The sequence below is a fragment of the Pseudomonas sp. FW300-N2F2 genome, from assembly GCF_017351655.1.
Taxonomy (GTDB): Bacteria; Pseudomonadota; Gammaproteobacteria; order Pseudomonadales; family Pseudomonadaceae; genus Aquipseudomonas; species Aquipseudomonas fluorescens_AA.
The window spans coordinates 1,257,579-1,315,249 of the sequence record NZ_JACNDQ010000002.1; the positions used below are offsets into that span (position 1 = coordinate 1,257,579).

Below are 57,671 nucleotides of genomic sequence, written 5' to 3' on the forward strand. Positions count from 1 at the left end.
GCCGTAGATGCCGTAGTAGCCTTCTTCGGTGAGCTGGTGAGCGTCCATCTTGGTCGGCGGCGACAGCCACAGACGGGTTGGCAGCTGACCCTTGACCTGCTCCAGCAGTTTACCGGCGGCGCGGAAGTGACCGATGTTGGTCATGCACGAACCGATGAACACTTCGTCGATCTTCTCGCCAGCAACGCTGGACAGCAGACGGGCATCGTCCGGATCGTTCGGCGCGCAGAGCACAGGCTCGTTGATGTCGGCCAGATCGATTTCGATGACTTCGGCGTATTCGGCGTCGGCATCGGCTTCCATCAGTTGCGGGTTGGCTACCCAGGCTTCCATCGCTTGGGCGCGACGTTCCAGGGTACGTGCATCACCGTAGCCTTCGCCGATCATCCAGCGCAGCAGGGTGATGTTCGATTGCAGGTACTCGGTGATCGACTCTTTCGACAGCTTGATGGTGCAACCGGCAGCCGAACGTTCGGCCGAGGCGTCGGACAACTCGAAAGCCTGTTCCAGGGTCAAGCCTTCCAGGCCTTCGATTTCCAGGATGCGGCCGGAGAAGGCGTTTTTCTTGCCTTTCTTCTCGACGGTCAGCAGACCGTTCTGGATGGCGAAGTACGGAATGGCATGAACCAGGTCACGCAGGGTGATGCCAGGTTTCATTTTGCCTTTGAAGCGCACCAGGATCGATTCCGGCATGTCCAGCGGCATGACACCGGTGGCAGCGGCGAACGCGACCAGGCCGGAACCGGCCGGGAACGAGATGCCCATCGGGAAACGGGTGTGCGAGTCACCACCGGTACCCACGGTGTCTGGCAGCAGCATGCGGTTCAGCCACGAGTGGATGATGCCGTCGCCCGGACGCAGGGAAACGCCGCCGCGGGTCATGATGAAGTCAGGCAGGGTGTGGTGGGTAGTCACGTCGATCGGCTTCGGATAGGCCGCGGTGTGGCAGAAGGACTGCATTACCAGGTCAGCCGAGAAGCCCAGGCACGCCAGGTCTTTCAGTTCGTCACGGGTCATCGGACCGGTGGTGTCCTGGGAACCCACGGTGGTCATCTTCGGTTCGCAGTAGGTACCCGGGCGCACGCCTTGGCCTTCCGCCAGACCGCAAGCCTTGCCGACCATCTTCTGCGCCAGGGTGAAACCCTTGGTGCTTTCAGCGGGGGCTTCAGGCTTCTTGAACAGGTCGAACGCTGGCAGGCCCAGTTCGGCGCGTGCCTTCTCGGTCAGGCCACGGCCGATGATCAGCGGGATACGACCGCCGGCACGGACTTCGTCCAACAGGACCGGGGTCTTCATTTCGAAGGTGGTCAGGACTTCATCGGTACCGTGCTTGCAGACTTTGCCAGCATGCGGGTACAGGTCGATCACGTCGCCCATGTGCATGTTGGACACATCGAATTCGATCGGCAGGGCGCCGGCGTCTTCCATGGTGTTGTAGAAAATCGGTGCGATCTTGCTGCCGAAGCAGAAACCGCCGGCGCGCTTGTTCGGAACGAAAGGAACGTCGTCGCCGAAGAACCACAGCACCGAGTTGGTCGCCGATTTGCGCGACGAACCGGTACCGACCACGTCACCGACGTAGGCGATCGGGAAGCCTTGGCCACGCATCTCTTCGATCTGCTTCATCGGGCCGGTCTTGCCTTGTTCATCAGGCACGATGCCGTCACGGGCCATTTTCAGCATGGCCAGGGCGTGCAGCGGGATGTCCGGGCGGGACCAGGCGTCAGGGGCAGGGGACAGGTCGTCGGTGTTGGTTTCGCCGGTGACCTTGAACACCCGCAGGCTGATCTTGTCGGCCAGCACAGGGCGGTTCTTGAACCACTCGCCGTCGGCCCAGGATTGCAGCACGGCCTTGGCGTGAACGTTACCGTTCTTGGCTTTTTCAGCCACGTCGTGGAAGGCATCGAACATCAGCAGGGTGTGCTTGAGTTCCTTGGCGGCTACCGGCGCCAGTTCGGCGTCGTCCAGCAGTTCCACCAGGGTCACGATGTTATAGCCACCCTGCATGGTGCCGAGCAGTTCAACGGCACGCTTCTTGTCCAGCAGGGGGGATTGGGCCTCGCCCTTGGCCAGGGCGGAGAGGAAACCGGCCTTGACGTAGGCGGCTTCGTCGACTCCAGGCGGAACGCGGTTGGTGATCAGGTCAACGAGAAAGGTTTCTTCGCCAGCCGGAGGATTTTTCAGCAGCTCGATCAGGCCTGCGGTTTGTTCGGCGTTAAGCGGCTGGGGAACGATACCCAGGGCTGCGCGCTCTTCGATATGTTTGCGGTAGGCTTCAAGCACAGTTATTACCCTCATCAGTGGTCCCAAATGGGTGTCCGGGACGCTCATCCAGAAACCCACGGTACTCATGCGCGTCGGCGGCTTTTTGAGCCACCACGCCAGAGTTTCCGGAGTTCCTCACAGAAGCTGCTTTCAAAGTTTTACGCCTGCAGAACGGGAGCTGATGAGGGTTGGCGTTGGGCTTTCCCCGCTGGAAAGACCCTTCGCCAACACCGCTCTGAAGGAACGACTGTGCTCGTGACGCTTTGAAAACAGCTTCTAACGGACATTGGCGCCTTAAAAGGCTGGCTGATTCTACGGGAAAAAAAAATTAAAGGTAAGTTGGGCGCTCAAGTTTGAGGGGTGATCAATCTTAGACAAAGGGCTAACATGCCAGCCTGTCCTGCTTTTGCGTGTGCTTTTCCTTATGCCCAACCAGCTCATCAAGACCCCCTGTGTCGGCCTCTGCTCCACTGTCTACGGTGACCTGGTGTGCCGTGGCTGCAAGCGGTTCCACCATGAAGTGATTCACTGGAACGGCTACAACGAGGACGAAAAACGCGCGGTGTGGATGCGGCTCGAACAACTGTTGGTGCAGGTGATGGTGGCCAAGTTGGAGGTTTTCGACCCCGGGTTGCTGCGCCAGCAACTGGAATCGCGCAAGATCCGTTTTGTGCCGCACCAGTCGGAATATTGCTGGGCCTACCAGTTGATCGCCCGGGGCGCGCGGGTGATCAACAACCTGGAAGCCTATGGCATGGTGCTGATGCCGGAGTTTCGCGATTGGGACCTGCCGGACCTGCGCGATGCCATTGATCGGGAGTTTTTCCTTCTGTCCGAAGCCCATTACCAGCGGTACATCGCGCCCGGGTTCCTGAAGGATGCGATCGGCGGCTGACCCCTGGCCATTTGTGCAGAGGCGCTTCTGTGCCCGGGAGCTTTTGTGGCGAGGGAGCTTGCTCCCGCTCGGCTGCGCAGCAGACGCCTGGATTTTTCAGGGCCAGAAATTTTTTAGATCAAGAGCGAGGGTCGCTTCGCAACCCAGCGGGAGCAAGCTCCCTCGCCACAAAAAAGCCCATTCGCTTTATTCCTTGGCCGCCAGCTCCACCAGATGGTCCTCGACCTCCTGCGGCTTGAGCACCAGTATGTCGCTTTCCAGCGTATCGAGCACCGCCTCGGCGGTATTGCCGATCAACACCCCGGACAACCCTGAACGGGCCACGGTGCCGATCACCGTCACCGCCGCCTGCAGCTTGCGCGCCATGAACGGGATCAGTACGTCCGCCGGGCCTTCTTCGATGTGCAGATGCTGGTCGTCGATGTCGAACTCGGCCTGGAACGCCCGGCATTGTTCGCGATACCGGGCTTCGATGGTTTCCTTGAGCTGGAAGGTCGGGTCGGCGGACGAAAGCATTGGCGTGGGATGGGCGCTGATTACATGCAGGTGCGCCTTGGCGAGGAGGGCGATGTCGTAGCCATGGTCGATGATGGTGGAGTGCAGGTGGCGGTGTTCGCCGTCGGCATTGCCAACGTCGACGGCGGCCAGGATCACCTTGTCCTTCCAGGAGCCAGCGGTTTTCACCAGCAGCACCGGAGTTGGGCAATGGCGTAGCAGTTTCCAGTCCGCCGGGGTCAGCAGGGCCTTTTTCAGCGGACTGTCGGGAAAGTGCTGTTTGATCACCAGCCCGCAACCTTCAGCCTGCTGCACGTCGATGATGGTTTCGTAGAGGCTTTCGTTCCAGGCCTGTTCGGTGGTCACGCTGTAGCCATCCGCCAGCAGCGCAGCCTTCAGCACGCCGAGCATGCCGGCGTGATCGTGCTTTTTGTCGCACACCAACAGGTGCAGGTGTGCCTGGGTCACACCAGCGATCAGTTTGGCGCGCTTGAGCGCCAGGCTTTCCGAATGTTCGGGCTCAATGACCACCAGGATGCTGCGAATGGCTTGCATGATCGGCGTTCTCCTGCAATGAAAAGGCTGGCATTGCTCAACTATAGTTGTTGTGGGGCAGTCTAGTTGCTATGGGTGAGTCGTCGACTTGATGCATATCAATGGCGGTGGCTGGTGGTCTGGAGGCAGGCCGGTATAATCGGCGCCCTTCGCTCGACTACCTTTGCCCGTGAGCCCCATGAATCTTCCCGAAATCCACGAATTCCTTGGTTGCCGCACCCCCGATGCCTGGGTCCAGGCCGCGCTGGCCGACCAGGAAACGTTGCTGATCGACCACAAGAACTGCGAATTCAAGGCGGCCAGCACCGCCCTGAGTCTGATCGCCAAATACCATTCCCACGTTGACCTGATCAATCTGATGTCGCGCCTGGCCCGGGAAGAGCTGGTGCATCACGAGCAGGTCATGCGCCTGATGAAAAAACGCAAGATCGGCTTGCGCCAGCTCTCTGCCGGGCGTTATGCCTCGGGGCTGCGCAAGGTGGTACGCAGCCACGAACCGGTCAAACTGGTGGACACCCTGGTGGTCGGTGCCTTCATCGAAGCCCGCAGCTGCGAGCGCTTCGAAGCTTTGGTGCCGCACCTGGACGAGGAACTGGGCAAGTTCTATTTCGGTTTGCTGAAAAGCGAAGCCCGGCATTTCCAGGGTTACCTGAAACTGGCCTACCAGTACGGCGACGCCAAGGACATTGCCCAGGTGATCGACAAGGTCCGTGAGGCCGAGCGCGAGTTGATCGAATCGCCGGATGTGGAGTTCCGGTTCCACAGCGGTGTGCCGGCTCGATAGTGCAGAGGTGCCGGTACTGACGCCATCGCGAGCAAGCTCGCTCCCACAGGGGATTTGTGAACTTTCCAAGTCCAATGTGGGAGCGAGCTTGCTCGCGATGGGGCCTTATGCAGCACTGCATCTCTAAGTGACCAGCCCCAGGCGTTCATGCCACTGGGCAATGGATTCCTCGGGATAGACATCGAACTGCTGATCGCCCTTATGCGCCTCGACCTCCACCCACGGCGCCTTGGAACCGAGCATCAAGTGGGTGTGTTCAGGCGGTACTGGCAGCGGTGTGTCGATGGCTGAGGCAAACGGGTGCACCAGTTCCGGCCATTTTGGGCTGAACAACCACAACCCCGAACCGCACAGGGAGCAGAAATGCCGTTCGGCACTGCTGCGGTGGGCACGTTGATCGCCTTCGTCCTTGAGCCGTGCATGGTAGATCGAGATGTGCTTGCGACCGTGCACCTTCAGGCTTCGGGCATCGCCCCCCAGGTTGATCGCATAACCGCCGCCGCCCTGGGTCTTGCGACAGATCGAGCAGTAGCAGCGTTGGTAAGGGTAGGGATGGGCACAGGCCAGGCTGAACGACACGGCGCCGCAGTGGCAGGATCCTTCGAGCTGCATGGGAACCTCCGATTGGGGACTGTAATGACTCTGGACAGCTTGGGCGGCCTGTTGTTCTGGACAGTTGAGCTCATGACTGACATGCGGACGCCATCGCGAGCAAGCTCGCTCCCACAGGGGATTCGTGAATTTTCCAAGTCCAATGTGGGAGCGAGCTTGCTCGCGATGAACGATGACACGGTCTAACGACCGGGCACCCGCCACAAATACCACGCCGCCACCGTCCGATAAGGGCTCCAGGCCAGGCCGATCTCGACCATCTGCTTGCGGCTGGGTTGGTGCTCCAGCCCCTTCATCCGTCGATAACCCTCGCGCACCCCAAAGTCGTCGGCCGGCAGGATGTCCGGCCGCTCCAGGCTGTAGATCAGCAGCATTTCCACCGTCCAGCGCCCGACACCGCGCAGGCTGATCAGGCGCTCGATCAACGCTTCGTCCTCCATCGCCCGCGCCGTGGCGTAATCCGGCACCACCCCGTCCAGGGCCGCTTGGGCGATGCCCTGGATGGTCGCGATCTTGCTGGCGGAAAATCCACAACCGCGCAATTGAGCAACGTCGGTCGCCAGGATTTGTACGGGTGTGGGGAATGTCTGCGCCGGGAACAACGCCAGCAATCGGCCCAGAATCGCATCGCCGGCCTTGGCGTGCAGTTGCTGGTAGGCAATCGCCCGGACCAGGGCTTCATAGGGATCGCGGGCCGGCTTGGGTTGCAGCAGGCAAGGGCCGATCGTCGCGACATGCCGTCGCCAGTCTTCGTCGAGGTTGGCCAGGAAGGCACTGGCATCGTGGTAGGGCACAGGCATCAGGTGTTCGTTCTCCGGGACGCTCAAAACGCCAGGGGCAGTGAAACCTGCACCGCGGCTTTTTCCAGCCGCAACAGAAACGCCTTGCGTGGCTGGCCGCCACCATAACCGGTCAACGAGCCATCCGCACCGATCACCCGGTGGCAGGGAATGACGATGGCCAGGCGATTCTGCCCGTTGGCCAGGCCCACGGCGCGGCTGGCACCAGGGCTGCCCAGGGCCGTGGCGATGCCGCCGTAGCTGCGGGTTTCGCCGTAGGGGATTGTTTGCAACTCGGCCCAGACCCGCACGGCGAAGGCGCTGCCGGGCATGTGCAGCGGGACATTGAACGTCGTGAGCTTGCCAGCGAAATAGTCGGCCAGTTCGGTTTCGATCTGTTGCAGGTGAGCGTTGTGCCCCGGCGCGACGGTATAGCCGTAGCGTCGCTGCAGCTCTTCCAGCTCCTTGGTCAGGGCCGGGCGGTCGAGGAATTCCAGCAGCACCAGACCCCGTCGTTCGGCCATGGCCAGCATCGGCCCCAGCGGCGTGGTCAGGCGGGTGAACAGCAGGGGTTCACTGAGGGCGGCGCGGCCCGGTGTGATGTGGAAGGATTTGACGAAGGCGTCCCGAAAACCGCTCAACGACTCATAACCGGAATCGAACGCAGCATTGTCGATGGAAGTGCCGTCCTTGATGCCGCCCAGGGCAATGCCCAAGCGGCGGGTGCGCAGGTAGGCGTGAAAGGTCATGCCGAAATGTTGCTTGAACCAGCGCCGCAGTTTCAGCGGTTCGATACCTTGTTCCAGCAGCAGGGCGTCGGTCCAGCGCAGGTCGGGCTCGGCGTCCACCGCTTTGAGCAGGGCCTGGATCCAGTCCGGCGCGATGGCGGCGGCGTCCAGCGGCTTGCAGCGCAGGCAGGCGCGGTAGCCGGCCGACATGGCTTCGTCGGCATGGGCGAAGAACTCCACGTTCTCCGGCTTCGGCTTGCGCGCGGTGCAACTGGGACGACAGAAGATGCCGGTGGTCTTGACCGCAGTGAAGAACACCCCCTCGTAGGCGGTGTCTCGTTCGAGCATGGCGCGGACCATCTCGGCGTGGGGCGGGAGCAGCGAGTCTTGTAGGTTCATGGGCCAAAGCATAGAACCGTGCCCAGGACGACTCCACCGGAAAATCGACAGTGAATTTTCCCGCAGTTGGTCGGATGCTCACGAGGATTGGCCGGCGACCGCACCGGCACCACTCGCACCATGGATCCCCCATGGGGCAGTTTTCTTCAATACCGGTAGCAACGGACGATTTACCTTGATCGCCACCTCACAGATATGAAGAAGGTTTGCGATGAGTCTGATTCTTTCCATGGCGGCGTTTGCCTTGGTCGCCTCCATTACGCCGGGGCCGGTCAACATTGTGGCCCTCAGTTCCGGGGCTCGGTACGGGTTTCGAGCGACCTTGCGCCACGTGGCCGGCGCGACCCTGGGTTTTGTCTTGTTACTGGTGTTGATGGGGCTCGGGTTGCATGAAGTGCTACAACGCTGGCCTGGGCTCACACGGGGGGTGCAACTGGGCGGCGTGGCGTTCCTGTTGTTCATGGCCTGGAAACTGGCGATGGACAACGGGCACCTGGGCGCCAAGGACGAGGACCGGGCCCCGTCGATGTTCTACGGCGCGCTGATGCAATGGCTCAATCCCAAGGCCTGGCTGGCCTGTGTGGCGGGGATGGGGGCGTTCGTCGCCGACGGTGAGGCACGGCTGGTGTGGCAGTTTGCGGCGGTTTATATGGTGATCTGCTACGTCTCGGTGGGCTGCTGGGCCTACGCCGGCAGTTTTCTGCGTACCTGGCTGGGGAATCCGGCGACCATGCGCCTGTTCAACCGGGCGATGGCGGTGTTGTTGGTGGCCAGTGCGGTGTATTTGGTGTTGCCTTGAGTCGAGCCCGCTGATCTTTGGCGACTGCTGCGCAGTCGAGCGGGAGCAAGCTCCCTCGCCACAGAATGTATTTAAGTCAGAGCGGCGCATCAACCGCGATACTGGCCCGGAGTAGCCGCCAGGTGTTGCTTGAAAGCGCGCTGGAAATGCGCCTGGTCGGCGAACCCGCTGTCCAGCGCCACGTCGGCGATCAGCTTGCCCTCGCGTAACTGGCGGCGGGCGAACTGGATTCGACGGTTGACCAGAAAGGCATGGGGCGTCATCCCGTAGTGGCGCTTGAAGGCACGGCTCAGGTAGGACGGCGACAGTTGTGCGGCGGCGCAGATGTCTTCGAGCCTCAGGGCTTCGGTGCAATGGTCGTGGATGAACTGCGCCGCGCGCATCAAACCCGGGTGGCTGCCCCGGTCCGGCCGGCCGGCAGGGTTGAGCCGTTGTTGCAGGTCAGTGAAAAACGCCTCGGCGGCGCTACGCTTGCAGTCGGTGCCGAGCCGCTCATCCACCAGTTGCTCATACAACCCTTGCAACGCGGCAAACAGCTCGACATCACGGCTGTGGGTCGTGGAAAAACTCTGGAAATCCAGGGTTTCATCGAAACCGATACGACGTTGCAAATCCCTGAGCCACTGGGTATCGACGTACAGCATGACATACGACCACGGCTCATCGTCGATCGGGTTGCACGCATGGACATCGCCGGGGTTCATCAGCACCACCGTGCCGCTCTGCACCTGGAAATTCGACCGCTCATGAATATAGGTGCTGCGCCCGGCGGTGATCGCTCCGATGGAAAAATGGTCATGGGAGTGGCGCGAATAGCAGACCTTGCGCCCGTCGGCGATGGCCCGGGCTTCGATGAAGGGCAGGGCCGCGTCGCGCCAGAAGCGTGGGGCGGCGTCATGGGGGGCGTGCTTCATCGGTCAGCGTCCTCGTCTTGAACCTGTGAAGCAGTGTATTAGCCCTGGCCGGTAAATGCCTGATTGATTTGGCCGTTCGGTTTGAATGGTAGTGGTCCTGAACTAGACTCCATGAAGTCTCGCCCATGGAGTTCCCGATGCTTGCGCCAGGTAAACCGGACAACGAGGCCGTTCGCCTCAAGAATCTGCATTCGCTCAAGCTACTCGATACCGCACCCGAAGAGCGGTTTGACCGCCTGACTCGCCTTGCTCGGCGTCTGTTTGACGTGCCCATCGCCCTGGTGTCCCTGGTGGACGCCAACCGGCAGTGGTTCAAGTCCAGTGCCGGCCTGGATGCCAGCGAAACCCCGCGGGAAGTTTCCTTTTGTGGGCATGCGATTTTGCAGGATCAGATCCTGGAAATCTGCGACGCGGAGCAGGACGAGCGGTTTCACGACAATCCGTTGGTCACGGACACGCCTGGCATTCGCTTCTACGCCGGGCATCCGCTGGGGTTGGAGGATGGCAGCAAGCTTGGCACGTTGTGCCTGCTCGACACCAAGCCGCGCCAGCTCAATGACGAAGAGCGCGAACTGCTGCGCGACTTGGCGCGCATGGCCGAGCAGGAGATGGTTGCGGTGCAGATGGCGAGCATGGACGAGTTGACGCTGTTGTCCAATCGGCGCGGCTTCAAGACGTTGGCCCAGCATGCGTTGAATGTGTGTGATCGCTTGTCGCGACCGGCGACGCTGCTGTTCTTCGACCTCAACGACTTCAAGCCGATCAACGATCGCTATGGGCATGCCGAGGGTGACAGCGCGCTGAAAACCTTCGCTGATTTGCTACGTATCGCCTTTCGCGAAAGTGATGTGATCGGTCGCTTGGGCGGTGATGAGTTCGTGGCGCTGCTCACCGGCTCTTCCTATGTCGAGACTTCGGCGATCATGGCGCGCCTCAAGGAAATCCTCGATGAGCGCAATGCGATGTTGCAGCGTGGCTATGACATTCGTTTCAGCGTGGGCCAGATCGAATACGACCCCCGGCGGCATTCGTCAATCGACAACCTGTTGGCCGACGCGGATGCGGCCATGTATGCCCAGAAACAGGCGTTGCGCCGCTGACATTCAGCATTGATGCAAGCTGACCCACCGCTATCGCGAGCAAGCTCGCTCCCACAGGGGATGTGTGGTGGGCGCGACTTCTATGAATACCTGGAACCAATGTGGGAGCGAGCCTGCTCGCGATGACGGCGGTAGATCCAACATCAATGCAAGCTGACCCACCGCTATCGCGAGCAAGCTCGCTCCCACAGGGGATGTGTGGTGGGCGCGACTTCTATGAACACCTGGAACCAATGTGGGAGCGAGCCTGCTCGCGATGACGGCGGTACATCCAACATCAATGCAAGCTGACCCACCGCTATCGCAAGCTCGCTCCCACAGGGGATGTGTGGTGGGCGCGACTTCTATGAACACCTGGAACCAATGTGGGAGCGAGCCTGCTCGCGGTGACGGCGGTACATCCAACATCAATGCAAACTGACCCACCGCTATCGCGAGCAAGCTCGCTTCCACAGGGGATGTGTGGTGGGCGCGACTTCTATGAACACCTGGAACCAATGTGGGAGCGAGCTTGCTCGCGATGACGGCGGTACATCCAACATTGATGCAAACAGACCCACCGCTATCGCGAGCGAGCTCGCTCCCACAGGGGATGTGTGGTGGGCATAAAAAAAACGCCGCTTGTCCTTTTCAGGGCAAGCGGCGTTTTTATGCAGGGCTGAAGCGAAGATTACTCTTCCAGGTTACCCATGGCGGTGGTGTTGAAGCCGCCGTCCACGTACATGATTTCACCGCTGATGCCCGACGCCAGGTCCGAGCACAGGAAGGCGCCGGCGTTGCCGACTTCTTCGATGGTGACGTTGCGACGCAGCGGGGTTTGGGCTTCGTTGGCGGCCAGCATCTTGCGGAAGTTCTTGATGCCGGAAGCGGCGAGGGTGCGGATGGGACCTGCCGATACGCAGTTGACGCGGGTACCGTCCGGGCCCAGGGAACCGGCCAGGTAACGTACGCCGGCTTCCAGGGAGGCCTTGGCCATGCCCATGACGTTGTAGTTCGGCATGGTGCGCTCGGCGCCCAGGTACGACAGGGTCAGCAGGCTGCCGTTGCGGCCTTTCATCATTTCGCGACCGGCCTTGGCCAGGGCCACGAAGCTGTAGGCGCTGATGTCGTGGGCAATGCGGAAACCTTCGCGGGTGGTGGCTTCGGTGAAGTCGCCGTCCAACTGGTCGCCCGGGGCGAAGCCCACGGAGTGCACGATGCAGTCCAGGCCATCCCACTTCTTGCCCAGCGCTTCGAAGACCTTGGCGATTTCTTCATCGCTGGCCACGTCGCACGGGAAGCACAGTTCAGGGCTCGAGCCCCAGCCTTGTGCGAACTCTTCGACACGACCCTTGAGTTTGTCGTTCTGATAAGTGAAGGCAAGCTCAGCGCCCTCGCGATGCATGGCGGCGGCGATGCCGGATGCGATGGACAGCTTGCTGGCGACACCGACGATCAGTACGCGCTTACCGGCGAGAAAACCCATGTGTTGCTCCTCTTTTCAGGTTATTCGGCAGTTGTTGGGGCCAGGAAGGCGGCCTCCAGCAACTGCTGTGTATAGGGGTGCTGCGGCGCGGCGAATATGCTGCGGGCATCACCTTGTTCGACCACTTGGCCATGCTTGACCACCATCAATTGGTGGCTCAGCGCTTTGACGACAGCCAGGTCATGGCTGATAAACAGGTACGTCAGGTTGTACTTGGTTTGCAACGACCGCAACAGCTCCACCACTTGGCGTTGCACGGTACGGTCCAGGGCCGACGTTGGTTCATCCAGCAGAATCAACGCCGGCTTGAGCACCAGGGCCCGGGCAATGGCGATACGCTGCCGTTGCCCTCCGGAAAATTCATGGGGATAGCGGTTCCGGGTTTCCGGGTCCAGGCCTACCTCCTTCAATGCCGCGATTATCGCTTGTTCCTGTTCGGCCGCGGTGCCGATCTTGTGGATTCGCAGGCCTTCGCCGACGATCTGGCTGACACACATCCGTGGGCTCAGGCTGCCGAACGGGTCCTGAAACACCACTTGCATCTCCCGGCGCAGTGGCCGGACCTGCTGCTGCGTCAGGCTGTCCAGCGGCTTGCCTTCGAAGCGGATCCCGCCCTGGCTACCGATCAACCGCAGGATTGCCAGCCCCAGGGTGGATTTGCCGGAACCGCTTTCGCCGACGATACCCAGGGTCTGGCCCTGGGGCAGGCTGAAGCGGATGCCGTCCACGGCCTTGATGTAGTCCACCGTGCGTTTGAACAGGCCTTTCTTGATCGGGAACCAGACTTTCAGGTCCTCGACCTGCAACAGCGGCGGGCCGACGACGTTGTTCGCCGGGGTGCCGCTGGGCTCGGCGCCCAGCAGTTCCCGAGTGTACGGATGCTGCGGCGCGCGGAACAACTCTTCGCACGATGCCTGTTCGACGATGCAACCGCGCTGCATGACACATACGCGATGCGCAATTCTTCGCACCAGGTTCAAATCGTGGCTGATCAGCAGCAACGACATACCCAATCGCGCCTGCAACTCCTTGAGCAATTGCAGGATTTTCAGCTGGACAGTGACGTCCAGGGCGGTGGTCGGCTCGTCGGCGATCAGCAGTTCCGGCTCGTTGGCCAGGGCCATGGCGATCATCACTCGCTGGCGCTGGCCGCCGGACAACTCGTGGGGCAGGGCCTTGAGGCGCTTGTGGGGCTCGGGAATGCCGACCAGCTCCAGCAACTCCAGGGTCCGGCGGGTCGCGACCTTGCCGGTCAGGCCCTTGTGGATGCCGAGTACTTCATTGATCTGTTTCTCAATGCAGTGCAGCGGGTTGAGGGAGGTCATCGGCTCCTGGAAAATCATCGCGATCCGGTTGCCGCGGATATGGCGGATGGTCTTTTCCTTCAATCCCAGCAAATCCTGGCCGGCGTACTGGATGGTCCCGGTGGGATGATGGGCCAGCGGGTAGGGCAGCAAGCGCAGGATCGAGTGGGCGGTGACCGACTTGCCCGAGCCGCTTTCACCCACCAGGGCCAGGGTTTCGCCGCGCTTGATGTCGAAGCTGACGCCCTCGACCACGCGCTGACGGCGTTCGCCGACAATGAACTCCACCGCCAGGTCGCGCACTTCGATCAGATTGTCCTGGTTCATATCACTTCCTCGGATCGAAGGCATCGCGAGCGGACTCGCCGATGAACACCAACAGGCTCAGCATCACGGCCAGCACGGCGAACGCACTGATGCCCAGCCACGGCGCCTGGAGGTTGGATTTGCCCTGGGCCACCAGTTCGCCCAGTGACGGTGCGCCTGGTGGCAGGCCAAAGCCGAGGAAATCCAGGGCGGTGAGGGTGCCGATGGCGCCGGTGAGGATGAACGGCATGAAGGTCATGGTCGAGACCATGGCGTTGGGCAGGATGTGCCGGAACATGATCGCGCCGTTCTGCATGCCCAGCGCCCGCGCGGCGCGCACGTATTCCAGGTTGCGCCCGCGCAGGAACTCGGCGCGGACCACGTCCACCAGGCTCATCCAGGAAAACAACAGCATGATGCCCAGCAGCCACCAGAAGTTCGGCTGTACGAAACTGGCGAGGATGATCAGCAGGTACAGCACCGGCAGCCCGGACCAGATTTCCAGGAAGCGTTGGCCGGCCAGGTCCACCCAGCCGCCATAGAAACCCTGCAGGGCGCCGGCGATCACGCCGATGATCGAGCTGAGCAGCGTCAGCGTCAGGGCGAACAGTACCGAGATACGGAAACCGTAGATCACCCGGGCCAAAACATCGCGGCCCTGGTCATCGGTGCCCAGCCAATTGACGGAGGAGGGCGGTGCCGGGGCCGGGACCTTGAGGTCGTAGTTGATGCTCTGGTAGCTGAACGGAATCGGTGCCCACAGCACCCAGGCGTCCTTGGCCGCCAGCAGTTCACGGATGTACGGGCTCTTGTAGTTGGCTTCCAGGGGAAACTCGCCGCCAAACGTGGTTTCCGGGTAGCGCTTGAGGGCCGGGAAGTACCAGCCGTCGTCGTAATGCACCACCAGCGGCTTGTCGTTGGCGATCAACTCGGCGCCCAGGCTCAGCCCGAACAGGATCAGGAACAGCCACAGCGACCACCAGCCACGCTTGTTGGCCTTGAACAGTTCGAAACGACGGCGATTGAGAGGGGACAGGTTCATCTCAATGCTCCCGGCTTTCGAAGTCGATGCGCGGATCGACAAAGGTGTAGGTCAGGTCGCCGATCAGTTTCACCACCAGCCCCAGCAAGGTGAAGATGAACAGGGTGCCAAACACCACCGGATAATCGCGGTTGATGGCCGCTTCGAAACTCATCAGGCCCAGGCCGTCGAGGGAAAAGATCACTTCCACCAGCAAGGAACCGGTGAAGAAGATCCCGATGAACGCCGAAGGGAAGCCGGCGATCACCAGCAGCATGGCGTTGCGGAAGACATGGCCGTAGAGAACCCGATGGCGGGTCAGGCCCTTGGCCTTGGCGGTGACCACGTATTGCTTGTTGATTTCGTCGAGGAAGCTGTTCTTGGTCAGCAGGGTCATGGTGGCGAAGTTGCCGATCACCAGGGCGGTCACGGGCAAGGCCAGGTGCCAGAAGTAATCGAGGATCTTGCCGCCCATGCTCAATTCGTCGAAGTTGTTGGAGGTCAGCCCGCGCAACGGGAACCAGTCGAAATAACTGCCGCCGGCAAACACCACGATCAGCAGGATGGCGAACAGGAACGACGGGATCGCGTAGCCGACGATGATTGCCGAACTGGTCCACACATCGAAATGGCTGCCATGCCGCGTGGCCTTGGCGATCCCCAGCGGGATCGACACCAGGTACATGATCAGTGTGCTCCACAGCCCGAGGGAGATGGACACCGGCATCTTTTCCTTGATCAGGTCGATGACCTTGGCATCGCGGAAGAAACTGTCGCCGAAGTCCAGGTGGGCATAGTTCTTGATCATGATCCACAGGCGTTCGGGGGCCGACTTGTCGAAGCCGTACATGCGTTCGATTTCCTTGACCAGCGTCGGGTCCAGGCCCTGGGCCCCGCGGTAGGAAGAACCGGCCACCGACACCTCGGCACCGCCGCCGGCAATGCGGCTGGTGGCGCCCTCGAAACCCTCGAGCTTGGCGATCATCTGTTCCACCGGCCCGCCGGGCGCGGCCTGGATGATGACGAAGTTGATCAGCAGAATGCCGAACAGGGTCGGGATGATCAGCAGCAGTCGCCGAAAAATGTAAGCCAGCATCTTGTTACTCCACGCTCGCAGGGGCGGCGATTTGCTGCTCGATGACCTGCTTTTCTACTTCATCGGCCGGCTTGACCTCCGGCTTGACCCACCAGGTGGTGGTGCCGATGTCATAGGTTGGGGTGATTTTCGGATGACCGATGTGATTCCAGTAGGCCACGCGCCAGGTCTTGATGTGCCAGTTGGGAATCACGTAGTAGCCCCATTGCAAGACCCGGTCCAATGCCCGGGCGTGAGCCACCAGGCTCTTGCGCGAGTCGGCATTGATCAGTTGCTCCACCAGTTGGTCCACGGCCGGGTCCTTCAGGCCCATGGTGTTGCGGCTGCCGGGCTTGTCGGCGGCGGCGGACATCCAGAACTCACGCTGTTCGTTACCCGGCGAGCTGGATTGCGGGAAGCTGCCCACCACCAGGTCGAAGTCCCGAGAGCGCACGCGGTTGATGTACTGGGACACGTCCACCCGGCGAATCACCAGGTCGATGCCCAGGTCGCTCAGGTTGCGCTTGAAGGGCAGCAATATACGCTCGAACTCGGTCTGGGCCAGCAGGAACTCCAGCACCACCGGTTTGCCTTGGGCATCGACCATCTTGTCGTCGACGATGCGCCAGCCGGCCTCTTGCAGCAATTGGTAGGCCTTGCGCTGCTGGTCGCGGATCATGCCGCTGCCGTCGCACATGGAAGGCTGGAAGGCTTCGCTGAAGACCTGCTCGGGGATTTTGCCGCGCAGGGGCTCGAGAATCTTCAGTTCGTCTTCGCCGGGGAGGCCGGTGGCGGCCATTTCCGAATTCTCGAAATAGCTGCGGGTGCGGGCGTAGGCGCCATTGAACAGTTGCTTGTTGGTCCACTCGAAATCCAGCAACAGGCTCAAGGCCTTGCGCACCCGCACATCCTGGAAGACCGGCCGGCGCAGGTTGTAGACAAAGCCCTGCATGCCGGTGGGGTTGCCGTTGGGGATCTGTTCCTTGATCAGCCGGCCTTCGGTCACGGCCGGGATGTTGTAGGCGTTGGCCCAGTTCTTGGCGGTCATTTCCAGCCAATAATCGAACTGCCCGGCTTTCAACGCCTCGACCGCGACGGTGTTGTCGCGGTAGTAGTCGGTGACCAGCACGTCGAAGTTGTAGAACCCGCGATTGACCGGCAGGTCCTTGCCCCAGTAGTCCTTCACCCGCTCATAGCGAATCGAGCGGCCGGCCTTCACTTCGGCGACCTTGTAGGGGCCGCTGCCCAGGGGAATCTCCAGGCTGCCCTTGTTGAAGTCGCGCTCGGCCCACCAGTGCTTTGGCAGTACCGGCAATTGGCCGAGGATCAGCGGCAGCTCGCGATTTTGGGTGTGCTTGAACTTGAACAGGACTTTGAGCGGGTCTTCGGCGATGACTTCGGCGACGTCGTTGTAGTAGCCGCGGAACATCGGTGCGCCGTCCTTGGTCAGGGTCTGGAAGCTGAAGACCACGTCTTCCGCCCGTACCGGATGGCCATCGTTGAAACGGGCTTCGGGGCGCAGGTAGAAGCGCACCCAGCCATTGTCCGGGGCTTTCTCGATTTTTTCCGCGATCAGGCCATATTCGGTGAAGGGTTCGTCCAGGCCCTGCTTGGCCAAGGTGTCGTAGATCAGGCCGATGTCATCGGCTGGCACGCCTTTGCTGATGAACGGGTTGAGGCTGTCGAACCCTCCAAAGCCGCCCTGGCGGAAGATACCGCCCTTGGGCGCGTCCGGGTTGACGTAGTCGAAGTGCTGGAAGTTGGCCGGGTATTTCGGCGGCTCGTTGTACAAGGTCACGGCATGCTGCGGCGCGGCGCAGGCCAGCCCGGCGAACAACAGGCTGCTGGCCTGCAGGAGCAGGGCACGTAAAGGCTTCATTGATCTTTCTCCGAAGATTTCAGCCACCAGGCGCTCAGGCCCAGGGTATAGGGCGGTGTGGTGACGAAGGCGAACCGGTTGCGGTACGCCAGGCGATGATAATTGAGATACCAGTTGGGAATGCAGTAATGCTGCCACAGCAGTACGCGATCCAGGGCCTTGCCGGCGGCGACCTGTTCGTCGCGGGTCTGGGCGGCGAGCAGTTTCTCCAGCAGGTGGTCGACCACCGGGTTGGCGATCCCTGCGTAGTTCTTGCTGCCCTTGACCCCGACCTGGCTGGAGTGAAAGTACTGCCATTGCTCGAGGCCCGGGCTGAGGGTCTGGTTCAATGTCAGCAGGATCATGTCGAAGTCGAACTGGTCCAGGCGCTGTTTGTATTGGGCGCGGTCCACCGTGCGCAGCCGGGCTTGAACACCGATGCTGGCAAGGTTTTCGACGTAGGGTTGCAGGATACGCTCCAGGTTCGGGTTCACCAGCAGGATTTCGAAGCTCAGGGGCTGGTGGTCGGCGTTCAGCAGGCGTTGGCCGTTGAGATTCCAGCCGGCTTCCTTCAAGAGTCCCAATGCCTTGCGCAGGGTTTCCCGGGGAATGCCGCGCCCGTCGGTCTTGGGCAAGCTGAAGGGTTCGGTGAGCAGTTTGGGCGGCAATTGATCCCGGTATGGCTTGAGCAGCAGCCATTCATGCCCCACCGGCAGGCCGGTGGCGGAGAATTCGCTGTTGGGGTAATAGCTGAGGGTGCGTTTGTAGGCGCCGCTGAACAGGGTGCGGTTGGTCCACTCGAAGTCGAACATCAAGCCCAGGGCTTCGCGCACCTTGACCTCGGCGAACGTGCCGCGCCGGGTGTTCATGAACAGGCCCTGGGTCTGCGTCGGGATCTGGTGGGGTATCTGCGCCTTGATCACATCGCCCCGGTTGACCGCCGGGAATTGATAGCCGTTGGCCCAGTTCTTGGCCTGGTGTTCGATGTAGATGTCGAACTCGCCGGCCTTGAAGGCTTCGAAGGCGACTTCGCTGTCACGGTAGAACTCCACGTCCATGCGGTCGTAGTTGTACTTGCCGCGATTGACCGGCAGGTCCTTGCCCCAGTAGTCCTTGACCCGCTCGAACACCAATTGGCGGCCTGGCTGCACTTTGGTGATGCGATACGGCCCGCTGCCCAGGGGCGGTTCGAAGGTCGTCGCCTTGAAGTCGCGGCCTTTCCAGTAATGCTGGGGCAGCACCGGCAGCTCTCCCAGGCGCAGGATCAGCAAGGGATTGCCCGAACGCTTGAAGACGAAGCGGATTTTCAGCGGGTTGAGAATGTCGACCCGCAGCACTTCCTGCAGGTTGGTGCGGTACTGCGGGTGGCCATCCTTGAGCAGCGTCCTGTAGGAGAACGCCACGTCATAGGCGGTGATGGGCACGCCATCGTGGAATCGCGCTTCGGGACGCAGGTTGAAGACTACCCAACTGCGGTCTTCGCTGTATTCCACCGACTGGGCGATCAGGCCATAGCTCGACGTCGGTTCATCACCGGACGGTGCGTACTGGCCAGTGCCGACCATCAGCGGTTCGTTCAGCTCATTGATGCCGTATTGCAGGAAATTGGGCGTGGAAACCGGGCTGCTACCCTTGAACGTGTAGGGATTGAGCGTATCGAAGGTGCCGAATGCCATGACCCGCAAGACTCCGCCCTTGGGCGCTTGCGGGTTGACCCAGTCGAAGTGGGTGAATCTGGCCGGGTACTTGAGCGTGCCGAACTGCGCATAGCCATGGCTTTCGCTGATGGTTGCGCTGGCGGGAGAGCTCAAGGCCAGGCTGATCAGGAGCAGGAGGAGGGGACGTATCAAGTCTGAGATCCGATCCAGGCGGCTTGGGCTTTATGGCCTGTACAGTAACAGCTTGTATCGGCAGGAAAAAGGCGGGGGCTCAAAGCTTCAGGGTTTGCTTGAACTGTGGCGAGGGAGCTTGCTCCCGCTGGGTTGCGAAGCGACCCCGAATCTGGCACCTCGGTGCGACAGGTGGATTGAGTCGCTGCTTTTGGGGCTGCTTCGCAGCCCAGCGGGAGCAAGCTCCCTCGCCACAGAGAGTCCCTCGGTCAGTGCGGGGAGTAGACCGTCAGCATCTGCCCAGGCTTGAGTGCCTTGCCCATCCGCGGATTCCAGCGCTTGAGGTGCTGCATTTCCACGTTGAAGCGCTTGGCGACGACGTACAACGAATCGCCCTGCTTGACCTTGTATTGGGTCTGCTTCTTCTGGTCCTTGCTGTTGGCGGCTATCACGGTGCTGATGCGCTTGCCGGTGGCCTTGCTGGCCTTGGCGTCCTGCATCACCAGGGTCTGGCCGACCTTGAGCTTGTTGCCGCTGAGTTTGTTCCAGCGTTGCAGGTCCTTGGTCTGGACGTTGTTGGCCTTGGCGATCTGGGCCAGGTTGTCACCGCGCTTGACGCGGTAGGTGCGCCTGGCACCTTCCACTTCGCTGTCGTCGGCTGATTCGAAAACCGGCTTGAGCGCGCGCTGGCTGATCAGCTCTTCCGGACGCATGGTCGACAGGCTGGCGGTCAGCAACTGGGCCTTGGACGTCGGCACCAGCAGGTGCTGGGGGCCGTCGATGGTGGTGCGCTGCTTGAAGGCCGGATTGAGCTGGAACAGCTCGTCTTCGTCGATATTGGCCACTGCCGCGACCTTGGACAGGTCCATGCGCTGGTTGATCTCGACGACCTGGAAATAGGGTTCGTTGGCGATCGGGTTGAGGTTCACGCCATAGGCGTCGGGTGCGAGCACCACCTGGGACAGCGCCAGCAACTTCGGCACATAGGCCTGGGTCTCGCTGGGCAGCGGCAGGTTCCAGTAGTCGGTGGGCAGGCCAAGCTTCTCATTGCGCTCGATGGCGCGGCTGACTGTGCCTTCACCGGCGTTGTAGGCCGCCAGCGCCAGCAACCAGTCGCCGTTGAACATATCATGCAGGCGCGTCAGGTAGTCCATGGCGGCCGTGGTGGAGGCGGTGATGTCGCGTCGCCCGTCATAGAAGCGGGTCTGGCGCAGGTTGAAGTAACGCCCCGTGGACGGGATGAATTGCCACAGCCCCACCGCGTTGGCCCGGGAATAGGCCATGGGGTTGTAGGCGCTCTCGATCACCGGCAACAGCGCCAGTTCCAGCGGCATGTTGCGTTCTTCAAGGCGTTCGACGATGTAATGGATGTACAGGCTGCCGCGCTCACCGGCGTTTTCCAGGAAGGAAGGGTTGCTGGCGAACCACAGGCGCTGTTGCTCGATGCGCGGGTTGACGCCGGCCGTTTCCTGCAATTGGAAGCCCTGGCGCATGCGTTCCCAGATGTCCTGGGGCACTTGGGGGCTGGGTTTCTCGGTGAGCCATACCGGCTTCTGTTTGGCGCGAGCGGCGATATTCGGGGTGTGCGCCGCGTCGGTCTGCGGCAGCTGGCTCGTGCTCTGGCAGCCCGCCAGGGTGGCGGACACAGCCACCGCGATGGCTTGAGCCAAGCGGGTCAATGTGTCTGACTGGACGGACCTGCGTATGGATGACGACATTGGCTGGAAGTAAGTTCCGGGCAAAAATGTCGGCCGATTCTAGGAAGCGCACCCCAACAGGTCAACCTTTCAGAATTTTTGTATCAATCGATAGCTGCCTTAGAACGTATCTTTCCAAGCCCTCAAGGCCGCAAAAACCTCACTCGGCGTCTGGTTTCGCTGGCCGCTCCGTTCGTCTGCTTTTTGTTTAACGGATGTTTCAGCCGTGCGCAGGAACGGGTTGGTGAGTTTTTCCAGGGCCAGGGTCGAGGGCAGCGTCATGATGCCTTCGTTGCGTTGGCGGGCGACTTTTTCCAGGCGGGCGGCGATGTCCGGGTTGCCTGGCTCCACGGCAGCAGCGAACTTCAGGTTGCTGAGGGTGTATTCATGGGTGCAGTAGACCAGGGTATCTTCAGGCAACGCGGCGAGGCGACTCAGGGAGTGGTGCATCTGCGCGGGCGTGCCTTCGAAAAGCCGGCCGCAGCCGGCGGCGAACAGGGTGTCGCCACAAAAGAGCAGGCCATGGTGGTAGTAGGCGATGTGCCCCAGCGTATGGCCAGGCACCGCGTAGACATCGAAGTCCCAGCCGAGCACGCTGACCTGGTCGTTGTCATGCAGGGCCTGGTCCCGCGCCGGGATGTTTTCGCTGGCCGGGCCGTAAACGGTGGCGTTCGTCGCATTCTTCAGCGCCTGGACGCCGCCGACATGATCATGGTGATGGTGGGTGATCAGGATGTCGCTCAGGACCCAGCCCGGATGGGCGTCGAGCCAGGCCTGTACTGGCGCGGCATCTCCCGGGTCGACCACGGCGCAGCGCTGGGTGGAGTGATCCTGTAACAACCAGATGTAGTTATCGGTGAACGCGGGCAGGGCACTGATCTGTATCATCGCGGAATTCGCCAAGCGGAAAACAAAGGCGCATCTTAGAACTTCCTGACGCGTTGGAGAATGCAATGACCGATGAAGCGTTCGCTCAGGCTGATCCTGACTGGCTGGCGTTGATCAGCGCCGCCCGTGAATGGCTGTCCGGCCCTGTCGGGCAATTTTTGCTGGAAGAGGAACGGCGCATGCTCGAAGACGAGTTGGGCCGGTTCTTTGGCGGCTATCTGGTGCACTACGGGCCTTCGGCGCAAACGCCGCCGTCGGCACCGCAGGTCCAGCGCAACGTACGCCTGGGGGCGCCGTTGCCCGGGGTGGAAATCGTCTGCGAGGAGCAGGCCTGGCCCCTGAGCGAACATGCCGCCGACGTGGTGGTCATGCAGCACGGCCTGGATTTCTGCCTGTCGCCCCATGGTTTGTTGCGTGAAGCCGCCAGCAGCGTGCGCCCCGGCGGGCATCTGTTGATCATCGGTATCAACCCCTGGAGCACCTGGGGGTTGCGTCATGTGTTTGCCCACGACGCCTTGCGCCAGGCCCGCTGCATCTCGGCGTCGAGGGTCGGCGACTGGCTCAACCTGCTGGGCTTCGCGCTGGAGAAACGCCGCTTCGGGTGCTATCGTCCGCCGCTTGCGTCACCCAAGTGGCAGGCTCGCCTGGCCGGCTGGGAGCGCAAGGCCGGCGACTGGCAGCTGTCCGGCGGTGGTTTCTACCTGCTGGTGGCGCGCAAGATCGCGGTCGGGCTGCGCCCGGTGCGTCAGGCGCGACGCGAGCCGATGGGCAAGCTGATTCCCTTGCCTATGGCCAAGGTCAATCGTCGTCACATCGAGCCATAACCCCTTTTAGCAGGCCTGGCCGGCCTTTCGACTACAGGCATCAACCGCCTGATCGGCTGGCCTTTGCATTTTTTCTGGATAGATTGGCATGAGCGATAGCGTAGAACTCTTCACTGATGGCGCCTGCAAGGGCAACCCCGGCCCGGGCGGCTGGGGCGCGTTGCTGGTGTGCAAGGGCGTGGAGAAGGAGCTCTGGGGCGGCGAAGCCAATACCACCAACAATCGCATGGAGCTGATGGGCGCCATCCGTGGCCTGGAGGAGCTCAAGCGGCCTTGCGACGTACTGCTGGTGACCGACTCGCAATACGTGATGAAAGGCATCAACGAGTGGATGGCCAACTGGAAGAAGCGCGGCTGGAAGACGGCGGCGAAGGAACCGGTGAAAAACGCCGACCTCTGGAAGCTGCTGGATGAGCAGGTCAACCGCCACAACGTCACCTGGAAATGGGTGCGCGGCCACATCGGCCACCACGGCAACGAACGGGCCGACCAGTTGGCCAACCGTGGGGTGGATGAGGTGCGGGGCTACAAGCAGGCCTGATAGGGGTGTTGTCAGGATCTGGACAGGATGACACCTGTGGCGAGGGAGCTTGCTCCCGCTGGACTGCGAAGCAGGCCCCTGGGGCGGTCGCTGCGCAACCGAGCGGGAGCAAGCTCCCTCGCCACAAGAGCGCCAAGTCATAAAAAAGCCTGGCTGACAGGACATTGCGGATGCACTGGCGTGAGCGTGTTAAGATCCGCGCTTTTGCAAGACTGCCCGTTGAGAGCTGAACACTGATGGCCAACAGATCTGTAGTACTGGATACCGAAACCACCGGCATGCCGGTGACCGATGGTCACCGGATTATTGAAATCGGTTGTGTCGAGCTGATCGGCCGGCGCCTGACCGGTCGCCATTTCCACGTTTACCTGCAACCGGACCGTGAAAGTGACGAGGGCGCTATCGGCGTCCACGGCATCACCAACGAATTCCTGGTGGGCAAGCCGCGTTTTGCCGAAGTGGCCGATGAGTTCTTCGAATTCATCCAGGGCGCGCAGTTGATCATCCACAACGCGGCGTTCGACGTGGGGTTCATCAACAACGAATTCGCCCTGATGGGGCAACACGACCGGGCCGACATCACCCAGCATTGCACCATCCTCGATACCCTGATGATGGCCCGGGAACGGCATCCGGGGCAGCGCAACAGCCTCGACGCCTTGTGCAAGCGCTACGGTGTCGACAACTCCGGTCGTGAACTGCACGGCGCCTTGCTCGACTCCGAGATCCTGGCCGACGTCTACCTGACCATGACCGGCGGCCAGACCAGCCTGTCCCTGGCCGGCAACGCCTCGGACGGTAACGGCACCGGCGAAGGCTCCGGCAACCAGGCCACGGAAATTCGCCGTTTGCCCGCCGACCGCCAGCCATCGCGGATCATCCGCGCCAGCGAAAGCGACCTGGCCGAGCATGCCGCGCGTCTGGAAGCCATCGCCAAGTCCGCGGGTGCTCCGGCATTGTGGACGCAGTTGGCCGAGGCACAGGCCGCCACGCACTGATGAAACCCCTCCTGTGGGAGCGAGCTTGCTCGCGATGACGGCGGCACATCCAGCATTGATGCAGGCTGGACTACCGCCATCGCGATCAAGCCCGTTTCCGCAGGGGCGCCCATTGTTCATTTCTCGCCACAATCGCCACGACCTTCTACCCTGAGGTAACGGGCAGGCTACGGTACGGATTCCGCTTGATGTGTGATGATTTGAAAGACAAGGGCAATGGATGGCACCACGCCGTTGGGTGCTTCAAGGAATGAGGACCTTCCCCAGTATGCAACCGGTCATGAATCCCAAGCACCCCGGGCTGTCGGTGCGCATCGTCGATGATGGCTTTGCCGCCTACATCTGGGGCAGCGATTTCAGCTTTGAAGTCAGCGACTACGTGACGGCGCAGATTGGCCGTCCCGTCAGCCAATGGCCGGTGACGCCCATCGTTCCCTATCGCAAGTGCTATGGCATCGATCCCGAAGAGTTCAGCAGCTTCCGCGATGCCCCGGACAGCGAGATCTTCATGGCCTACCTCGATGACCAGCCCGTCGGGCACCTGGTGGTCAGCACCAACTGGAACGGCTATGCCCACATCGACGAGCTGGCGGTACACGCCCCGGCCCGTCGCCACGGAGTGGCCAAGGCGTTGCTCGATGTCGCCCAGTTCTGGAGTCGCAAGAAAAAACTGCCGGGCATCATGCTCGAGACCCAGAACAACAATCTGGGCGCCTGTCGGCTCTATGAGCGTTGCGGTTACGTGCTGGGTGGTATCGATCACCTGCGCTATCGCGGCATTGACCGGCATACCGCCGAAGTCGCGCTGTTCTGGTACCGGCTGTTCGACGACCCACTGGGCATGTCGATCAGTGGCTCAGCAACGCCTCGGCTTGTTCCGTAACCCGTTCCAGCAGCGATTGAAGGGCGGGTGAAGAGGGTGCGCCGTTGAGGCTCAAGGCATAGAGGCCGATCGCGATGGCGGGCGATACCGGGCAGACGTCGAGGCCGCCGTCCTTGGCGCCCGAGGCGGTGAACGGGTCGACGATGGCCAGGCCTTCGCCGGCCTCGACCATGGCGCGCATCATCTGATGGGTCTGGACGCGGAGCTGGATCATGGGCGCCGGTCGCAGCGCCGCCAGTTTATGCTCGAATGCAGGGCTCAGCGGGTCGTGGCCATCCAGGCCCACCAACGGCTGGCCCGCCAGGTCCTGAAGCGAAATATATTTTTGACGGGGTTGCAGCCAGCCGTGGGGCGCGAGCAATTGCAGTTTGCCCTGGGCGATCATCTGGCAATGGATGTCGGGATGTTCAGGGTCGTGCAGGCTCAGGCCCAGGTCGCTTTCGCGCAACAGCAGGCTGTGGACGATGTCGCGGGTCGGTCGGCTGAGCAGGGTGCACGGCGCATCCGGATGACGACGACGCAAGGCAGCGATGCTCTGGGGCAGCAACTGCTGGGCCAGCGGTGGTGTGCAGATAATGCGCAAGGGCGCTGCCTGATGGTGTTTCAGGCTGCTGGCCAGGCGCTGCACTGGCTCGAGGGTGTCGTACACCCGTGTGATACCGTCGCGCAATTCAAGGGTTTCCCGGGTCGCCTGCAAACGACCGCGCACGCTGGCGAACAGCATGAAACCCAATTGGGCCTCGGCATCGCGCAATATCGCCTCGACCTCCGCCACCGGCAGTTGCAGCCATTCGGCCGCCGTGCCGAGGTGGCCGGTCTGCAGCAGCGCCTGGATCACTTCGATGTGGCGTAAACGCATGCAAGAAGTCCATGTTCGGCGGGTGAGCCATTGATTGGCTGAATCCTAACCCAAGTCCGGGCATGACTTCTGCTCATAACCAACGGTTATGAAGCTATTTGCGTTTCAGTGGGCGTTTGAGTGGGCAATGGCGTTTCCGGTTCGCGCGTCAATTCGATTTGAGACTGCACGAGAATAAATTTGCCGTCGTCGAGTTTGTTGACTCGATCACCGATAGCCAATTTATAGGTAGTGACAGGCTCCTTGCCATTTCCGTCGGGCGACGGGGTCGATTCCTGAAACTCATGCACCGAATAGACGCGACCTTCGGCGTCCCGCGCATGAAATTGTCCGACAAGTACTGCTGCCATTGCTTAGAACCTCTGGAAATAAATCACTCGATTTGCGGTTCTGTAGACCCTGGTCAAGCGCGGTAAGTTTTCCTACATGAAAAAAATAGTCCAGCCGGCCGGTTTTTGTCGCTCCACTGGTCCAATTGTCACCCCGATCATCTATAACTACAGGCTCCTTTGAGCCGACAGTCGAGAAGCCTCTCATGAGTAATGTCTACACAGTGGCCGTTTTGGTGGGCAGCCTGCGCAAGGCATCGATCAACCGCAAGGTCGCGCTGGCACTGGCTGACCTGGCGCCAGCCAACCTCAAGCTGAATATCATCGAGATTGGCGAGTTGCCGCTCTACAACGAAGACATCGATGTTTCCCCACCGCCAGCCTACAGCACTTTCCGCCAGCAGGTGGGCGCGGCCGATGCCTTGTTGTTCGTCACGCCGGAATACAACCGTTCGGTGCCGGCACCGTTGAAAAACGCCATCGATGTGGGGTCGCGTCCCTACGGCCAGAGTTGCCTGAGTGGCAAACCGGGCGCGGTGATCAGCGCTTCGCCGGGTGCCATTGGCGGTTTCGGCGCCAATCATCATTTGCGCCAGTCCCTGGTGTTCCTTGACGTGCCCTGCATGCAGCAGCCGGAAGGCTACCTGAGTAACGCCGGGACGGCGTTCGACGAGGCGGGCAACCTGTCGGAGTCCGTCAGGCCATTCTTGCAGAAATTCATCGATGCCTATGGCAAGTGGGTCGAGCAGCATAAGAAGGCCTGATAACCGAGATTTCAGAAACCCTGTGGCGAGGGAGCTTGCTCCCGCTGGACTGCGCAGCAGGCCCCTTTGGGCGGTCGCTGCGCAACCGAGCGGGAGCAAGCTCCCTCGCCACGGGTTTTATGTATCGCTTTAAATCCCCACCCTACTGTCAACTCTGACAGTAGACGCTCTCATTCCAGTGCGTCCTAATCACCTCACGTTCACTGCGCCTCTACTGTTTTATTGGGCAGCCCCTCAACCATCGAGGTGTTCTCCATGGAAAAGCGATTCCCCCCGCGTTGCTCGCCCGACAACCAGACGCTGCTTGACCTTCGCCCACCCATTTTCCCGGGTTGGACGCGTCCGGTGGAGGACTATGACGCCGGCATCCCGGCCAGGCTGGTGGAAGGCGGGTTGCTCTGCATTGTCGATCCCTGGAACAACATGGAGATCGGTGATGCCTTCAAACTCTACTGGAACGACGAAACCACCCCGGTCTGGAGTACGAATATCGACGCAAACCAGAAAGACTACCGTCTGGTTTTCCGTATCGATGAGGGGCATATCGTCAGGGGCGACGCTTTCCCTGTGTTCTACAGTGTGCTGCCCGCAGGCGCCGCGGATCCCCTGAAGTCGGAGCCGAAGTGGAAGCTGCTGGTCAAACTCGACCCACCCGGCGGTTACGATGAAGACCAGGGCACACCGGGCCACTCGGGCCTGGAGTACTCGATTCCCCAGGACATTATTGAAAATGGCGTTGGCCCCGAAGAGGCTGCGGCGGGTGTGCCGGTGACCATCAAGCCTTACAAGTTCATGCGCCGCAATGACAGGATCAATCTGGCCTGGGGCACGCAAAACATCTACCGCACGGTGGCCGAAGGGGAGGAGGACGAGGAGATCATCATCACTGTCCCCCTCGAGGTCATCGAGTTTGCCGAAGACAGCGATGCCCTTGCCGTGGCCTATCAGGTGGTTGATGAATGCGGCAACTACCCAGGCGGCTACTGGCGCTGGTCGGCGGTGACCCATGTTCTGGTGGATCTGAACAATAACCGGCTCGATCCGCCGTTGGTGCTGGTCAATGGTTTTCCCGTTGAAGAAATCGACCTCGCCGAACTGGCCGGAAATCCGGTCACTGTGCGGGTTACCGCCAACCGCTATGAGCATGCCATCGGAGATCTCTTGCGCATGACCTGGCGCGGCACCGCCGCCGACAGTTCACCGGTGATCGTTGGCCCGCTGGAGGAAACGGTTCAAACCATTCCCTACTTCTACGATTTCACCATCCCCTATGCCGATGTCGCGGCGATCGCCAAAGGGCGGGCCACGGTGGGTTACGTGCGGACCCGCAGTGGCGAGAGGGACCTTCCGTCGAAAAGCACCTCCGTGACCGTGATCGGCGATACCCGCCAATACCTGGCCCCCGACATTGTGGAAGCCGTGGGCGGCACGCTGGACCCGGACCTGAATTTCTATACGCTTTCCGTTCCCTACTATCCGGGACGTGTCGCTGGCGATGAGATCATCATCATTTGCGACGGTCGTACCTCCACCACGCTTCCGACTTATCATGAAGTGACGGCCATCGTGGGCGGGGAGGCGGTTGGCGCGCCGGTGCTGGCGAACCTGGACAAAGAGCAGGTCAAGCGCCTCGAGGGCGGCTCGCTCACGGTGTACTACAGCGTGAACGGTCAACCCGAGTCGGAGTCCTTGAGGTTGACGGTGGGTGCCGCGGCGCCGTTGCTGCCGATTCCTACGGTCGTGGAAGCACCCAACGACGTGTTGAACCCGGACGACGTCAACCCCGCCATCGGCGCCAACGTCATCGCCACCTACACCGCAACCCTACCCGAGGATGTTGTCGTGCTGCGCTGGCGCGGCTCAATGAGCAATGCCCCGGACCAGTCGAGAACCTTGACGGGTAATACGGCGGGCAAGGCGGTTCCCTTTACCGTGCCGTTCACTTATGTGAGCGGCAACCTGAACGGCACCGTGGATGTCAGCTACTCCATTACCCGTGGCGCTACGCTCCTGGGCAACTCCATCGTCCGGCACCTGACGGTCGGTTCGGACCTGGAACTGACGGCCCCCTCGGTGAAAGAGGCCAACGGTGCCACCCTGAACCCGGTCAGTGCCAAGGATTCGCTGACCATCGTGGTACCGGCCAATGCCGCGCTGCTGCCTGACGACAAACTGAAAGTCACCTGGACCGGCGCCCCGGGCACGCCGGCCGAGGGTTCGTACACCTCGGGCGAATGGCCGGTCAGGGACGGCTGGGAAGTGCCGATCGACAACAGCGTAGTGGCGTTTAGCTTGGGCAAGGCGGTGACCGTCACCTATACGGTGATCCAGGCTGGCGTGGAGTCGCCACCTTCGGATTCGTTTACGCTGAATGTACAGGCGATGCCTGCGGCCAGCCTGGCGATGCCGTTGATTCCGGAGGCGGCGCAGGGGGGGATTGGTAGTGAGTTGGACCTGGGTAGCTTCACGGAGGATGCCCGTGTCACGGCGGCGCCTTGGCCGCTGATTGCCGCCGGCCAGCGGGTCTGGCTAAGCTGCGAAGGGGTCGCCAGCGATGGGTCTGACTATACGATTACGCTTTACACCAATAAAGAAGTTGTCCAGGGCGAAGTATCTGCCGGGCTGTCTAAAGAGATTCCTCGGGCCGAGCTTGAGAAACTGCGTGATGGATCTCAGTTGAAGGTGGTGTTGCGGGTTACTTTCAATCGCAGCAACAGCCAGAGTGAGGCGGTTACTTTTCCGTTGCGGACCTATATGGTTCGAAACGAAGAGCGGACGGTGGATCATTACACCCCATTTGATGGTGGGAATGCTAATGGTTGGGAAGATGCAAAATTGTTTGAAGTCGTTCATGAGGATGGTAACTATTTTGGCCGAATGGGGCGGGAGGCCCCAGCTGACCACGGGGGAGCATTGTTGCGTATTTCACTCCAGCAGGGTGTTCGCTATGAGCTTAGCTTTGTTTGCCGCAGCCTTTCCGGCGCCACTCCCTTGGTTTTTTTTGGCAATGGATCCGGGCAGCGACAATTTAGCCTCCTCATCTATCCTCTGCATAGCTGGGAGCCATATTCAACTGTCTTAACACCTGACGCTCCAATCGATATGCTGGGGTTCAGTACAGAAATTGGGATCACCGATGTGGATAATATTCGCATTCGCCAGCTATAAAGAAAGCGGATCTTGACTGCTTAACCAAATGGTTTGCGGCGACATGTGGCGCTGGGTATCCGCCGGATAATGGCGAACCGCGCTAGCTGACATAACCCGTACCCCGTGGCGAGGGAGCTTGCTCCCGCTGGACTGCGCAGCAGGCCCCTTTTGGCGGTCGCTGCGCAACCGAGCGGGAGCAAGCTCCCTCGCCACAAAAGCGTTTTGCGCGATCCACCCAGGGCTTTACTGAGTATTCGAATATCCATATATTCGCCATTCGCTCATCCCAGGCTTGCCCACGCCATGCCCGATTCCCCCAATCCCGTCGATGTCTTCAAGGCCCTGGCCGATGACACCCGTACGCGCATTGCGTTGCTGGTGGCCCGTGAAGGCGAGTTGTGTGTCTGTGAGCTCACCGCCGCGCTGGGCCTGAGCCAGCCGAAGATCTCCCGGCATCTGGCGCAGTTGCGCAACGCTGGGCTGCTCAGCGACCGGCGGCAGGGGCAATGGGTTTATTACCGCCAGCACCCGCAGTTACCGGCCTGGGTCAGTACGATGTTGGAGCAGGCGTTGGCGGCCAGTACCGCCTGGCTGACAGCGGATGTGCAGCGCTTGAGCGTCATGCCTGATCGTCCGGTGGCGCGTTGCTGCTGATTACTTTTTTCCCATCCCTTTTTCAAGGCTGTAGCGCATGCTCATCGCGTCGTTGATTTTCCTGCTGACCATTACGTTGGTGATCTGGCAACCCAAGGGGTTGGGCGTTGGCTGGAGCGCGACGCTGGGCGCGGTGCTGGCCTTGTTGAGCGGGGTGGTGCAGGTCAGTGATATCCCGCTGGTCTGGCAGATCATCTGGAACGCCACCGGTACGTTTGTCGCGCTGATCATCATCAGCCTGTTGCTGGACGAGGCGGGGTTCTTCGCCTGGGCGGCCCTGCATGTGGCCCGCTGGGGAAAGGGCAGCGGGCGCAAGCTGTTTGCGTTCATGGTGCTGCTGGGGGCGCTGGTGTCGGCGTTGTTTGCCAATGACGGGGCAGCGTTGATCCTGACCCCTATTGTGATCTCGATGCTGCTGGCACTGCGGTTTTCCCCGGCGGCGACCCTCGCGTTCGTGATGGGCGCTGGTTTCATTGCCGACAGCGCGAGCCTGCCGCTGGTGGTGTCGAACCTGGTGAACATCGTCTCGGCGGACTTCTTCGGCATTGGTTTCAACCGCTACGCGGCGGTCATGGTGCCGGTGAACCTGGTGAGTGTGGCGGCCAGCCTGGCCATCCTGCTGTGGTTCTTTCGCCGCGACATCCCGCGCGACTATGACCCCGATCAACTGGATGATCCGGCGACGGCGATCCACGACAAGGCGACGTTCTATGCCGGCTGGGCAGTGTTGGTGATCCTGCTGCTGGGCTGCTTTGCCCTGGAGCCGCTGGGGATTCCCATCAGTGCGATCTCGGCGGTCTGTGCTGCGTTGCTGCTGGCGGTCGCGGCCCACGGCCACAAGATCTCCACCCGCAAGGCAATGAAGGAAGCGCCCTGGCAGATCGTGATCTTTTCCCTCGGCATGTACCTGGTGGTCTATGGCCTGCGCAACGCCGGGCTGACTGGTTACCTGGCCCATTGGCTCGACGGTTTCGCCGAATATGGCGTGTGGGGCGCGGCCATGGGCACCGGTGTGCTGACGGCGCTGCTCTCGTCGGCCATGAACAACTTGCCGACGGTGCTGATCGGCGCCTTGTCCATCGATGCTAGCCAGGCCACCGGGGCGGTGAAGGAGGCGATGATCTACGCCAACGTCATCGGCAGCGACCTGGGCCCGAAAATCACGCCGATTGGCAGCCTGGCGACGTTGCTGTGGCTGCATGTGCTGGCGCGCAAGAATATCCAGATCGGCTGGGGGTATTACTTCAAGGTCGGGATTGTGCTGACGGTGCCGGTGTTGCTGGTGACGTTGGCGGCGTTGGCTGTGCGGTTGTCCTTCTAGGACCGAGTTGGCTTCATCGCGAGCAAGCTCGCTCCCACAAGGGCGTGCATTCCAGTGTGGGAACTCACTTTTGCAGAAAAGTGCTTTCCAATGTGGGAGCGAGCTTGCTCGCGATGAGGGCCTGACAGGCAGCACAAGGCTCAGCCACCGCCCGGCACATCCGGCCAACGATCCGCCACCAGGAACACCCGCTCGGCTTCTTCCCACTCACCCTCGGCGTTTTCGCTCAGGCGCACCATCAACTGTGCCGGCGCCATAGGGTCCAGGGCCATTCGCCAGGCGTCCAGTTGCGCGGTGCTCCAGGTTTGCTCGGCCGGATAATGCGCCGGGGCCAGCCAGGCGGCGCGGGGCAGGGGTTGCCAGCGACCCGGCGGACGTTGGGCGATGAACGCAGGCCAGTCCCGTTGATGCAGCCAGCGGCCGCGCAAATGCCTGGGGTGGGCACCGGCCGGTGGTTCGGCCTGGCCCGGCCAGGGGTAGAGCAAATACCCGCCCAGCCAGAGCTCGGAGCGAAACAGCTCGAGGCCAGAGGGCTCGATCCCCAGTGCCGCCAGGGCCTCGCGGCTTTCCGGGCGGGCGGAAATCGGCAGTTGGTGCTCGCGCAGATGCGCCAGCTTGCGGTCGAGCCGGTCATGGCAGCCCGGGCCCAGCCATTGCGCGGCGTCCAGCCCGTTTCCGTGCTGGGGCCCGAGGTACAACTTGATAGCCAGCTCCAGGTGGTGGATGCCGTCGCGATCACGCAGCAACAGGTCCAGTTCGCCCAGGGTATGGCCTTCGCGTCGGATCGGCAGGTTGGCGGCGATCAATTCGATGCCCGGGGCATGCTGCACGGCAAACTGCCACAGTCTTTCGTAATACAGGCCCAGGCGGCGCGTTCGCCCTTGGGACAGGCAGTGCAGCAATGGGTAGCTGTCGCGGTCCAGTTGCCGCAGCCAGTGTTCCAGTCGGCCAGGCTCCTGCACCCAATCACTGCCAGCCAGGGGATGGCGCTGGGGCCAGGGCGTGTCGATGAGCATCGGCGGGGCGATGATCGCCCACGCGAGGTCGCGCACTTCGGGATGGTGCAAGCGTCGGGGCAAGTCCAGCAATTCAGGGAACAGGATCATCTTGCGAGCATAGCCGTTGCGCTGAAGGCTTAAAGGATTTTGTCTACGGCGCGCTTTCGCCCATAATCGTGTTTTTCGCCCGCCGCAGACCCTCGCAGGAGCCTCATGGAGCAATTTCGCAATATCGGCATCATCGGTCGCCTGGGCAGTTCGCAGGTGTTGGACACCGTTCGCCGTCTCAAACGTTTCCTCCTGGAGCGGCACCTGCATGTGATCCTCGAAGATACCATCGCCGAAGTCCTGCCGGGCCATGGCCTGCAGACGTCGTCGCGCAAGATGCTCGGCGAAGTCTGTGACATGGTCATCGTGGTCGGCGGCGACGGCAGCCTGCTGGGGGCCGCCCGGGCCCTGGCACGACACAACATCCCGGTGCTGGGGATCAACCGGGGCAGCCTGGGGTTCCTCACCGATATCCGCCCCGACGAGCTGGAGATCAAGGTCGCCGAGGTCCTGGACGGCCACTACCTGGTGGAAAACCGCTTCCTGCTGCAGGCCGAGGTCCGCCGTCATGCCGAGGCCATCGGCCAGGGCGATGCCCTCAACGACGTGGTGCTGCACCCTGGTAAATCCACGCGGATGATCGAATTCGAGCTGTACATCGACGGCCAGTTCGTCTGCAGCCAGAAAGCCGACGGCCTGATCGTCGCCACCCCCACCGGCTCCACCGCCTATGCGCTGTCGGCCGGCGGGCCGATCATGCATCCCAAGCTCGACGCTATTGTGATTGTGCCCATGTACCCCCATACCTTGTCTGGGCGACCGATCGTGGTCGATGGCAACAGTGAGCTGAAAATCGTCGTGTCCAAGGATATGCAGATCTACCCGCAAGTGTCCTGTGACGGCCAGAACCATTTCACCTGCGCGCCGGGTGACACCATCACCGTCAGCAAAAAAGCGCAGAAGCTGCGCCTGATCCATCCGCTGGATCACAATTACTACGAAGTCTGCCGGACCAAGCTTGGCTGGGGCAGTCGGTTGGGGGGTGGAGGCGACTGATGCTCGATCCTGCGCGCAGTTACGATTTGATCGGTGACGTGCACGGATGCGCCCTGACCCTGGAACACCTGCTGGACCGACTCGGTTACCACAAGCAGGGCGGGGTCTGGCGGCATCCGTCGCGCATGGCCGTGTTCCTGGGGGACATCATCGACCGTGGCCCGCGGATCCGCGAGGCGCTGCACATCGTTCATGACATGGTCATGGCCGGCCAAGCGCTGTGCATCATGGGCAACCACGAGTTCAACGCCCTGGGCTGGAGCACACCGGCATTGCCGGGCAGTGGCCAGCGCTACGTGCGCGAACACACGCCGCGCCATGCCCGCCTGCTCAACGAGACACTGACCCAGTTCGAGCAGCATCCCGGCGACTGGCATGACTTTCTCGAATGGTTCTATGCGCTGCCGCTGTTTGTCGATGCTGGCCGCTTCCGGGTGGTGCACGCCTGTTGGGATGCCGGCCTGATCGAACCACTGCGGGGCCTGTTCCCGGACGGTTGTGTCGACGAGCACTTCCTCCAGGCCTCGGCGCAACCGGGCAGTTTTGCCTGCACGGTGTTCGATCGCTTGCTGCGCGGTACGGACATGCGCCTGCCCCACGGCCTGACGCTGACGGGTGGCGATGGCCTGACCCGTTCGTTCTTCCGCACCAAGTTCTGGGAAGACAACCCGCAGACTTACGGCGACATCGTGTTCCAGCCCGACGCCTTGCCGGAACCGGTGGCTCGCACGCCGCTGTCGCCGGATGAAAAAAACAACCTGCTGCGCTATGGCGTCGATGAGCCGCTGTTGTTCGTCGGTCACTATTGGCGCAGCGGCAAACCCGCGCCGATCCGCCCGAACCTGGCCTGCCTGGATTACAGCGCGGTGCTCTACGGCAAGTTGGTCGCCTATCGCCTCGACCAGGAAACCCGCCTGGATCCGCACAAGTTCGTCTGGGTCGATGTCGAGCGGCCGGAGGTGGTGCAATGAAACTGTCTGTCACGCGAACGCATTTTTTGAGGAAGTGCCATGGATGATTCGACGTTCGACCAGCTGGAGGCCGCGCTCCTTGCTGCGCCCGGCAACGTCGCACTGCTGACACTGTTGCTCAACGCCAGTGTCGAGCGCAGCGAGTACGCGCGCGGGCTTGAGTTGCTTCCTGCCGATCTTGAGCAATGGAGCGATGCCCAGGCCTTGAAAATGGCCGCTGCCGGGTTATGTATCGCCGCAGGCCAGGCGCAACGGGCTCTTGGCCTGATTGAAGGCGACGAGCCTGCCGCGCGGATGCTCAGGGCGCGCGCCTTCGCGGCCCTCGAGCAGATGAAGGAGGCCCAGGTGGAGTACCGTGCCGCGGTGGATGCCAACCCGGCCCTTGAAGACATGGCGCTATGGCGTCGGTTGAACGTATCCGTGACCGACTTTTCCGCTGCACAAGGGCGTCCGCGCTTGCGCGTGATCTCCAATGACAACACCGACCAGACCGAAGTCCGTCGCCTGCTGGTGCCGGAAAAGGAAGTCCTGTCCTTCGATGACATCGGTGGCCTGGACGAGCTGAAGAAAACCATTCACAAGAAAATCATCCTGCCTTACCAGAAGCCCGGCCTGTTCCAGCGCTTTCGCAAGCGGGTCGGCGGCGGCGTTTTGCTCTACGGGCCTCCGGGATGTGGCAAGACCATGCTGGCCCGGGCCACGGCCGGGGAGTGCAAGGCGACGTTCTTCAACGTGGCTATTTCCGATGTCCTGGACATGTACATCGGCGAATCCGAACGCAAGTTGCACGCGCTGTTCGAGCAGGCTCGTGCCCAGGCCCCGGCCGTGATGTTTTTCGATGAAGTCGAAGCCTTGGGTGGCAAGCGTTCCAATACCCGGGATTCGACCTCTTCGAAACTGGTCAGCCAGTTTTTGTCCGAGATGGACGGTTTTACCAAGGACAACCACGGCGTACTGATCCTCGCGGCAACCAACGTGCCTTGGTCGGTGGACTCGGCTTTCAGGCGCCCGGGGCGTTTTGACCGGGTGTTGTTCGTGCCGCCGCCCGACCGGCCGGCCCGGGAAACCATGCTCAAATTGATGATGGCAGGCCGTCCGATGGCCGAGGACATCGACTTTGCCTTCCTGGCGAAAAACACGTCGGGCTTTTCCGGTGCGGACCTGGGTGAGCTGGTGGAAACCGCCGCTGACGAAGCGATCGAAGAGTCCATCAGCGGCGCGAGCGAACAACCGATCTGCGACCGGCATTTCAAGCAGGCCCTCAAGGAAGTGCGGGCAACCACCCTGGAATGGCTGACTACGGCGCGCAATTACGCGCGTTATGCCAATGAAGGCAACCAGTACGACGAGGTGCTGGCCTTCCTCGACAAACATGGGAAGGGCCGTTGATGGCGCAGTACGGTGGTTATCGCATTGAAGACGAACCGCGCCCAGGCGCCCTGGCCAAGTGGGCCGTCTCGCCTTTTTGGCCGCTGCTGGGGCTGATGCTGGGAGGCGCCTGGCTCGGCTTGCCGTGGTTTGTCTTCAACGCCATTGCGGTGGGCAGTCCGACCCGCGTACGTGAGTGGCTGCTGGCCGGCCTTTGCCTGGTGGGCAGCCTGCTTATCGGCGCGGCGCTGTTGCAACTGGTGGACGCCGGTTACATCCAGAACCAGGCGCAGATCCAGTACGCCTTGTTGACCCTGGTGGTGTGGAAACTTGCCATCGGCTACCTGCTGTTCATGCAGCAAAACGCGACCATCGAGATCTACCAGTACTACGGTGGCGTGCTGAACCGCTTTGGCTTGCCCGTCGTGCTGGTGGGCGCGTTCGTGCTCAAGGGCATGGTCATCAAGTGGGTGCCTGCCACTCTCTGGTATCTGGTGATGAGCTGATGAATACCGATTATCTGCTGCAACTGGCGTATCAACGCTTGCAAGCCGACCATTACGACGGCGCCATCGACGCGCTGCGCCAATTGCTGGCGAGCGATCCGGATTCGGCCGAAGCCCATGCGTTGCTGGCGGTCTGCCTGATCAATATGCGCCGTGTGCATGCCGCCAGGCGCGAGGTGCAGTTGGCGCTGGCGGCCGATGCACAATTGCCGCTTGCCCATTACGCTGCCGCCCAGGTTGCCATTGCCCTGCGCAAGTTCAAACTGGCCCAGGAACACTTGACCCAGTTGCTGGACATGGAACCGCTCAATCCGGTCAATTACCGCACGCTGGCCGATCTTTACCAGTTGACCGGCCGCCTGGAGCAAAGCCGCGAGCCGTTGGAGAAAGCCCTGGAGCTGGGCCCCGACGATGCGTCCAACCTGGTTGCCATGGCCCAGTTCTATCGTGCCAGCGGCGACTGGGGGCGGGCGCATCAGTTCGCCCGCCAGGCCTTGCAGGCCGAACCGGGGCATACCGGGGCCGTGGTGGTGCTTGGGCATCTGTCGTTGCGCGAGGGTGACGTCGAGGGCGCGCGTGAGCACGCCATCTGGGCCTTGCAGGAAAACGCCAATGACCGGGCCGCGCTGCACTTGCTGACTGCCGTCAAGGCCCGCAGCAGTCTGTTTTTGGGAGCATGGTGGCGATTCAACAGTTGGATGAGCGAGCGCAGCGCCAGTCGCGCCATCGTGGTGCTGTTGCTCATGTTCGTGGTCTATCGGGTGGTGGTCATCACCCTGACGGCCCAGGGCTACCCGCAGGTGGCCCAGGTGATTGATTGGCTATGGCTGGGGTTTGCCGTGTACACCTTTGCCGCGCCACAGATATTCAGGCGCTCCCTGGAAAAAGAGCTGGCCCAGGTCAAGCTGTCCAGGGAGTTCTAAATAGCGGGTGGCCACACGGCTTTCAGTCGTGCCTTGCCTTGGAAACCCACGACATTATTGGAGATTGCTTAACATGTCGTCTTTTGCAGAAATGATCGAGAACATCACCCCCGATATCTACCGCAGCCTGAAACTGGCCGTGGAAATCGGTAAATGGGCCGACGGCAACAAGCTCACCGCCGAGCAGCGCGAGTTGTCCTTGCAGGCCATGATCGCCTGGGAAATCCAGAACCTGCCCGAAGACGAGCGCACCGGTTACATGGGCCCGCAGGAATGCCAGTCGAAGTCGACCGAAGTGCCCAATATCCTGTTCAAGTCGGACGCCATCCATTGATCGAGATTGGCCGCGGTGCAATCAGCAAGATGTCGGCACGACTTGACGGGCCGACCGTTCAATACGCCTTTCGCCTGGACGAGGTCGAGGTGCCGGTCAACCCGTTGATCGGCAGCACGATCCGCCTGGAGTACCTCGGTGCGATCCACTGCACCCATTGCGGACGCCGGACCAAGACCAGCTTCAGCCAGGGTTACTGCTACCCTTGCATGACCAAGCTGGCCCAGTGCGACCTGTGCATCATGAGCCCGGAGCGTTGCCATTTCGACGCGGGCACCTGCCGTGACCCGGCCTGGGGCGAGCAATTCTGCATGACCGATCATGTGGTCTACCTGGCCAATTCCTCCGGCGTGAAAGTCGGCATCACCCGTGCCACGCAATTGCCGACCCGCTGGCTGGACCAGGGCGCCAGCCAGGCGCTGCCGATCCTGCGGGTCGCCACGCGCCAGCAGTCAGGGTTTGTCGAGGACCTGTTCCGCAGCCAGGTGGCGGACAAGACCAACTGGCGCGCCTTGCTCAAGGGCGACGCGACAGCGGTGGACCTGCCGGCGATCCGCGATTCGCTGTTCGAAAGCTGCGCCCAGGGATTGCAGGGCTTGCAGGAACGATTCGGCCTGCAAGCGATCCAGACCATAGCGGACGTCGAGCCCATCGAGATTCGTTATCCGGTGGAGCAGTACCCGACCAAGATCGTCAGCTTCAACCTGGACAAGAACCCGATCGCCGAAGGCACGCTGCTGGGGATCAAGGGCCAATACCTGATTTTCGACACTGGCGTGATCAACATTCGTAAGTACACGGCCTACCAGCTCGCCGTGCATCAGTAGAAGGATTCGACCCATGCGCACCGAACAACCGAAGATGATTTACCTCAAGGACTATCAGGCCCCCGAGTACCTGATCGACGAAACACACCTGACCTTCGAGTTGTTCGAGGACCACAGCCTGGTCCATGCGCAACTGGTGATGCGCCGCAACCCCGAGCGCGGCGCCGGGCTGCCGCCGCTGGTGCTCGATGGTCAGCATCTTGAATTGATCTCGCTCAAGCTCGACGATGCCGACCTGGGGCAGGGCGATTATCAACTGGACGACAGTCACCTGACCGTGCACCCCAAGGCCCAGGCCTTTACGGTCGACACCACCGTCAGGATCCATCCGGAAACCAACACCGCCCTGGAAGGCCTGTACAAATCCGGCAGCATGTTCTGCACCCAGTGCGAGGCCGAAGGGTTCCGCAAGATCACCTATTACCTCGACCGTCCGGATGTGATGAGCAAGTTCACCACCACCGTGGTGGCCGAGCAGCACAGCTATCCGGTGTTGCTGTCCAACGGCAATCCGATTGCCAGCGGCCCCGGCGAAGACGGCCGGCACTGGGCGACCTGGGAAGATCCGTTCAAGAAACCGGCCTACCTGTTTGCCCTGGTGGCCGGTGACCTGTGGTGCGTCGAAGACACCTTCACCACCCTGACCGAGCGTAACGTGGCGCTGCGCATCTACGTCGAGCCGGAAAACATCGACAAATGCCAGCACGCCATGACCAGCCTGAAGAAGTCGATGCGCTGGGACGAAGAGGTTTACGGGCGCGAGTACGACCTGGACATCTTCATGATTGTCGCGGTCAACGACTTCAACATGGGCGCCATGGAGAACAAGGGTCTCAATATCTTCAACTCCAGCGCGGTGCTGGCCCGCGCCGAAACCGCTACCGATGCCGCGCACCAGCGGGTCGAGGCGATCGTTGCCCACGAATACTTCCATAACTGGTCGGGCAACCGCGTGACTTGCCGCGATTGGTTCCAACTGTCGCTCAAGGAAGGTTTCACGGTGTTCCGCGACGCCGGGTTCTCGGCCGACATGAACTCCGCCACCGTCAAGCGCATCCAGGACGTGGCGTACCTGCGTACCCACCAGTTCGCCGAAGACGCCGGCCCCATGGCCCACCCGGTGCGTCCGGACAGTTTTATCGAGATCTCCAACTTCTACACCCTGACCGTGTACGAAAAGGGCTCGGAAGTGGTCGGCATGATCCACACCCTGCTGGGGCCTGAGGGTTTCCGCAAGGGCAGTGACCTGTACTTCGAACGCCACGACGGCCAGGCCGTGACCTGCGACGACTTCATCAAGGCCATGGAAGATGCCAACGGCGTCGACCTGGCCCAGTTCAAGCGTTGGTACAGCCAGGCCGGTACACCACGGCTGGCGGTGAGCGAGTCTTACGACGCCGCTGCCAAGACCTACAGCCTGACCTTCCGCCAGAGTTGCCCGCCGACCCCGGACAAGCAGGAAAAGCTGCCGTTCGTGATTCCCGTGGAACTGGGTCTGCTGGACAGCCAAGGCGCCGAGATCCCGTTGCGGCTGGCCGGTGAAGCGGCGGCAAACGGTACGTCCCGGGTGATCTCGGTGACCGAAGCCGAGCAGACCTTCACCTTCGTCGACGTCGCCGAACAACCGCTGCCTTCGTTGCTGCGTGGTTTCTCGGCGCCGGTGAAGCTGAGCTTCCCGTACAACCGCGACCAATTGATGTTCCTGATGCAGCACGACAGCGATGGGTTCAACCGTTGGGATGCCGGCCAGCAGTTGTCGGTGCAGGTGTTGCAGGAGCTGATCGCCCAGCATCAGCAGGGCGCCAGCCTGACGCTGGATCCACGCCTGGTCAGTGCGCAGCGCAGCGTGTTGTCGGACGAATCCCTGGACCAGGCCATGGTCGCGGAAATGCTCTCGCTGCCCAGCGAAGCCTACCTGGCCGAAATCAGCGAAGTGGCTGACGTCGAGGCGATCCACGCCGCCCGTGAGTTCGCCCGCCAGCAGTTGGCCGAGAACCTGTTCGAAGCGCTGTGGCTGCGTTATGAAGCCAACCGCGACTTGTCGAAACGCACGCCATACGTGGCCGAGGCCGAGCATTTCGCCCGCCGCGCGTTGCAGAACATCGCGCTGTCCTACCTGATGCTCACCGGCAAGCCTGAGGTGCTGAGCGCGACCCTGGAGCAGTTCGACACCGCCGACAACATGACCGAACGCCTGACCGCGCTGGCGGTGCTGGTCAACTCGCCGTTCGAGACCGAGAAGGCCAAGGCCCTGGAAGTGTTCGCGGAAAACTTCAAGGGCAACCCGCTGGTCATGGACCAATGGTTCAGCGTCCAGGCCGGCAGCCCGTTGCCCGGTGGCCTGGCACGGGTCAAGGCGTTGATGGAACACCCGGCGTTCAATATCAAGAACCCGAACAAGGTGCGGGCACTGGTCGGCGCGTTCGCCGGGCAGAACCTGATCAACTTCCACGCCGCCGACGGTTCGGGTTATCGCTTCCTGGCGGACCTGGTGATCCAGCTCAATGGCTTCAACCCGCAGATCGCTTCGCGGCAGCTGGCGCCACTGACCCGCTGGCGCAAATATGACAGCGCCCGCCAGGCGTTGATGAAAGGCGAACTGGAACGCATCCTGGCGTCCGGCGGGCTGTCGGCCGATGTGTTCGAGGTGGTGAGCAAGAGCCTGGCGTGACCTTGATGCCGCGGTCTGCCTGGTGGACCGCGGTGCTCCCATCGCGAGCAAGCTCGCTCCCACAGGGGATCCATGCTGATCACAAAATAGGTGTTCGCTGGAGATCTACTGTGGGAGCGAGCTTGCTCGCGATAGCGTCAGACCAAACACCGCAAATTCAATAGCCAGCTATCACCCCACCGAATACCCCGCCATTCACCCCCAGCGCCAACCCCCCTGGTTAACAAAAGATAACGCGGCGTCGATTGTCAGACCTTTCGAAAGCCCGATAGGATAGGCCAGCTTCCGAAGTGGCTCTAGATTGCAGGTTTCAGGACTATGCTCCAGGACTGGCAACGTACCAAGCCATAACAATAATAATGGGGGAAAGGTCTATGAATGAGCCTGTCATGGCTGTGGGCCGCTGCCGGCCGCCGATGCTGCGCAGAATCGCGTTGCTGGCTTCGGCGCTCTCGCTGCTGGGCTCTGCGGTGTTGTCGGCACCGGTGATGGCCGTTGCGGCGTCGACGTCCGATGTCATCTATTCCGTCGAATCGGCCAAGGCCAGCAAAACCCTGATGCTCGATGTGGTCCATGCCGGCCAGCGCCTGGTGGCGGTCGGTGATCGTGGGCACATTGTCTATTCCGACGACCAGGGCACGTCCTGGACCCAGGCCAAGGTGCCGACCCGCCAACTGCTCACCGCGGTGTTTTTCGTCGACGACAAGCACGGCTGGGCCGTGGGGCACGACGCGCAGATCCTCGCCAGCGACGACGGTGGCAGCACCTGGACCAAGCAATACGAAGACCTCACCCGTGAAGCGCCGCTGCTGGATGTCTGGTTCAAGGACGCCAGCAACGGGTTTGCCGTGGGTGCCTACGGCGCGCTGCTGGAAACCACCGACGGCGGCAAGCACTGGGAAGACGCCAGCGACCGCCTCGAAAACGAAGACCAGTTCCACCTCAATGCGATCGCGGCCGTGAAAGACGCCGGGCTGTTCATTGTCGGCGAGGCCGGCAGCATGTTCCGCTCCGCCGACGGGGGCCAGACCTGGGAGAAGGTCGAAGGTCCGTACGAAGGCTCGCTGTTCGGGGTTATTGGCACCGCCCAACCTTCGACGCTGCTGGCCTACGGTTTGCGCGGCAACCTGTACCGTTCCACCGATTTTGGCGGCACCTGGGAGCAGGTCGAGCTCAAGGCCGCCCGGGGCAGCCTGGAATTCGGCCTGTCGGGTGCCACGCTGCTGGCGGACGGTTCCATCGTGATTGTCGGCAACGGCGGCAGCGTGGTGCGCAGTACCGACGACGGCGAGACCTTCAGCGTGTTCAACCGTCCGGACCGAATCTCCGTGGCGGCCGTCTCGGCGGCAGGCAACGGCAACCTGATCCTGGCGGGGCAAGGCGGCGTGCGTGCCACCACGTCCACCGGCGCCGAACTGAGCAAATGAGTCAGGCCTGCAAGACGGGCATAAAAACAAGAAGGCGGACCCCATGAGCAGTCATCATCAAGACAAGGCGACGTTCCTCGAGCGCCTGATTTTCAACAACCGCCCGGCAGTGATCGTCATTTGCCTGCTGGTCAGCATTTTCCTGTTCTGGCAGGCCACGCTGATCCGCCCCTCCACCAGTTTCGAAAAAATGATCCCCCTCGAGCACCCCTTCATCCAGAAGATGCTCGAGCACCGCAACGACCTGGCGAACCTGGGCAACACGGTGCGCATTTCCGTGGAAGCCACCAATGGCGACATTTTCTCCAAGGACTACATGGAGACCCTGCGCCAGATCCACGACGAGGTCTTCTACATCTCCGGTGTCGACCGTTCAGGGCTCAAGTCGTTGTGGAGCCCCAGCGTGCGCTGGACCGAAGTGACGGAGGAGGGCTTCGCCGGCGGCGAGGTGATCCCCCAGAGCTACAACGGCTCGGCCGACAGTCTCGACCTGCTGCGCAACAACGTGCTCAAGTCCGGCCAGGTCGGGCGCCTGGTGGCCAACGACTTCAAGTCGAGCATCATCGACATCCCGCTGCTGGAGTCCTATCCGGACCCGCAGGACCAGGGCAAATTGCTCGCCCTCGACTATCGGAAGTTTTCCCACGAGCTTGAAGACAAGATCCGCAACAAGTTCGAAGCCCAGAACCCGAATGTGCAGATCCATATCGTCGGTTTCGCCAAGAAAGTCGGTGACCTGATCGACGGCCTGGTCATGGTGGTGCTGTTCTTCGGCGTGGCCTTCGTCATCACCCTGATCCTGTTGTACTGGTTCACTAACTGCATGCGCAGCACCGTGGCGGTGTTGACCACCACCCTGGTGGCGGTGGTCTGGCAACTGGGGCTGATGCACGCGGCCGGCTTCGGCCTGGATCCGTACTCGATGCTGGTGCCGTTCCTGATCTTCGCCATCGGCATTTCCCACGGGGTGCAGAAAATCAATGGCATCGCCTTGCAGTCCAGCGAGGCAGACAACGCCCTGACGGCGGCGCGGCGTACCTTCCGCCAGTTGTTCCTGCCGGGGATGATCGCGATCCTGGCGGACGCCGTGGGCTTCATCACCTTGCTGATCATCGACATCGGCGTGATCCGTGAACTGGCCATCGGCGCCTCCATCGGCGTGGCGGTGATCGTGTTCACCAACCTGATCCTGCTGCCGGTGGCGATCTCCTACGCTGGCATCAGCAAGCGTGCGGTGGAGCGCAGCAAGAAAGATGCGACCCGCGAACATCCGTTCTGGCGCCTGCTGTCGAATTTCGCCAGCGCCAAGGTCGCGCCGGTGTCCATTGCCCTGGCGGTGATCGCCTTTGGCGGTGGCCTCTGGTACAGCCAGAACCTGAAGATCGGTGACCTGGACCAGGGCGCGCCGGAACTGCGTCCGGACTCGCGCTACAACCAGGACAACAACTTCATCATCAGCAATTACTCCACCAGCTCCGATGTGCTGGTGGTGATGGTCAAGACCAAGGCCGAAGGCTGCTCGCGCTATGAAGCCATGGCCCCCATCGACGAATTGATGTGGAAGATGCAGAACACCGAGGGCGTGCAGTCGGCGATTTCCCTGGTGACCGTGTCCAAGCAGATGATCAAGGGCATGAACGAGGGCAACCTGAAATGGGAGACCCTGTCGCGCAACCCCGATGTGCTGAACAACTCCATCGCCCGGGCCGATGGCCTGTACAACAACAGCTGCTCCCTGGCGCCGGTGCTGGTGTTCCTCAACGACCACAAGGCCGAGACCCTGGACCGCGCGGTGAAGGCGGTGCAGGAGTTCGCCAAGGAAAACAACCGCGATGGCCTGGAGTTCATCCTCGCCGCCGGTAACGCCGGCATCGAGGCGGCCACCAATGAAGTGATCAAGGAATCGGAACTGACCATCCTGATCCTGGTGTACATCTGCGTGGCGACCATGTGCATGATCACCTTCCGTTCCTGGGCGGCGACGCTGTGCATCGTGCTGCCGCTGGTGCTGACGTCGGTACTGGGCAACGCCCTGATGGCCTTCATGGGCATTGGTGTGAAAGTCGCGACGCTGCCGGTGGTCGCGCTTGGCGTCGGGATCGGCGTGGACTATGGCATCTACATCTACAGCCGCCTGGAAAGCTTCCTGCGGGCCGGGTTGCCGTTGCAGGAGGCTTACTACCAGACGCTGAAATCCACCGGCAAGGCGGTGCTGTTCACCGGTTTGTGCCTGGCCATCGGCGTGTGCACCTGGATCTTCTCGGCCATCAAGTTCCAGGCCGACATGGGCTTGATGCTGACGTTCATGCTGCTGTGGAACATGTTCGGTGCGCTGTGGCTGCTGCCGGCGCTGGCGCGGTTCCTGATCAAGCCGGAGAAACTGGCGGGGCAGAAGGGCAATTCGTTGTTCGCCCACTGAGGAGGGGCAGCCCTAGGGGCGAACCAATGTGGGAGCGAGCTTGCTCGCGATAGCGGTGTGACAGTCAATGAAGGTATTGACTGTCCGTCAGCCATCGCGAGCAAGCTCGCTCCCACAGATTTTTTCTCGCGCTCAGCGACTGATCACTCCAGCCTGCAAGCCCTGGCCATCAAGGCGCCAACGGTAAGAACCTGCTCTGCGCCAACGACTTGCCGAGCTGTCCTCGATGCACGTTCACCACCGCATAAGGGCTGGTGGCCTTGGCCAGCAGGGAGTGGTAGTGCTCCTTGCGTTGTTCCTTGGTCTTCAGGTGCGCGACGCTGAAATTGTCTTTCGGTGTGTCAGCCGTTTCGTAGTGAAAATGCGCATACCAGAGGGGAGAGCCATTACGGTCGTTGATGGCGTACTCCTGGAGGAAATCCTTGCGGCTTCCTTTCAAGGCCGTGCGTTCGCCGAGACGTGCGACTTGTATCAGGTTCTTTTCGAACAGGAACCGCAGGTTGCCGTCGGTAGGCGGCAATTGCAGGCTCAATTCGGTGCGCAGGGCACTGCCCTTGGCGGTCAGGCTGGATACCGCGTCTGACAACTGTTGGCTCAGTGCCTGGTCTGCCGGGGTAAGCGGGGTTTGCGCTGCGGTGAACGCCCGGTCGAGTTCCTCGGCAAGCTTGCGAAACCGACTCGCCTCATTGCTCATGATCTCCTCGATTTCCTGAGGATGGCGGCAGTTTTTCTTGTAACTTTCAGCGCGATGCATGCGTGCGTCCAGCTCGTCGAGCAGTTTTCGCGCATCGGCCTTGATCGCCTTGACCGATCTTGTCTCGGGTGCCGGGACCGGGCGGCGTACTTCGACGACATCCCAGACATCATCATGGCGGGAATAGGTGGAGAGGATCTCGTCATCGACTTGCGAGCGCAGCTCGACGACTTCAATCGGCAAGGATGTTCCGGCCGGTTTCAGGTCGCCAATCAAGACGCCATTGTGGCGGGTCCTGATCAGCTTTTTCTGGGCGTGTGCACCGGCTGGTCTGGGGCGTTTCGGCGGGCGCTTGTGTGGTTTGGGCTCGGGTTTGATTTCGGCTGCGAGTTTGCCCGACACCTCCTGGTAAAGACTGTCGACCAACTTGACCAGCCTGTCGAAATAGGACGCGTGGATATCGTCGGGGTAGAGGGTCTTGACCCCCTGCAACGCATCCAGGGTCTTGCCATAGCGCTCGGTCAGGCTTGTCAGGATTTCGAGTTGTTCCTGCGGTGTCAGCTCATACAGCCGTAGTTCGCTGTGGGAACGCGTTTGTTCCCCCAGCGGTACGACGATGCGAAGCAGGACGGCGGGTACGTCCGATTGGGGATTTTTAATCGACAGCATGGGAAGCGTAGAAAGTTGCAGGGCTTTGCGGCTGATGGCATTGCCTTCGTTCAACGGACGGTCCCTGGTCAGGCGTTCGAACGCCTGGGCGCCATCGGCATCGAAGTTCAAGAGGCGCTCAAGGTATTCGTCCTTGAGTTCCAGCCAGTAGATCGCTCGATCATTGATGTCGCTCATGAGGTCGAGGAACTTGATGTAGTCCTGCATGTGGTGGGTAAGGACTTCCCGGACATCGCTTTCTGCTCGAAACCTGGGGTCCCTGTTCTTGGCGGCTATGTAATCCATTTCGGTGACCACGACGGCCTTACGGGCATTGTTGATCACGTTTTCAAAGAGTCCGCGCATGTACTTAGGTGTAAGCCCGATACACAGGCTGGCGCGTTCGGACGCACTCTTCACCAGTTTCAAATAAACTTCGGTCTGCTCTTGGAGCAGGTCATGGAATATTTTGCGTTTCGGCTCCCGCTGCGCTTCGGTGTAAGTGCTTCCTTCCTGGAGCCTTGTCATCACTTGCTGGGCCACGTCGAGGGCTTTCTGTCGATCGTCTTCCTGCGCCACCCACTGATTGAGTTCCTCGGTCAATTCCCCGATACGCTGCAGATTGGCACGACGCTGTGCATCCATCCGCTTGGGCGGGGCACCGCCTAGCAGGCGCAGGCGCAGATCGAGGAGCCAGCGGCCCTGGCGGTCGGTTTTCAACGGCGGACCGTTGCGGCTGGGGTCGAGTGGGTCGACGATGGTCGCGCTACCGTCCGCTTCAGGGTTGACCCGATACAGAGCGCCTTCCACCTCGGCATGCCATTTGTTGTCGATCACGTACAAACCCTTGTAAGGGCCATATTCGATGGGTTCGGGCATTGCCGGAGGGCGCAGTGCCTGCAAGCGCAGCAGCCGGGTGCGTTGTTCCGGTGTCAGGCGCTGGCCGGCGCTGGCGAAACTGAAGTCCAGGCGTCTACTGGCGGTTTCGGCGTGGGCGCCAGGCCCGGCGATGGTTCCCTCCGCCACGGTGGGCGGCGCCGACGCGGGCCACTGCTCGGCAACGGTGCGTGGCGCCGGGGGACGCATGGCTTGCTCCTTCAGCAATGGGGCCAGCGCCGCACGGGTGACCGGCGCATGTCCGGTGGGCAGTTGGCTCACCAGCATGGCCAGGTTGACGAGCAGGTCGACGGCGGCCAGCTCCCGCGCCACCGGGTCCTCGCTGATCAGGGCTGGAATGTCCTGTTGGGCACTGGCCATCAGGTTCCATAGCCAGGCAGTGGTCATGACCGGACCGCGCAACAAAGGGAACAGCAGCGTGTTGAACAACAGGCCGCCGCCCTGGAGCAACACCGCCCAGCGGCTCTCGCTGTTGGACACCGAGTTCCGGTCGGCCTGGGTGACCAGGGCCTGGGCATTGCAGCCATAGAGGTACTGCATCAGCTCGCCGTTGTGCAACGCTTGCAGCAGTTCGCCGTGGGTGTCCTGCGTGGCGAGTGTGGCCGGGGCGGGTTTGTCGGGGGCGCTGAACTCGTCACCGGGAAAGAACCGCACGATGTGTGGCTCCAGGAAACCGCCGTTGGCGTACACCGGGCGGGCGGCGTCGGACAGCCAGGTCAGGACGCTGTTCTGCAGGTCCCCGGCGGCGGCAATGGCCTGAAACAGCGCCTCCCGTGTCGGGAACTCTTGCAGCGCAGGGGCGTAAAGCGGCCGATACAGCAGGTGCGGGCCGACCGTGGTGTCCTGCGCTTCGATCAGGAACATGTTGGTCACGGTATCGGGCTGGGCCTGGGGCTTGCGCATTAAATCCAGGTGGCGAATGACCACCGGCCGACCGTTGACCTGTTGGCTCGCCGCGTCAGGTTGGAGAACGGCTTCCAGCAGGCGCAGGCCTTGGACAGTCATGCCGTTTTCGTGGTCCAGCCGCTGTTTCAGTGCTTCGAGGGCCAGTTGCGCAGGGATCTGTTCGGCGAACATCCGTTGACGGTTCTTTGCCTGGGGCGAGCCACCGAGCAGGTGCTGTTGCAGGTAGCGAGGATAGGTCGTGCCAATGTCGACCTGCTCGACCAGCCCGGTCACGAAGTCCGGGGTCAACCAGGTCGGCAGCGTCAGGCCCAGGCGATGGCTGAGCGTGAAGTGGCCACTGGGACGGGCGACGAGATTGTGGATGGCCAGTTCGGTCAGGCTCATCTGCCGCTTCTCGCTGAGGCCGATGGTCCCGGGGTAGCCTGCGGAAACGGTGAAGGTCAGCAGCACATCGTCGGGTTGGTATTGGTTCGATGGCACCTTGCCCGGGCTGCTGTCGTTCGTTTGCCCCATGGCGCTGGACAAGGCGCTGGCGGTAAAGGCCTTGATGTCCTCGATGCCGCTGAGGAAGGTCTGGCCCTGATGGCGCTTTTTGGCGCTGGCCAGGGCCAGGCTGTAGTGCTGGAGCTTCGTCTGGTCGGCGATGGAGCTTTTTTTCAGCCAGCGGGGCAGCAAGGGAGCCAGGCGTGCCGAGGTTTGCGGCGAGAGTCGGGGGGCTTCCAGCAGGTAGCGGGCTGGGTCGCTCAGGTCGTTATAGAGGTTCTTCAGGTTTTGCAGGCCGATCCCGGCGGGCAGCTGTACAGCCTTCAGGTCGGCCAGTTGTTGCTCCAGCAGCATCGCCGCCTGGCTCTCGAAGACGTCGCCGCTTATCTCGTAGCGCTGGCAGGTGATGGTGTCGACGGTGTAACGGCTGGCGATCGATGCGCCCCAATGCCGATTGAAGGCTTCCAGGGAGGTAAAGGATTTTACGGCGCTGCCGGGACTGCACAGCAGGACGTCGGTGGTGCCTTTCGTGGCGCGGACCAGAAGGATCTCGCTGCCGACCAGTACGCTGCTGGTGGTGCCCCGGGTGATTCGGGTTTCCAGGTTGTAGGCGTACACAGGCGCCTGTGGGGCGAGACAAAAGCGTCGCTCCCGGTGCGGCCAACGGGCGACCTGGTCAAGGGCTTCGCGGGCCGTGTTAGCGAGCCCGGGCTGTTGCAGCCCATGGATGCTCAGCATGTTCCTCAGCACATCGCTGAGCCAGCGCCAGCGGTTGCTGCGGCTGTTCGCACCGGTTGCGTCAATGTCGTCGCCCCAGTAACGGACCAGCGCATCCTCCAGCCCGAGCGGTACGCTCCAGGCCAGTTCCAGCAGTGAGTTCTTGATGACCTGGATGTCCACTTCCTGGTTGCCTGCCCGGAGCCGGTTGGGTGGGGTGTCGGAGAGAAAGCAGTCCAGGTTGCCCCGTGGGCTGAAATCCACGGGTGTGCCAACGGCCAGGTGATCGAGCACCACGGGCATGAACGGCTGGAATTGCCAGGCGCGTCCGCTGGCGTCCGGAGTCGCCAATTGGACCTTGGAGAGGTCAATGTCCAGCCAGGGGTATGTTCGCTTGATAGCTTGTTCGAGCATGCGTTGCGCGATCTGTTCGAAGGTCGGGTGACTGGCGAATTGCAGGCTGACGCTTTGCGTCAACGCGGGGATGGAGTCTGCGGAGGAGGGAGCGGTCATGAGAAGTCCTTTTCATAAAACATGGCCGTCGGGATGACGGCGAGAAAAGTATCGACTTCTCGCTGTGGTGCGGGTGGTACATAAATACCACCCGCTGAGAATAATGCCGGTCAGTCAGTCAAGCCAAACCTCGTAGGAGCAAAGCTGCTCAGTCAAGCCACGACCCTGTGGGAGCAAAGCTTGCTCGCGATGGGGCGCACTCCAGTCCACTGTCGCGAGCAAGCTTTGCTCCCACAAGTCTGACCTTATCAGGCGGGATCGTTGCCCAGCACCACGTTCAGCGCGCTACGGGCATCGTCCAGTTGCACCAGGGTGGCGTGGCGGGCACCGAGGGCATCGCGGTTCTCGATGGCGGTGAGGATCGCCTTGTGACGCGGCATCGCCAGCTCGTGCAGGTTGGGCCGCTGGTTGGAGTGCTTGAGGGCTTCGGCGATGGCCACCGACAACATGTTGCACAGGTTGGCGAGCAGGTCGTTGTGGGTGGCGTCGGCGATGCGGCTGTGGAAGTCCAGGTCCGGTTGCAGCACGGCCTCGGGGGTCGGGGCGGCTTCCATGCGTTGGTAGGCTTCACGGATGGCGGCGATGTCGGCCGCGTCGGCGAACTGTGCGGCGAGGGCGGCGGCGGCCGGCTCGATGATGCTGCGCACGCTGGTCAGCAGGTTGAAGAATTCATTCTGCGGGCTGCTCTGCATCAACCAATGCAGCACGTCCGGGTCGAGCATGTGCCATTCCCGCCGGGCCTTGACCACCGTGCCCACGCGTGGACGCGAATACACCAGGCCCTTGGCGACCAGCACCCGCGTGGCTTCGCGCAGCACCGGGCGGCTGACCGCATACTCTTCGCACAACAAGGCTTCGGCGGGCAGTTTATCGTCCGGCTTGAAGCGCCCGGAAACGATCTGCATGCCCAGTTCCTGGACGATGCGCGCGTGCATGCTCTTGCGGTCGGAGGGTTTACGGTAATCCATGGGACGCGGCGCGATCCTGTGCGAGGGGAGTGTTGCGCATGATAGCAGGCGCGGCGGATATTCATCAGGCCAAACCCTTGGGCCTGGTGACCTTGTGGCGAGGGAGCTTGCTCCCGCTCGGTTGCGCAGCGACCGCCGAGGGGCCTGCTTCGCAGTCCAGCGGGAGCAAGCTCCCTCGCCACAGTCGGTGTGATAGCCAACTTTGGATGTTGTCTGTGACACCGCTATCGCGAGCAAGCTCAGCTCCCACAAAGGCTTGCTCCCACAGGGGGATGGATGGCTTCAGTGGGAGTGGCGTGGGACTTCGGCGCCGCGGCAGCCCACCAGGAAGTCGAAGTCACAACCCTGGTCCGCTTGCAGCACGTGGTCGATGTACAACTGGCGATAGCCGCCCACGAGCAGTTGTTGGGGTGGTGCGATGTCGGCCAGGCGCGCGGCGAGTTCGGCGTCGGGGATGTCCAGGTGCAGGCGGCCGCTGGCGCAGTCGAGCTCGATCCAGTCGCCTTCCTTCACTGCTGCCAGAGGTCCGCCGGCCGCTGCTTCCGGTGCCACGTGCAGCACCACGGTGCCGTAGGCGGTGCCGCTCATGCGTGCATCGGAAATACGCACCATGTCCGTCACGCCCTGGGCCAGCAGCTTGGCCGGCAAGCCCATGTTGCCCACTTCGGCCATGCCCGGATAACCCTTGGGCCCGCAGTTCTTCATCACCAGGATCGAGTTGGCGTCCACGTCCAGTTCCGGGTCGTTGATCCGGGCCTTGTACTCGTCGAAGTTCTCGAACACCACGGCGCGACCGCGGTGCTGCATCAGTTCGGCGGTGGCCGCGGACGGCTTGAGCACCGCCCCCAGTGGCGCCAGGTTGCCGCGCAGCACGCAGATACCGCCATCGGCGCGGATCGGGTTGTCCAGGGTGCGGATCACCTCATCCTGGCCATAGATCGGCGCGTCCTTGGTGTTCTCGCCGATGCTCTTGCCGTTGACCGTCAGGGCATTCGGATTGGGAATCAGATTGGCCTCGCCGAGACGCCGCAGCACGGCGGGCAGACCGCCGGCGTAGTAGAACTCTTCCATCAAAAAGCGCCCGGACGGTTGCAGGTCGACGATGGTCGGCATGCCGCGACCGATGCGGGTCCAGTCGTCCAGGTCCAGCTGCACGCCGATGCGTCCGGCAATGGCCTTGAGGTGGATCACCGCGTTGGTGGAACCGCCGATGGCGGCGTTGACGCGGATGGCGTTTTCGAAGGCTTCCTTGGTCAGGATCTTTGACAGCTTGAGGTCTTCACGGACCATTTCCACGGCGCGCATGCCGGACATATGGGCCAGCACATAACGCCGTGCATCCACGGCCGGAATCGCTGCGTTGTGGGGCAGGGAGGTGCCGAGGGCTTCGGCCATGCAGGCCATGGTCGAGGCCGTGCCCATGGTGTTGCAGGTACCGGCCGAGCGGGACATGCCGCCCTCGGCCGCGAGGAAATCGTCGATGGTGATGGTGCCGGCCTTGACCTGCTCGCTCAATTGCCAGACCACGGTACCCGAACCGATGTCCTGGCCTTTGTGCTTGCCGTTGAGCATCGGCCCGCCGGTGACGACGATGGCTGGGACGTCGCAACTGGCGGCGCCCATCAGCAACGCCGGGGTGGTCTTGTCGCAACCGGTGAGCAGCACGACGCCGTCAATCGGGTTGCCGCGAATCGCTTCTTCCACGTCCATGCTCGCCAGGTTGCGGGTCAGCATGGCGGTGGGGCGCAGGTTCGATTCGCCGTTGGAGAACACCGGGAATTCCACCGGGAAGCCCCCGGCTTCGATCACGCCACGCTTGACGTGCTCGGCGATCTGCCGGAAGTGCGCGTTGCACGGCGTCAGCTCCGACCAGGTGTTGCAGATGCCGATGATCGGCTTGCCGTGGAACTGATGGTCGGCGATGCCCTGATTTTTCATCCAGCTGCGGTACATGAAGCCGTTTTTGTCGGCGGTGCCAAACCATTGGGCCGAGCGCAGGGAGGGTTTCTTATCAGACATGATCGATTCTCTTATTGTATGACTATATTGTTCGAGCTTGAGCGTAACATAAGCGCAAATTGCGCGATTTGGAAGTGTTGTTGGGTAAATAGTATTACTATATAGTCCGATTCAACGGAGGGGTTGTCCTGGCGGTCATTCGCGAGAGAAATCCCCCGAGGTTCCATAACAACAACAATCGGAGACCGGTCCCATGAGCCAGGAATTGCGGCTTATTCGTCGCATTACGCTGAAACTGATTCCCTTCCTGATCCTGCTGTACCTGATCGCCTACGTGGACCGCTCCGCGGTGGGCTTCGCCAAGCTGCACATGGGCGCCGACATCGGTATTGGCGACGCCGCCTACGGCCTGGGTGCCGGGCTGTTTTTCATCGGTTACTTCCTGCTGGAGATCCCCAGCAACCTGATGCTGGAGCGCTTCGGTGCCCGGCGCTGGTTCGCCCGGATCATGATCACCTGGGGCGCCATCACCATTGGCATGGCGTTCGTGCAGGGGCCTCACAGCTTCTATGTGATGCGCTTTCTGCTGGGCGCGGCGGAAGCCGGGTTCTTCCCGGGCGTGCTGTACTACATCACCCAGTGGTTCCCGGTGCGTCATCGCGGCAAGATCCTGGGCCTGTTCATTCTTTCCCAGCCAATCGCCATGATGATCACCGGCCCGGTATCCGGCGGCTTGCTGGGCATGGACGGCATCCTCGGCCTGCACGGCTGGCAGTGGCTGTTCATCGTCATCGGCCTGCCGGCGGTGCTGTTGACCTGGCCGGTGCTGCGTTACCTGCCGGATGGTCCGCAACAAGTGAAATGGATGGACCAGGCCGAGAAGGACTGGCTGACCGGTGAGCTGAAAAAAGATTTGCAGGAATACGGCCAGACCCGCCACGGCAATCCGCTGCATGCCCTCAAGGACAAGCGTGTCTTGCTGCTGGCGCTGTTCTATCTGCCGGTGACCTTGAGCATCTACGGCTTGGGCCTGTGGCTGCCGACGCTGATCAAGCAGTTCGGTGGCAGCGACCTGGTGACTGGCTTTGTGTCGTCGGTGCCGTACATCTTCGGCATCGTTGGCCTGCTGATCATTCCCCGCAGTTCCGACCGCTTGAACGACCGCTACGGTCACCTCGCCGTGTTGTACGTGCTGGGCGCCATCGGCCTGTTCCTCAGCGCCTGGTTGTCGGTGCCGGTGTTGCAACTGGCGGCGCTGTGCCTGGTGGCCTTCGCGCTGTTTTCCTGCACGGCGGTGTTCTGGACCTTGCCAGGGCGTTTCTTTGCCGGCGCCAGTGCGGCGGCGGGTATTGCGTTGATCAACTCGGTGGGCAACCTGGGCGGTTACATTGGTCCGTTCGTGATCGGTGCGCTGAAGGAGTACACCGGTAACCTGGCCTCGGGGCTGTATTTCCTGTCTGGTGTGATGGTGTTCGGCCTGGTGTTGACCGGCGTGGTCTATCGGTTGCTGGAGCGCAAGCATGTGCTGCCGGCGGACCAGTTCGCCGCCAGCGCCCGCGGGGCGACGCGTACCTAGATCACTGCACTTAACTGTGGGAGCGAGCTTGCTCGCGATGGCGGTCTGACAGTCGACATCATCGGTGAATGTGAGACTGCTATCGCGAGCAAGCTCGCTCCCACAAGGGGCTGCACCGAATTCAAGTTTTGCTTACAAGGAGAAAAAGTTATGCGTTTAGTTCAGTTCGAATTGAGTAACGGCGAACGCCGCGTCGGTGTGGTCGACGGCGATCAGGTGCGCGAAGTGCAGGGCGCCGCCAGCGTGCGCGAGCTGGCGCTGGCGGCCATCGAAGCGGGTGTGAAGCTTGAGCAGCAGGTCGACAGCCTGGGCCTGGGGACGGGTCATGACTACGCCCGGTTGCTCGGTGAGCTGCGCATCCTGCCACCGCTGGACCACCCGGACCCGGCGCACCTGTTGGTCAGCGGTACCGGCCTGACCCACCTGGGCAGCGCGTCGGCCCGGGACAAGATGCACCAGCAGGCCGGGGACGAAGCGACCATGACCGACACCATGCGCATCTTCAAATGGGGGGTGGAAGGTGGTAAACCCCAGGCCGGACAGGCCGGCGTGCAACCGGAATGGTTCTACAAGGGCGACGGCAGCATCGTCGTTCGTCCGGGCCATCCGTTCCCGCTGCCACCCTTTGCCGAAGACGCCGGCGAAGAGCCGGAAATCAGCGGCCTGTATGTCATCGGCCATGACGGCAAGCCCTATCGCCTGGGCTTCGCCGTGGGCAACGAGTTTTCCGACCACGTCATGGAGCGCAAGAATTACCTGTACCTGGCCCACTCGAAACTGCGCAGTTGCAGTTTTGGCCCGGAACTTCGCGTCGGTGAACTGCCTCAACATCTGTCCGGGACCAGTCGTATCCTGCGCAATGGCGAAGTGCTGTGGCAGAACGAGTTCCTCAGCGGCGAGGCGAACATGTGCCACAGCCTCGAGAACCTGGAGTTCCACCACTTCAAGTACAGTCAGTTCCTGCGCCCGGGGGACGTGCACGTTCACTTCTTCGGCACCGCGACCCTGTCGTTCGCCGACGGCATCCGCACCCAGCCAGGGGATGTGTTCGAAATCAGCCAGGCTGAATTCGGCGCGCCGCTGGTCAACGGCATTGCCCCGGTAGACGCGGTGTTCAACCCGGGTACTATCGGCACACTTTAAAGGAGACTTGCGATGAACCAGATCCTTGGCCACAACTACATCGGCGGGGCGCGCAGCGCGGCCGGCCAGACCCGCCTGCAGAGCACCGACGCCAGCACCGGCGAGGCCTTGCCACATGATTTCATCCAGGCCACGGCCGAAGAAGTCGATGCGGCCGCCAAGGCTGCTGCTGCGGCTTATCCGGCCTACCGCAGCCTGAGCGCGGTGCGCCGGGCCGAGTTCCTCGAGGCCATTGCCGATGAACTGGACGCCTTGGGCGATGAATTCGTGGCCGTGGTCTGCCGTGAAACCGCGCTGCCGGCGGCACGGATCCAGGGCGAGCGCGGTCGCACCAGCGGCCAGATGCGCCTGTTCGCCAAGGTCTTGCGCCGAGGCGATTTCTACGGCGCGCGCATCGACCGGGCATTGCCTGAGCGCACGCCGCTACCGCGTCCGGACCTGCGCCAATACCGCATCGGCCTGGGGCCGGTGGCGGTGTTCGGCGCCAGTAACTTCCCCCTGGCGTTTTCCACCGCCGGCGGCGACACGGCGTCGGCCCTGGCGGCCGGTTGCCCAGTGGTGTTCAAGGCCCACAGCGGCCACATGGCGACCGCCGAGCACGTGGCCGATGCGATCATTCGCGCGGCGGAAAAAACCGCGATGCCGGCTGGCGTGTTCAACATGATCTACGGCGGTGGTGTCGGCGAATGGCTGGTCAAGCATCCGGCGATCCAGGCTGTGGGCTTCACCGGTTCTCTCAAGGGCGGGCGTGCCCTGTGCGACATGGCGGCCGCACGGCCGCAGCCGATTCCGGTGTTCGCGGAAATGTCGAGCATCAACCCTGTGATCGTGTTGCCGCAAGCGCTGGAAACCCGCGCCGAAAGCGTCGCTCGCGACTTGACCGCCTCGGTGGTGCAGGGCTGTGGTCAGTTCTGTACCAACCCGGGCCTGGTGATCGGCATTCGCTCGCCGCAATTCACGGCCTTCACCCAGCAAGTGGCCGCGCTGATTGGTGACCAGGCGCCCCAGACCATGCTCAACGCCGGCACGCTGCAAAGCTACGGCAAGGGCCTGCAGAAATTGCTCGCTCACCCGGGCATCGAGCACCTGGCCGGGCGCGAGCAGCAGGGCAACCAGGCCCAGCCGCAGCTGTTCAAGGCCGATGCCAGCCTGCTGATCAACGGTGACGAGGCGCTGCAAGAAGAAGTGTTCGGCCCGACCACGGTGTTTGTCGAAGTCGCCGACCAGGCACAACTGACCGCCGCGCTGAACGGCCTGCACGGCCAACTGACCGCGACGATGATCGGCGAGCCGGCGGATTTCGAACGGTTCAGCGAATTGACACCGCTGCTGGAACAGAAGGTCGGCCGCATCCTGCTCAACGGTTATCCGACCGGGGTCGAGGTGTGTGATTCGATGGTGCACGGCGGGCCTTACCCGGCGACGTCCGATGCCCGGGGCACCTCGGTGGGCACATTGGCGATCGATCGCTTCCTGCGCCCGGTGTGCTTCCAGAACTATCCCGACAGCCTGCTGCCGGAACCGCTGA

Annotated in this window: 45 protein-coding genes (2 of these 45 cut by a window edge); 25 read left to right on the plus strand and 20 right to left on the minus strand. The window is 61.9% G+C overall.

Going from position 1 to position 57,671, the window contains the following annotated elements; all coding sequences use genetic code 11:
- Window positions 1-2,283, minus strand: partial view of a bifunctional aconitate hydratase 2/2-methylisocitrate dehydratase gene (gene acnB / locus J4E63_RS20335; protein WP_192261451.1) — the 5' portion only. Its footprint begins 327 nt before the window's first position; the window shows 2,283 of its 2,610 coding nt (coding positions 1-2,283); it begins with the start codon at window positions 2,281-2,283; its stop codon lies off the left edge, out of view.
- Window positions 2,284-2,689: 406 nt separating this feature from the next.
- Between acnB and J4E63_RS20340 the strand changes: the two genes are divergently transcribed.
- Window positions 2,690-3,160 carry a DUF1289 domain-containing protein gene (locus J4E63_RS20340; RefSeq protein ID WP_060741956.1) on the plus strand — a complete coding sequence of 157 codons (471 nt, stop codon included), beginning with the start codon at window positions 2,690-2,692 and terminating at the stop codon, window positions 3,158-3,160.
- 186 nt (window positions 3,161-3,346) lie between these two features.
- Here J4E63_RS20340 and J4E63_RS20345 read toward each other — a convergent pair whose 3' ends face one another.
- Window positions 3,347-4,210, minus strand: a complete 864-nt coding sequence (locus tag J4E63_RS20345) for a universal stress protein (protein ID WP_192261374.1) — start codon at window positions 4,208-4,210, stop codon at window positions 3,347-3,349.
- Window positions 4,211-4,388: 178 nt separating this feature from the next.
- Between J4E63_RS20345 and J4E63_RS20350 the strand changes: the two genes are divergently transcribed.
- On the plus strand, window positions 4,389-4,994 hold the full coding sequence (locus tag J4E63_RS20350) for a tRNA-(ms[2]io[6]A)-hydroxylase (RefSeq protein WP_060741958.1): 606 nt from the start codon (window positions 4,389-4,391) through the stop codon (window positions 4,992-4,994).
- 123 nt (window positions 4,995-5,117) lie between these two features.
- Here the strand turns inward: J4E63_RS20350 and J4E63_RS20355 are convergent, their stop codons facing one another.
- From J4E63_RS20355 to J4E63_RS20365, 3 genes are all read right to left on the minus strand, one after another.
- Entirely contained in the window at window positions 5,118-5,606 is a 489-nt protein-coding gene (locus J4E63_RS20355; protein ID WP_207283141.1) for a GFA family protein, read from the minus strand.
- 182 nt (window positions 5,607-5,788) lie between these two features.
- The gene (locus tag J4E63_RS20360; protein WP_060741960.1) at window positions 5,789-6,406 is read right to left on the minus strand and encodes a DNA-3-methyladenine glycosylase; all 618 of its coding nucleotides are present in this window, start codon (window positions 6,404-6,406) and stop codon (window positions 5,789-5,791) included.
- 23 nt (window positions 6,407-6,429) lie between these two features.
- A complete protein-coding gene (locus tag J4E63_RS20365) occupies window positions 6,430-7,512 on the minus strand; it encodes a bifunctional transcriptional activator/DNA repair enzyme AdaA (RefSeq protein ID WP_207283142.1) in 1,083 nt (360 codons plus the stop codon).
- A 211-nt stretch (window positions 7,513-7,723) separates the two neighbouring features.
- On the opposite strand from J4E63_RS20365, the gene J4E63_RS20370 reads away from it, so the two are divergent.
- Complete coding sequence (locus tag J4E63_RS20370; protein WP_207283143.1) at window positions 7,724-8,311, plus strand: LysE family translocator; 588 nt, start codon at window positions 7,724-7,726, stop codon at window positions 8,309-8,311.
- A gap of 89 nt (window positions 8,312-8,400) precedes the next feature.
- On the opposite strand, the gene J4E63_RS20375 is transcribed toward J4E63_RS20370, so the two are convergent.
- Window positions 8,401-9,225, minus strand: coding sequence for an AraC family transcriptional regulator (locus tag J4E63_RS20375; RefSeq protein ID WP_207283144.1), 825 nt, complete (start codon window positions 9,223-9,225; stop codon window positions 8,401-8,403).
- 137 nt (window positions 9,226-9,362) lie between these two features.
- Here J4E63_RS20375 and J4E63_RS20380 point away from each other — a divergent pair, with 137 nt between their 5' ends.
- Window positions 9,363-10,325: a diguanylate cyclase gene (locus J4E63_RS20380; protein ID WP_207283145.1), complete on the plus strand. Its 963-nt coding sequence runs from the start codon at window positions 9,363-9,365 to the stop codon at window positions 10,323-10,325.
- Window positions 10,326-10,995: 670 nt separating this feature from the next.
- Here J4E63_RS20380 and fabI read toward each other — a convergent pair.
- The 8 genes from fabI to gloB form a co-directional block, all read right to left on the minus strand.
- The gene (gene fabI, locus J4E63_RS20385) at window positions 10,996-11,790 is read right to left on the minus strand and encodes an enoyl-ACP reductase FabI (RefSeq protein WP_207283146.1); all 795 of its coding nucleotides are present in this window, start codon (window positions 11,788-11,790) and stop codon (window positions 10,996-10,998) included.
- Window positions 11,791-11,810: 20 nt separating this feature from the next.
- Window positions 11,811-13,421 (minus strand): ABC transporter ATP-binding protein, encoded by a 1,611-nt coding sequence (locus J4E63_RS20390; protein WP_207283147.1) that lies wholly within the window; start codon window positions 13,419-13,421, stop codon window positions 11,811-11,813.
- A 1-nt stretch (window position 13,422) separates the two neighbouring features.
- A complete protein-coding gene (locus J4E63_RS20395; RefSeq protein ID WP_060741967.1) occupies window positions 13,423-14,442 on the minus strand; it encodes an ABC transporter permease in 1,020 nt (339 codons plus the stop codon).
- Window position 14,443: 1 nt separating this feature from the next.
- On the minus strand, window positions 14,444-15,517 hold the full coding sequence (locus J4E63_RS20400; protein WP_060741968.1) for a microcin C ABC transporter permease YejB: 1,074 nt from the start codon (window positions 15,515-15,517) through the stop codon (window positions 14,444-14,446).
- Between the two features lie 4 nt (window positions 15,518-15,521).
- On the minus strand, window positions 15,522-17,375 hold the full coding sequence (locus J4E63_RS20405; RefSeq protein WP_207283148.1) for an extracellular solute-binding protein: 1,854 nt from the start codon (window positions 17,373-17,375) through the stop codon (window positions 15,522-15,524).
- A complete protein-coding gene (locus J4E63_RS20410) occupies window positions 17,372-19,204 on the minus strand; it encodes an extracellular solute-binding protein (protein WP_103308053.1) in 1,833 nt (610 codons plus the stop codon). Before J4E63_RS20410 ends, J4E63_RS20405 begins: the two co-directional genes overlap by 4 nt.
- Window positions 19,205-19,452: 248 nt before the next feature.
- On the minus strand, window positions 19,453-20,901 hold the full coding sequence (locus tag J4E63_RS20415; RefSeq protein ID WP_060741971.1) for a transglycosylase SLT domain-containing protein: 1,449 nt from the start codon (window positions 20,899-20,901) through the stop codon (window positions 19,453-19,455).
- A 99-nt stretch (window positions 20,902-21,000) separates the two neighbouring features.
- Window positions 21,001-21,768, minus strand: coding sequence for a hydroxyacylglutathione hydrolase (gene gloB / locus J4E63_RS20420; RefSeq protein WP_207283149.1), 768 nt, complete (start codon window positions 21,766-21,768; stop codon window positions 21,001-21,003).
- 65 nt (window positions 21,769-21,833) lie between these two features.
- Here gloB and J4E63_RS20425 point away from each other — a divergent pair, with 65 nt between their 5' ends.
- The 4 genes from J4E63_RS20425 (at window position 21,834) to J4E63_RS20440 (ending at window position 25,014) form a co-directional block, all read left to right on the plus strand.
- The gene (locus J4E63_RS20425; RefSeq protein WP_053119806.1) at window positions 21,834-22,592 is read left to right on the plus strand and encodes a class I SAM-dependent methyltransferase; all 759 of its coding nucleotides are present in this window, start codon (window positions 21,834-21,836) and stop codon (window positions 22,590-22,592) included.
- An 88-nt stretch (window positions 22,593-22,680) separates the two neighbouring features.
- Complete coding sequence (gene rnhA / locus J4E63_RS20430) at window positions 22,681-23,133, plus strand: ribonuclease HI (RefSeq protein WP_030142629.1); 453 nt, start codon at window positions 22,681-22,683, stop codon at window positions 23,131-23,133.
- Between the two features lie 236 nt (window positions 23,134-23,369).
- Window positions 23,370-24,131 carry a DNA polymerase III subunit epsilon gene (gene dnaQ, locus J4E63_RS20435; RefSeq protein ID WP_060741972.1) on the plus strand — a complete coding sequence of 254 codons (762 nt, stop codon included), beginning with the start codon at window positions 23,370-23,372 and terminating at the stop codon, window positions 24,129-24,131.
- A 268-nt stretch (window positions 24,132-24,399) separates the two neighbouring features.
- The gene (locus J4E63_RS20440; protein ID WP_103308052.1) at window positions 24,400-25,014 is read left to right on the plus strand and encodes a GNAT family N-acetyltransferase; all 615 of its coding nucleotides are present in this window, start codon (window positions 24,400-24,402) and stop codon (window positions 25,012-25,014) included.
- Here the strand turns inward: J4E63_RS20440 and J4E63_RS20445 are convergent.
- Together J4E63_RS20445 and J4E63_RS20450 are read right to left on the minus strand one after the other, a co-directional pair.
- Window positions 24,980-25,873 (minus strand): LysR family transcriptional regulator, encoded by an 894-nt coding sequence (locus J4E63_RS20445; RefSeq protein ID WP_207283150.1) that lies wholly within the window; start codon window positions 25,871-25,873, stop codon window positions 24,980-24,982. The two genes, J4E63_RS20440 and J4E63_RS20445, sit on opposite strands and share 35 nt — an antisense overlap.
- An 86-nt stretch (window positions 25,874-25,959) precedes the next feature.
- Window positions 25,960-26,223, minus strand: coding sequence for a hypothetical protein (locus J4E63_RS20450; protein ID WP_072404558.1), 264 nt, complete (start codon window positions 26,221-26,223; stop codon window positions 25,960-25,962).
- Between the two features lie 185 nt (window positions 26,224-26,408).
- Here J4E63_RS20450 and J4E63_RS20455 point away from each other — a divergent pair, with 185 nt between their 5' ends.
- The 4 genes from J4E63_RS20455 to J4E63_RS20470 all read left to right on the plus strand — a co-directional run bounded on the left by J4E63_RS20455 (window position 26,409) and on the right by J4E63_RS20470 (window position 32,091).
- Complete coding sequence (locus J4E63_RS20455) at window positions 26,409-26,966, plus strand: NADPH-dependent FMN reductase (RefSeq protein ID WP_072404556.1); 558 nt, start codon at window positions 26,409-26,411, stop codon at window positions 26,964-26,966.
- A 255-nt stretch (window positions 26,967-27,221) separates the two neighbouring features.
- Window positions 27,222-30,134, plus strand: a complete 2,913-nt coding sequence (locus J4E63_RS20460; RefSeq protein ID WP_207283151.1) for a hypothetical protein — start codon at window positions 27,222-27,224, stop codon at window positions 30,132-30,134.
- A gap of 285 nt (window positions 30,135-30,419) precedes the next feature.
- Window positions 30,420-30,770, plus strand: a complete 351-nt coding sequence (locus J4E63_RS20465) for a metalloregulator ArsR/SmtB family transcription factor (protein WP_207283152.1) — start codon at window positions 30,420-30,422, stop codon at window positions 30,768-30,770.
- A gap of 37 nt (window positions 30,771-30,807) precedes the next feature.
- Entirely contained in the window at window positions 30,808-32,091 is a 1,284-nt protein-coding gene (locus J4E63_RS20470; RefSeq protein WP_060741978.1) for an arsenic transporter, read from the plus strand.
- A gap of 140 nt (window positions 32,092-32,231) precedes the next feature.
- On the opposite strand, the gene J4E63_RS20475 is transcribed toward J4E63_RS20470, so the two are convergent.
- Window positions 32,232-33,197, minus strand: a complete 966-nt coding sequence (locus tag J4E63_RS20475) for a DUF1853 family protein (RefSeq protein WP_207283153.1) — start codon at window positions 33,195-33,197, stop codon at window positions 32,232-32,234.
- Window positions 33,198-33,302: 105 nt separating this feature from the next.
- Between J4E63_RS20475 and J4E63_RS20480 the strand changes: the two genes are divergently transcribed.
- The 10 genes from J4E63_RS20480 (at window position 33,303) to J4E63_RS20525 (ending at window position 45,639) form a co-directional block, all read left to right on the plus strand.
- The gene (locus tag J4E63_RS20480) at window positions 33,303-34,193 is read left to right on the plus strand and encodes an NAD(+) kinase (RefSeq protein WP_003180647.1); all 891 of its coding nucleotides are present in this window, start codon (window positions 33,303-33,305) and stop codon (window positions 34,191-34,193) included.
- Entirely contained in the window at window positions 34,190-35,164 is a 975-nt protein-coding gene (locus J4E63_RS20485) for a metallophosphoesterase (protein ID WP_207283239.1), read from the plus strand. The genes J4E63_RS20480 and J4E63_RS20485 overlap by 4 nt, the downstream gene beginning before the upstream one ends.
- Window positions 35,165-35,203: 39 nt before the next feature.
- The gene (locus J4E63_RS20490) at window positions 35,204-36,553 is read left to right on the plus strand and encodes an ATP-binding protein (RefSeq protein ID WP_207283154.1); all 1,350 of its coding nucleotides are present in this window, start codon (window positions 35,204-35,206) and stop codon (window positions 36,551-36,553) included.
- A complete protein-coding gene (locus J4E63_RS20495; RefSeq protein WP_207283155.1) occupies window positions 36,553-37,038 on the plus strand; it encodes a hypothetical protein in 486 nt (161 codons plus the stop codon). Before J4E63_RS20490 ends, J4E63_RS20495 begins: the two co-directional genes overlap by 1 nt.
- Entirely contained in the window at window positions 37,038-37,961 is a 924-nt protein-coding gene (locus tag J4E63_RS20500) for a lipopolysaccharide assembly protein LapB (protein ID WP_207283156.1), read from the plus strand. Before J4E63_RS20495 ends, J4E63_RS20500 begins: the two co-directional genes overlap by 1 nt.
- Window positions 37,962-38,034: 73 nt before the next feature.
- Window positions 38,035-38,295 (plus strand): YeaC family protein, encoded by a 261-nt coding sequence (locus J4E63_RS20505; protein WP_207283157.1) that lies wholly within the window; start codon window positions 38,035-38,037, stop codon window positions 38,293-38,295.
- Entirely contained in the window at window positions 38,292-39,122 is an 831-nt protein-coding gene (locus tag J4E63_RS20510; RefSeq protein ID WP_060741983.1) for a DUF2797 domain-containing protein, read from the plus strand. The genes J4E63_RS20505 and J4E63_RS20510 overlap by 4 nt, the downstream gene beginning before the upstream one ends.
- A 13-nt stretch (window positions 39,123-39,135) precedes the next feature.
- A complete protein-coding gene (gene pepN / locus J4E63_RS20515; RefSeq protein WP_207283158.1) occupies window positions 39,136-41,793 on the plus strand; it encodes an aminopeptidase N in 2,658 nt (885 codons plus the stop codon).
- Between the two features lie 374 nt (window positions 41,794-42,167).
- Entirely contained in the window at window positions 42,168-43,220 is a 1,053-nt protein-coding gene (locus J4E63_RS20520; protein ID WP_207283159.1) for a YCF48-related protein, read from the plus strand.
- 43 nt (window positions 43,221-43,263) lie between these two features.
- Window positions 43,264-45,639, plus strand: a complete 2,376-nt coding sequence (locus J4E63_RS20525; protein WP_207283160.1) for an RND family transporter — start codon at window positions 43,264-43,266, stop codon at window positions 45,637-45,639.
- A 169-nt stretch (window positions 45,640-45,808) separates the two neighbouring features.
- Here J4E63_RS20525 and J4E63_RS20530 read toward each other — a convergent pair whose 3' ends face one another.
- The 3 genes from J4E63_RS20530 to J4E63_RS20540 form a co-directional block, all read right to left on the minus strand.
- A complete protein-coding gene (locus J4E63_RS20530) occupies window positions 45,809-50,497 on the minus strand; it encodes a dermonecrotic toxin domain-containing protein (protein ID WP_207283161.1) in 4,689 nt (1,562 codons plus the stop codon).
- Between the two features lie 248 nt (window positions 50,498-50,745).
- Window positions 50,746-51,465, minus strand: coding sequence for a FadR/GntR family transcriptional regulator (locus J4E63_RS20535; protein ID WP_207283162.1), 720 nt, complete (start codon window positions 51,463-51,465; stop codon window positions 50,746-50,748).
- Between the two features lie 282 nt (window positions 51,466-51,747).
- A complete protein-coding gene (locus J4E63_RS20540) occupies window positions 51,748-53,484 on the minus strand; it encodes an IlvD/Edd family dehydratase (protein WP_092198223.1) in 1,737 nt (578 codons plus the stop codon).
- Window positions 53,485-53,677: 193 nt separating this feature from the next.
- Between J4E63_RS20540 and J4E63_RS20545 the strand changes: the two genes are divergently transcribed.
- The 3 genes from J4E63_RS20545 to J4E63_RS20555 all read left to right on the plus strand — a co-directional run.
- A complete protein-coding gene (locus J4E63_RS20545) occupies window positions 53,678-55,000 on the plus strand; it encodes an MFS transporter (protein WP_060741990.1) in 1,323 nt (440 codons plus the stop codon).
- A 150-nt stretch (window positions 55,001-55,150) separates the two neighbouring features.
- Window positions 55,151-56,143: an AraD1 family protein gene (gene araD1 / locus J4E63_RS20550; RefSeq protein WP_207283163.1), complete on the plus strand. Its 993-nt coding sequence runs from the start codon at window positions 55,151-55,153 to the stop codon at window positions 56,141-56,143.
- A gap of 12 nt (window positions 56,144-56,155) precedes the next feature.
- On the plus strand, window positions 56,156-57,671 hold the 5' portion of the coding sequence (locus J4E63_RS20555; protein ID WP_207283164.1) for an aldehyde dehydrogenase (NADP(+)). The gene runs 65 nt beyond the window's last position; 1,516 of the gene's 1,581 nt are visible here — the first part of the coding sequence; its start codon is at window positions 56,156-56,158; its stop codon lies off the right edge, out of view.

What these genes read in the sequence shown, in the direction of transcription:
- pepN (WP_207283158.1), top strand. Translation starts at nt 39,136, where the DNA reads ATGCGCACCGAACAACCGAAGATGATTTACCTCAAGGACTATCAGGCC.
- J4E63_RS20390 (WP_207283147.1), bottom strand. Translation starts at nt 13,421, where the DNA reads ATGAACCAGGACAATCTGATCGAAGTGCGCGACCTGGCGGTGGAGTTC.
- J4E63_RS20440 (WP_103308052.1), top strand. Translation starts at nt 24,400, where the DNA reads ATGCAACCGGTCATGAATCCCAAGCACCCCGGGCTGTCGGTGCGCATC.
- J4E63_RS20400 (WP_060741968.1), bottom strand. Translation starts at nt 15,517, where the DNA reads ATGCTGGCTTACATTTTTCGGCGACTGCTGCTGATCATCCCGACCCTG.
- J4E63_RS20540 (WP_092198223.1), bottom strand. Translation starts at nt 53,484, where the DNA reads ATGTCTGATAAGAAACCCTCCCTGCGCTCGGCCCAATGGTTTGGCACC.
- araD1 (WP_207283163.1), top strand. Translation starts at nt 55,151, where the DNA reads ATGCGTTTAGTTCAGTTCGAATTGAGTAACGGCGAACGCCGCGTCGGT.
- J4E63_RS20360 (WP_060741960.1), bottom strand. Translation starts at nt 6,406, where the DNA reads ATGCCTGTGCCCTACCACGATGCCAGTGCCTTCCTGGCCAACCTCGAC.
- gloB (WP_207283149.1), bottom strand. Translation starts at nt 21,768, where the DNA reads ATGATACAGATCAGTGCCCTGCCCGCGTTCACCGATAACTACATCTGG.
- J4E63_RS20415 (WP_060741971.1), bottom strand. Translation starts at nt 20,901, where the DNA reads ATGTCGTCATCCATACGCAGGTCCGTCCAGTCAGACACATTGACCCGC.
- J4E63_RS20495 (WP_207283155.1), top strand. Translation starts at nt 36,553, where the DNA reads ATGGCGCAGTACGGTGGTTATCGCATTGAAGACGAACCGCGCCCAGGC.
- J4E63_RS20370 (WP_207283143.1), top strand. Translation starts at nt 7,724, where the DNA reads ATGAGTCTGATTCTTTCCATGGCGGCGTTTGCCTTGGTCGCCTCCATT.
- J4E63_RS20535 (WP_207283162.1), bottom strand. Translation starts at nt 51,465, where the DNA reads ATGGATTACCGTAAACCCTCCGACCGCAAGAGCATGCACGCGCGCATC.
- J4E63_RS20505 (WP_207283157.1), top strand. Translation starts at nt 38,035, where the DNA reads ATGTCGTCTTTTGCAGAAATGATCGAGAACATCACCCCCGATATCTAC.
- J4E63_RS20465 (WP_207283152.1), top strand. Translation starts at nt 30,420, where the DNA reads ATGCCCGATTCCCCCAATCCCGTCGATGTCTTCAAGGCCCTGGCCGAT.
- rnhA (WP_030142629.1), top strand. Translation starts at nt 22,681, where the DNA reads ATGAGCGATAGCGTAGAACTCTTCACTGATGGCGCCTGCAAGGGCAAC.
- J4E63_RS20455 (WP_072404556.1), top strand. Translation starts at nt 26,409, where the DNA reads ATGAGTAATGTCTACACAGTGGCCGTTTTGGTGGGCAGCCTGCGCAAG.
- J4E63_RS20425 (WP_053119806.1), top strand. Translation starts at nt 21,834, where the DNA reads ATGACCGATGAAGCGTTCGCTCAGGCTGATCCTGACTGGCTGGCGTTG.
- J4E63_RS20520 (WP_207283159.1), top strand. Translation starts at nt 42,168, where the DNA reads ATGAATGAGCCTGTCATGGCTGTGGGCCGCTGCCGGCCGCCGATGCTG.
- J4E63_RS20380 (WP_207283145.1), top strand. Translation starts at nt 9,363, where the DNA reads ATGCTTGCGCCAGGTAAACCGGACAACGAGGCCGTTCGCCTCAAGAAT.
- J4E63_RS20450 (WP_072404558.1), bottom strand. Translation starts at nt 26,223, where the DNA reads ATGGCAGCAGTACTTGTCGGACAATTTCATGCGCGGGACGCCGAAGGT.
- J4E63_RS20490 (WP_207283154.1), top strand. Translation starts at nt 35,204, where the DNA reads ATGGATGATTCGACGTTCGACCAGCTGGAGGCCGCGCTCCTTGCTGCG.
- J4E63_RS20340 (WP_060741956.1), top strand. Translation starts at nt 2,690, where the DNA reads ATGCCCAACCAGCTCATCAAGACCCCCTGTGTCGGCCTCTGCTCCACT.
- fabI (WP_207283146.1), bottom strand. Translation starts at nt 11,790, where the DNA reads ATGGGTTTTCTCGCCGGTAAGCGCGTACTGATCGTCGGTGTCGCCAGC.
- J4E63_RS20530 (WP_207283161.1), bottom strand. Translation starts at nt 50,497, where the DNA reads ATGACCGCTCCCTCCTCCGCAGACTCCATCCCCGCGTTGACGCAAAGC.
- J4E63_RS20350 (WP_060741958.1), top strand. Translation starts at nt 4,389, where the DNA reads ATGAATCTTCCCGAAATCCACGAATTCCTTGGTTGCCGCACCCCCGAT.
- J4E63_RS20405 (WP_207283148.1), bottom strand. Translation starts at nt 17,375, where the DNA reads ATGAAGCCTTTACGTGCCCTGCTCCTGCAGGCCAGCAGCCTGTTGTTC.
- dnaQ (WP_060741972.1), top strand. Translation starts at nt 23,370, where the DNA reads ATGGCCAACAGATCTGTAGTACTGGATACCGAAACCACCGGCATGCCG.
- J4E63_RS20470 (WP_060741978.1), top strand. Translation starts at nt 30,808, where the DNA reads ATGCTCATCGCGTCGTTGATTTTCCTGCTGACCATTACGTTGGTGATC.
- J4E63_RS20445 (WP_207283150.1), bottom strand. Translation starts at nt 25,873, where the DNA reads ATGCGTTTACGCCACATCGAAGTGATCCAGGCGCTGCTGCAGACCGGC.
- J4E63_RS20375 (WP_207283144.1), bottom strand. Translation starts at nt 9,225, where the DNA reads ATGAAGCACGCCCCCCATGACGCCGCCCCACGCTTCTGGCGCGACGCG.
- J4E63_RS20395 (WP_060741967.1), bottom strand. Translation starts at nt 14,442, where the DNA reads ATGAACCTGTCCCCTCTCAATCGCCGTCGTTTCGAACTGTTCAAGGCC.
- J4E63_RS20480 (WP_003180647.1), top strand. Translation starts at nt 33,303, where the DNA reads ATGGAGCAATTTCGCAATATCGGCATCATCGGTCGCCTGGGCAGTTCG.
- J4E63_RS20545 (WP_060741990.1), top strand. Translation starts at nt 53,678, where the DNA reads ATGAGCCAGGAATTGCGGCTTATTCGTCGCATTACGCTGAAACTGATT.
- J4E63_RS20500 (WP_207283156.1), top strand. Translation starts at nt 37,038, where the DNA reads ATGAATACCGATTATCTGCTGCAACTGGCGTATCAACGCTTGCAAGCC.
- J4E63_RS20475 (WP_207283153.1), bottom strand. Translation starts at nt 33,197, where the DNA reads ATGATCCTGTTCCCTGAATTGCTGGACTTGCCCCGACGCTTGCACCAT.
- J4E63_RS20355 (WP_207283141.1), bottom strand. Translation starts at nt 5,606, where the DNA reads ATGCAGCTCGAAGGATCCTGCCACTGCGGCGCCGTGTCGTTCAGCCTG.
- J4E63_RS20345 (WP_192261374.1), bottom strand. Translation starts at nt 4,210, where the DNA reads ATGCAAGCCATTCGCAGCATCCTGGTGGTCATTGAGCCCGAACATTCG.
- J4E63_RS20460 (WP_207283151.1), top strand. Translation starts at nt 27,222, where the DNA reads ATGGAAAAGCGATTCCCCCCGCGTTGCTCGCCCGACAACCAGACGCTG.
- J4E63_RS20525 (WP_207283160.1), top strand. Translation starts at nt 43,264, where the DNA reads ATGAGCAGTCATCATCAAGACAAGGCGACGTTCCTCGAGCGCCTGATT.
- J4E63_RS20365 (WP_207283142.1), bottom strand. Translation starts at nt 7,512, where the DNA reads ATGAACCTACAAGACTCGCTGCTCCCGCCCCACGCCGAGATGGTCCGC.